The following is a 43,187-nucleotide window of genomic DNA, read 5'->3' on the forward strand; positions in this document are numbered from 1 at the left end:
AAGCGGAGCAGAAAATATTGGACTGAACACGTGCGGAAGTAGTGGCATATCTGCTCGGGCTTTGGGGTATAGCCGGCGCAATTGTTGAGGCGCTTGCGTTGATAAATGATATGTATCCGGTTCATTACTGCTGGAAACAGGTGCGGTAATGGAGATGAATTTCGATTATATAACTGAAATGGGCGCGTTCCCGATTTAAAGTAAAGTAGGGGCGAAGCATTTGCTGCAAATTGTTATAACTGCATTCATATACAACCGTAGAGACAGGTTTTAAACCTGTCTCTACAACTCCTTTGGCATTTATTATTCCTTTTTATGTGTATGTAGCCGGCGGTACACATTATATAGTTATTATTATTTATCTCCCCTTTACCAATAATGACTGTACTCTGGTTATTCCTTTCCCTAACTCAACCGGATAGCCGGCTTCATGGAGGCCTTTCTCAAGTGCAGAAATCGCCAGAATAATATCAAAATCGTTAACATAGCCCATGTGGCCTATGCGTATCATCTTTCCCTTTAAGGAGTCCTGCCCTCCGGTAAAAGTAACGCCTGTTTCATCCCTTAATTTTTTAATAATTTTATCAACATCGACGCCTTCCGGCGCCTTTATGGCAGTCAAAACATTGCTTGAACTATTCCCGGCAAAGAGTTCCAATCCTAATGCCTTCACACCTTCCCTGGTGGCATTTGCGAGACGTTCATGCCTTGCCCACACATTCTCAATGCCTTCTTTTTTAATCATCTCCATTGCAGTCTTCATTGCCATAACGAGTGATACTGCAGGGGTAAATGGCGTTGTTTTGTTTTTAAGATTTTTGCGCATCTTCCTAAAATCCCAGTAATATCTGGGTAAATCCCCTTTTTCAACAGCCTCCCATGCCCCGCTGTTTACGCAAACAAATGCCAGCCCAGGCGGCAACATGCACCCCTTCTGCGAACCGGTTACCGCTACATCAACATTCCATTCGTCCATAAGAAATTTATGAACACCGATGCCGGTAATAGCGTCCACTACTATCAGTGCACTGTATTTTTTCACAATCTGTGAAATGGCCTTTATATCGTGCAGCGCACCTGTCGATGTTTCGCTTTGTGTTGCAAAAACTACCTTTATTTCACTGTTTTTCTTAAGAATTTCTTCCACCCTGGAAGGTTCTACCCCTTTTCCATACTCCACACTAACGACCTCTGTTTCAATGCCGAAACACTTGCATAGCTCCACCCAACGTTCTCCGAATTTGCCAGAGGTAATTACCAGTGCTTTATCACCTTTCGACAGGACGTTGGCAACGCACGCCTCCATTGCGCCGGTGCCGGAGGACATTAACGTATAAACCTCTCCTGTTTTTGTTTGAAACAGATACTTTAAATCCTCACTCAATTCGTAAAATATTTGGGAAAATTGTGGTGTTCTGTGGTGTATCATTGGTTGCGCTTCAGCGAGCGAAACCTCAGGCGGTACCATTGTAGGTCCTGGGGTAAACAGATAGTTTTTCTTCATAAAAAAATTCCTTTCTCAGGATATCTTGTTGTCCGATAAATAAGGTCTTCGAAAGATGAATAATAAGAATTTGTACATTTATTGCAATGGACGCAAGGGCAAAGCCTGATTGTCTATGCTATTGATAAGCCCGGGCAATCTCACTGGAAAACAGGGTTTATCCGCTCCACCCTAAGCACAAAAAAGGATGTTATATGAAAATAATACTTGTTGCAATGTTACAAATAAATTCATACCCGAACGGTCAATGCTTCGTCACTACATCTATTAGGAACGATACCTTCTTTAATTATTTCTTTTGTTGCAGCTTTAATTGTTTATTGTACAAAGAAAAATAATTTTTTGCTTTTTCTTCCATCCCTTTTGCCGCATAAACATTGCCTAAATTATTATATGCTTCGATATTGTCCGGATTTGCCATAAGTGAAATTTCAAAGGCATTAATTGCCTCGTCATATTGTTTTTTCTTTAGATAATTTAACCCTAAATTGTATTGTGCCTTTGCATTACCGGAGTTGCATTCAACGGTTTTGTTATAATATGCGAGCGCTTCATCAATCTGCCCCATGTTTTCATACAGAAAGGCAATATTAAATAATGTTTCTTCATGATAAGGATTAATTCCCAAAGCCTTATTATATTCCACCAATGCTTCCTTATTTGATCCTTTCATTGTATAGACCAGTCCCAGATTAGAATAGGTTATCGCCAGATTGGGGTCCAGTTCAATGCGTTTTTTAAGCACCTTAACTGCTTCGTCATATTTGCCGCTTTTCGCGTATGAAATACCCAACAAAGAATATGCAACCTTATAATCAGGATTCATTTCAATCGTTTTCTTAAGATATTCAATGGCAGGTTCATATTCTTCCATATCAAAATATACGGTACCAATTTTAAAATATGCTTGTGGTTGATTGGGGTTTATTTTCAGGACTTTTTGAAATAGCTCTATTGCCTCACTATCCATTCTTTTATCTGCATACACTTCGCCAAGACTAATACAGGTATCAATATTATCCGGGTCTGTCGCGAGTGATTTCCTGAATAATTCAATTGCTTCATTATGTAGTCCGTATTTTGCATATTCTACACCTTGTAAATATTGTTCGTGGGCCATGTTACTCCGGTAAGGCATTTGGTCTTTTACGGAGGATGCATAAACTAAAGAATATTGAAAAGCACCGGCTAAAAGTATTGCCGGCAAATAATACGTTGCGGTTGATTTGAAAAAACGAAGAAAATTCACACAAACACCCCTTCTCTTTTAAAAGAGTAAAACTCCAGATAAATTTAAGACGGAATTTATTATATTTGTAATTAGCTATTTATTCAACGTTATCTTTTTATGTGATTCTTCATTCAGGTGGGTTAAAATGAACGGTGTCGGTGAAATCCAATGATTGGTAACATTTTAGCTTTTTGAAAAATTCACGGGATAGAAAAAAGACTCTGGAGATGCAGGGTATCGCGCTTGTAGTGATGCAATACCTGCTACTTATAAGAGATCATTTGCTTTAAATAGGCAAAATTGAAATATTTAAACCAATATAAAAACACTCCATCTCAAACCTCCATGCGATGTTGAAACAACCATGACAGGGTTAATTATCACTCTTTTGAATTTTAACGTTAAAATCTATATTTTAAACCTCTTTTTACCCGTCTAAGGTTCTGTCCCCATCTTTTTAAAAACAATTATTCTTATGGTATTTATTATATAATTATCTATTTAAAATAAACCGTAATCTTATTATGTTGATTGTTAAAATATGTGTTATTTTTCAATAAACATTTATAAAATAAAGACTTATATCCTTTTTTTTATTGTAAAATACCTGTGTTTTACCTACATATAAAAATTATATATTAAACTTAAAAATAAAAAGATATCGTTTGGGTGTAAATTATCTACATATTAATAAACAATAAATTTACACCATAAATTAGAGTTTTTGATAACACTTTATTTTTTTTAAATCTCATTTTAATTAGTGCCTTTTTTTAAATCTGTGCAATATGTAGTTCCCCTTTCGCATTTCTTGTTTGGTTATGGCTTGGCTATGCCAGTTCAGAAAAGGTATCTTGAAATACCTTCCTTAAAATATATAGGGTTTATTTTAAAATGGTCTAAAAAGGGTTTTTCATCGCAGGTATTTCCTTCCAGCAACATTGTTATTTGATCTTTTGTTACGGGAAAGGCAGGTATCCAATCAAACATTTCAGCCAAAGTGTTCATAATCCAGACTGGAATATGAATTTTATAGGGAGGTAAACAAAGTACCTTTCCGATAATATTAATAATGTCATTAAATTCAATTTTTTCTGGTCCTCCTACTTCATACGATTTTCCAAACGTGTCTCTTCTTTCTATCGAGTCAACAAACGCGGCAACGACATTTTCAACGGCTACCGGTTGCAGTTTATATTTACCATCTCCGATTACGGGGATAAACTGCTGAATTTTTAGCATACCTGCAAATGTGTTAACGAACTTATCTTCCTTACCAAATATGATAGATGGACGGAAAATAGTATAATTAAGCCCGCTTTTCCTTATACACTCTTCCGCCAGGAATTTTGTTTGTTGATACAGCGTCTTTCCTTCCTGCTTTGCCCCTAAAGCGCTCATTTGTATAAATCTGTCAACACCTTGTTTTTTCGCTTCTCTTATGAGGTTGTGCGTACCTTCATAGTGAAGTTTTTCAAAAGTAACCCCTTTTCCCGGTATTTCCCTGATAATACCAACAATATTAATTACTGCTTCACAATCAGCTATAGCGTTTTTAAGACAAGGCGGATCTGTAATATCTCCGTTTACAACTTCTATCTGGTTGATATATTGTCCCAATTTATGTTCAGAGCCTTTTCTTACCAGGCATTTTACTTTATATTTATTTTCAATGAGTTTGTTTAATAACTGTTTTCCGACAAAACCAGTGCTGCCCGTCAAAAAGATTTTCATAATATTTACCTCCTCTTAAAAAAATTCTCCAACTCTTTAAACACGTGTTCCGTGTTTTTCTTTATGCATTTTGCCTTCGGGAGTGATTTAATAAATACTTTACCATAACTTTTTGTAGCGATACGTCTATCAAATATAAATACCACGCCTCTGTCTTCCTTGCTTCTTATCAGTCTTCCAAATCCTTGTTTTAATTTTAACACAGCAACTGGCAGGGAATAATCATAAAATGAGTTGCCCCCTTTCATCTCAATAGCCTCTGTCCTTGCTTCAATAATTGGTTCATTTGGTACTTTAAAAGGCAGACGGGTAATAATAACACACTCCAGCGCATCCCCTTTTACATCAATGCCTTCCCAAAAACTATCGGTGGCGAATAATATTGATGTTTTGTCATTTTTAAATGTTTCCAGTAAGTTGTGTCTGTTGTCTTCTCCCTGCTTTAAACAGGTATAGCCTTGCCCGGTAAAATACGGTTTCAGCATATCAAATATATCATTAAGGAGCCGGTATGATGTAAATAATACAAGTGAACGTCCATCAGTGATGGCGATCAGTTTGCTTAAATTTTCTACTAAATCTTTTTTATAATATGAGTCATCAGGGTCAGAGATGTCTGTTGGTATACATATCATAGATTGAGATTTATAATCAAAGGGAGAGCTAAGAATCAGTTCCGTAATCCTTTTTTCCGGAAGTAAATGAAGTCCCGTATTTTTTTGGTAAAAAGTGAATGTGTTATCTATGGTTAATGTTGCAGAGGTTAATATAATTGTCCGGTAATTATCAAACAGGTATGCCTTTAAGGCATTTGAAATATCTATTGGTGCATTGCAGAATTTTATAAAGAAATTATCGTTGTATCTTCTTAATTCAATCCATCTGCATAGATTTTCTTCAGAACGTATAAAAGAAAAGAGATCATTTTTTGCAGTATTAAGACGAGTTTTACATGATGTTATGTCTATGAACAGAGACGACAATATATCCCGGGACTCTTTATCAAGTCTTTCAATGGCAGCAATTAACTTATTTAATAAAATTACGAAGTTATGTATTTCCGTGCAAAGATGCCGTATTTTTTTTTCAATACTATCTGACCACAACGGTGTAGAGAGCAGTTCGTCAGTTATTCTTAGTTTGAGTTCTACTCCGTTTTCTAAAAATTTATTATTAATATAGCTGTTTACAGACTCAAAAATATCAGAAAAAGTATTGGTAACACACGTGTAAATTTCTATCCGCATGTCGAGTAATTGAGGATAAATTCCTTCTGTAATATCTACCGTAATATCCTTGTTACATTGAAAATCAACATCTTTAATTTTATTTTTAAGAAATGGCAAAAGCCCCTTTTTGTTATCCTTTTGATTAACAAGCTTACCCAAAGGTTTTAAAATCCGCATTCTGGAGAAAGACAAGCCTATATTAGAGGTTGCGACCGACTCCAGATTATGCGCTTCATCTATTATAATCCTCTTAAATGGCGGCAGTATGGCAGTTGAATCATAACCCCTGGTTTCTTTCCTTAAGACCAAATCCGCCATCAAAAGATGGTGGTTTATCACAAGGATATCTGCACTTGCCGCATTCCGCCTTGCAGAATAAAAAAAACATTTATTATAAAAATTACACTTTAACCGTGTACATTGGTCTGCTTCAGACTGAACCATTTCCCAGACATTGTCATTAACAAGAAAGTTCAGGTCTGCTTTGCTTCCATCCCTTGTTTTTTCCGCCCATGACAGTATATGTATTAATTGTTTTTTTTCCCTTTCCTCAACAAGCATATCGCCTTCAAACTGCAAGTTATGTGCTTTCCTTAAACAAATATAATTGTTTCTTCCCTTAACAAGGACGCTTTTAAAGTCGGGAATATTTTCTATCTTTAATGTAGGGATATCCTTGTACATCAACTGTTCCTGCAGGTTTATTGTATTTGTGGAGATAACCACTCTTTCCTTATTTTTCACGCTCCAGAATATTGCAGGAAGGAGGTATGCCAGTGATTTTCCCGTTCCGGTGCCTGCTTCAATTGTTGCAACTGTGTCATTATTGAAGGCATCTGATACCGATGTAAGCATATCTACCTGCGATTCCCTGTATTCGTAGCCAGGGATAGTAACAGACAATATTCCGCCAGGGCGTAATAAATTCGACAACACCACACAATCCAGTTTTTCATAAGGATGTTCTTTCGCAATTTTCACCACAGGGTATAAATATTCTACCTCATTATTGATAATGTAAAATCCTGCGCCGAGGGAACCCATTTCAGAAGCAACTTCAATATCCTCTTCAGAAGGGGTAAGATTTCCGTTAGGATGATTATGGATAATAACCTCGTCATGCTTCACATCCCGAAGAATGGCAGGCACAGCATTTTTATTTCCCATAGCATACACTTCGATATCGGCTATCATATAATTCTCATCAGGCTTCCCGATTAAAAAGACCTCATTACCCCCTGCATTGGAAATAGCGTCTTTTATTGCGGACAGTGTGTTCTGTATAATAAAGTCTTTTGCAAACCATTTTGTGGTATTCATATGTTGAAAATATAAATCAAGTATTTAGAATAAACAACGAAAAACAGATACAATATATTTAATGTTTAGTACCTCATCGGTAATTTCTTTGCGCTTTTTGGCAAAATATTTATAACTATTCAGCGTAATCTATCTAGTTAGGCCTTCGGTGATTAGAATTTGTTTAGTATTTCGTGCTTTGTGCCTGTTTGGTTCTGGCTATATAAGCTTAGGAATCCCAGATTTGCAGGAAGAAGCGATTGCTTCGTTACAATTGTAAGACTATTGAGTATAAACTGATTAAATAATTGACTCCAATTATAGAAACATTAAAATATGAACAAAACTTTCCTCTCGTTCCCAGGTTCCGACCTGGGAACGAGAATGGAGTACGAAGTACTATTTTAAATCGTGCTTCGTAAATCCAAAATCGTAAATCTAAAAGGAATATTAATGATTTTAAAAAGTTTTATAACCACAGCAAAAAATAATTTTAATAAAACTGTTTTCTTTGATTCGTTTGGGATATCACTTACCTTCGGGCAGACCCTTACAGGCGGCATTCTTTTGTCAAAATATATTCGCGACATGGAAGGTGAAAATATTGCCGTTGTATTCCCCCCTTCAATCGGAGGCGCATTGGCAAATATAGCGACAGCCTTTGCCGTAAAGGTCCCTGTAGGATTGAATTTCGTTGCGAGCAAAGAAGAGCAGGATTACGTTTTGAAAATATGCGACGTACGCTCTATACTGACCTCGAAGGTTTTTATTGAAAAAGCGGGCATACCTTTCGACAAAAGAATGATTTTTATCGAGGACATAAAAAACAACATTTCAAAGAAAAAAAAAATACTGACGTACCTTGCATGTAAATTCAGATCGAAAGATTCTCTTATTCAGGAATTTTCAGCTTGCGATCTACCGAAGAAAAATGCGGTTATACTTTTTACCTCCGGGTCAGAATCCCATCCGAAAGGCGTGCCACTGACAAACCAAAATGTCTATACAACCATACAAAACATTTCTACCATATTTGATCCTATTCCCGAAGATGTCTTTTTAGGTGCTATGCCTTTTTTTCATGTATTTGGCTTTGTCGTATGTTTATGGTTGCCATTATTAAAGGGACTTGGCGTGGTATTCCATCCAAACCCTACGGAATATGAAAAGCTGGGGAGGATCGTACATGATAAAAAGGTTACTATCGTGCTGGGTACGAGCACTCTGTATCGTGGTTTTGTGAAAAAATGGCACAAAGAACAGACCTCCACTATACGTCTGGCGTATGCCGGAGCGGAAAAATTAAACAGTGCAGTAAGGGAAAAATTTCAGGAAAAGTTTGGTATCCCTATATATGAAGCGTATGGCACTACGGAGAGCTGCGCCTGCATCAGCGCGAATAAGGCGTATGATTTCCGGCATGGAAGCGTGGGAAAACTCTTGCCAAATATTAATTGTAAAATTGTAGATGTTGAAACGTATTGTGAAGTACCCCAGGGAGAGGAAGGCTTAATTCTTGTGCAGGGTCCTAATTTCATGGAAGGGTATTATAACTCCCCGGAACTGACGGAATGTGCCTTTCACGAAGGATATTACATAACAGGCGACATCGGGAAATTTGACAACGGCTTTTTATACATTACCGATCGTCTGAAAAGATTCGCCAAGATTGGCGGAGAAATGGTGTCCCTTTCCTCCATTGAGGATAAATTATCCTGCATTTTGGATGAAATAACAGAGGGAGAAAAAAGAAACTGCGCCGTAGTAAACATCCCGCATGCACAAAAGGGCGAACAGATCGTGGCATTCGTTGTCCACCCAAACCCTGATAAACTTTCGTTGAACGCTGCACTTGATAAACATGGCATTATAAAGCTTTCACAGCCAGATCACTATCTCCACATAGATGCCATTCCCTTGCTTTCCACAGGAAAGGTTGATTACAAAACGTTAAAGCAATTGGCATTGCAGCAAGTAGTACCTTTAAAGGTGAAATCCGAAGTACAAAACACGAAACCCGAAACAAATTCTAATGATAACCAGTCACGGCTCCCACAGTGATGATAGCTGCCGTGCCAGCAACTACTCTACCTTCTCCCGCCGCCAGCGCTCCACCACTAATTATTTCTATTCTTCCTAACTCTCCTAACCAGGTTCCTTTTCCTTTCTCTTTTATATTTATTGCCGTTTTTGTAGTCACTATTATATAATTACTGTTACGGCAAGAAATGTCCGGCAAAATATTGTCCAACTATAAGGGCGATATGGCCAGGTAAGGTGGATAGCTGGTTTTCCAAGAAACGCTCTACGTTAGGAAGTGCACGTGTTCTTACTTTGGCAGGTATCCCGATGATTTTTGAAGCGCTGGAGTTGCGGGAAGATCGCTGGTTCCAGGATAAAGACCATCGCTTTCCATCACTGGGACAAACAATATCCAACAGATAACGTTGTTGTTGTGGTAGTGAATATGGCGAATCAAAACCGCGAGTGTTATGTCATAGGTTTTCCGCGTGCCGGATTGTGGAAGACTCGATTTAACAGTGACGCATATAACTACGGCCCTAATTTTACAAATTATCCAACCCCTGATGTCGAGGCTCAGGAGGAAATAATCGAGGGGCTGCCTTGCTCCGGCAAAATCAGTATAGGGCCATACACGGTGGTAATTTTTTCGCAGGCTGAATAAGAATCAACCTGAGAGAGACTAAATGAAAAAGGGCAGTTCAATTACAATATTGTTCCTGGATATTGGCGGCGTTTTGCTCACTAACGGATGGGACCATCATGCTCGTAAACGGGCGGCGATAAATTTCAAGCTGGAGTTGGCCGAGATGAATGACCGACATCATCTAACTGTCGAAACCTACGAGGAGGGAAAACTCACGCTGGAAGAATATCTAGATCGGGTGATGTTTTACAAGGAGCGGCCGTTTACTCCGGCGCAGTTTCGGAAATTCATGTTCGCCCAGTCGAAGCCGTATCCCAAAATGATTGACTTGGTCCGCCGGCTTAAGGCACGATGTGGATTGAAGATTGTCGTTGTCAGCAACGAAGCACGGGAACTGAATGCGTACCGAATTCGAACGTTCAAGCTTGATGGGTTCGTGGATTTTTTTATTTCCTCCTGCTTCGTCCATGTCCGTAAGCCAGACACTGACATCTTTCGGCTTGCGCTGGATATTGCCCAGACGCCAGCCCGGCAGGTAGTCTATATCGAAAACACCCCCATGTTCGTCGAGGTTGCAGAAAGTTTGGGGATTCGAAGTGTTCTTCATACGGATTACAGTTCTACATGCGCGAAGCTGGCTTCGTTTGGATTGGAGGTTGCAGAATGACAAACCTGTTTATCCGCAAATCGGATTCACGCTGGCGTGCTGACGATCAATGGTGGCTCATCGAGCATCAAGTTTGCATTGTATCAGACAGGTGAATCGCTGGAACGAAGTTTTCATGGAAACATTGCCCGTATCGGTTTACCAGGTACGAATTTAACCTTCAGCGACTCAGCAGGAAACCAGAAAGGTAGTCTCATTCCTGAATCCTATGATGCCAGGCCAGCATCAGGTTTCCTGATAGATTGGCTCCAATGAAAAAAGGAATTCGGACTATGCGGCGAAATAAATCTCTCGTCTCGATCCGTTTTCGGTGTGCCCGCCCACCATAGCGGAGCCGCCGCCACCGGTGCAATAGGAGTGTTGTCGCCAGTGCAGATCGCAGTGAAACCGATTTCTCAAATACGCTGTCAGCCGGGTGGCAACAGCGAATAAAACGAAACTTAAAGTACGAAAGGAATACGACTATGCTATACAAAGGTAAAACACTAAAAGGTTATACATTGCGCGGCCTTGACGGGGAAATAGGGAAAGTCGAAGAATTTTACTTTGATGATCAGTACTGGGTCATTCGCTATCTGGTGGCCGACACGGGAAACTGGCTTACGGGCAGAGAGGTGTTAATTTCTCCGTATGCGTTTGGCGCCGTGAATGAAAAAGAGCAATACATCACCATTGATTTAACCAAAAAGCAGATCGAGGGCAGCCCATCCTTGAACAGTGACAAGCCAGTCTCGCGACAATTCGAGGAAACCTACCGCGCATATTATGGATTTCCGCCGCATTTTGGCGGCCCACACATGCTGGACTCTTATCAAGATACGGAAGAGTGGGATCCTCATTTGCGCAGCACTCGCGAGGTGAGCAGCTATCGCATCCAGGCTTCAGACGACGAGATTGGCTATGTCAATGATTTTATTATCGATGACGAGATGTGGGTTATTCGTTATCTAATCATCGATACACAGAAATGGTGGTCTGGGAAAAAGGTGCTGATTTCACCGCAATGGATCGGGCGCATTAGTTGGGATAAGTCGAAAGTATTTGTCAATCTTTCTCGTGAGACCATCAAGCAGTCACCGGAATATACAGAGGAGTCTCTACTGACTCGAGATTATGAGACAGTACTGCATCAATATTACAATCGCCAGGGATATTGGGTTGATGAATAGGCTGTCAACGAGCGTTCCCGTTGAAGCAAACGCGTAAGTAAACTTTAACTATAGACGAAGAAAGATATTGAGATGACCGTCAACAGCATGGCACTCCAACAAATTTCTCAATCCGATCAACGATGGAGTAGTACTACCGATCCTGCATCTTAACGGCTATAAAATAGCTAACCCAACCGTACTTGCCCGCATAGAGTCAGAGGAATTAGAGCAATTTTTGAGAGGCTGCGGATGGACACCTTACTTTGTGGAAGGTGATGAGCCGGAAGAGATGCACCAACTCATGGCCAGTACTTTGGAACAGGTCATCGAAAGTATTCGGCAAATCCAAGATAATGCACGGAAGAAGAACGACACTACTCGTCCACGATGGCCAATGATCGTCCTCAATTCACCCAAAGGCTGGACTGGCCCTAAAGTCGTCGATGGACTTCAAATTGAGGGCACCTTTCGATCCCACCAGATCCCACTGCTGGTGGATTCAGAGTACCCCGATCATTTAAAGTTCCTTGAGAAACGGCTACCCCTGGCTGGTGCATCGGTTGACGTACCACCGTACCAACAATAAAAACATGCATGGACATGATTGTTTTAAATGATCTCGAAAGATTTCACCTTGTGCTGGATATGATTAATCGGCTGCCGCAGTTGGGCGCCAAGGGAGCATATCTGAAGCAGCATGAACATACCGAATGGTATCATCGGAGACGCACCGTAGGGTGTCGAGGAGCTTAGAGACAAGTTGTTGCCTGCCTGTGCTTGATCGCACGCAGATAAGTGTGTTTTAGATTTGTTTTGAATTTTATGTTTTATTATTCGGATTTGTTTCGTATTCTGTATTTTTATTTCCAGCATGAACATTTACGGCATTAGATGTACGATTTAAAAATCGTACATCAAAAATTGTTATTGAGTGGTATTTGTTTTCCCCTTTTCAATACTCTTCCGGATGACATTTCGCAGGATACGGCTTCTTTCTGCACCTCCCAAAAGACTTTTCATATTGTCGTACAATTCCGGGTCTGCAATTAATGCCCCAAGTGTGCCCTCGCCCTCCGCTACTTTTGCAATAATTTCATTAAACGAGTCAGAGGCGGTAATTAAATTATCCATGAGGAGCCTTCCACGTACGTCATAAATTAATGCATTTAAAAGCCCTGTACTCTCCCTGAATTGGGTAATGCTTTCATTCAACGACAGCGATACGCTGATTAAGGTTTCCGCGAATTTCCCTTCATCCAGTTTGTTAAAGAACCGAGCGATAGATTTTATAGCAATGGTTCCATTTTCAATGGCGGAGGTATAGTCCATTGGTTCAGCGCCCTTAATGGTATCTCCATCCTTTATAATATGTCCGGTACAGTCTTTCGAAGAGATTTCCACGTATGAATCACCTGTAACATAACTGAGCCATTTTATGGTGGCAACGGAATCTGTCAGGATATTTTTCTGGACGGCTTTATCTACTTGCATCACTACTTCAATCTCATTGCATGGCGACTCCTCCGGGAGTATGATGTTTCTAACCTGGCCTACCGTTACCCCCATAAAACGCACCGGAACGCCCTTTTGCAGTCCATAGACATGGAGGAACCGTGCCTTCAGTGTAACATGGGGTCTGAAATATCCTTTTTGTGAACCAAGAATAAACAGCGCTATGCTAAGACATATCAACGTAATAATAGTAAAAATTCCCGCCCGTAATTCTGCAACGTGTTCTTTACGCATACTTTCTCCTTTTGTAACACTTTTACAAACAGATATTGCCGCTGATAAAGTCCTTTACTTCATTTAATGGGCAGGATGTTATTTCCTGCCATGTTCCAACAAAAATGATTTTTCCCTCATGAAGCATTGCGATGCGGTCTGATATCGTTTTCACACAATGGAGATCATGGGTTACAACGATAGTGGTAATGCCAAGTTTTTTCTGTAATTCCATAATGAGATCATTAATGCGCTGCGCATTAATGGGGTCTAAACCTGTAGTGGGCTCATCATATAAAATAATATCCGGGTCAGTGGCGATAGCCCTTGCCAGGCCTACCCTCTTTTTCATGCCTCCGCTCAATTCTTCCGGCATTTTTGCCTCAATGCCTTTAAGGCCTACCAGTTGTAATTTTTCTGAAACGCGTGACCTTATTTCTACTTCTGAAAGACTAAGGTGTTCCCGTAGCGGATAGGCAATATTTTCAAATACGGTTAATGAGTCAAACAATGCTGCACCCTGAAACAGCATTCCCACATGAACCCGTAATTTAATTAATGCATCTTCATTCATTTGTGCAACATTTTTACCCATAACAAAGATATCGCCCTTATCCGGCTTTATTAAGCCGATAAGTCCTTTCAAAAGAACACTTTTCCCCGTTCCGCTTGCGCCAAGGAGCGATATGATTTCCCCTTCCTGTACGGAAAGATTTATATCATTCAGAACCGGATGATTGTTAAATGATTTATAGACATGTTTAATTTCAATTATGGGTTTTTTCATCAGAAGATCATAAGAAACAATTTTGTGAGGAAGAAATCTGCAATTAGGATGGAAATCGAGATTGTTACCACAGAAATAGTGGTGGAACGCCCCACGCCGGTGGTACCCCCTGATGTTTTAAGCCCGAAATAACAGCCGATAACGGCAATAAGCAGTCCAAAAAAGACTGTTTTGCCAATGCCGCTAATGAAATCAGAAATGGTAATGGTGGTTAAAATAGAATTAATATAGAAAATATGGTCTATATCCAATTCAAAGGTTGCAATTATGAGTCCGCCAAAAATACCAATGAAATCCGCTGTGACCGTAAGGAGGGGCAGCGTAATCAATCCGGCGAATATTTTTGGAGATACCAGTTTTTTGATGGGGCTTGCTCCTAAAGCCCGCATGGCGTCAATTTGCTCTGTTACCTGCATCGAGCCGATTTCTGCCGCAATGCCTGAGCCGATACGTGCTCCCACCATAATAGAGGTGAGAACCGGACCTAGTTCCCTCACAATGGAAAGGGAAACAACGCTTCCCACATACATCTCTGCCCCATACATGCGCAATCCGTAAATTGTCTGGAGCGACATGACCATGCCGGTAAACAAGGCAATGATATTCACAAGCAGAAATGAACCGGCGCCGAAATTGTCAATTTCCTTCAGTAGCAGCTTCGGATTAAAAGGCGGCAAAAAAATGCCCCAAAACCCTTTGAAGGCCAGCAACGTTACCTGTCCCATTGAAAGGAGAAACTTTTTAACTGTATGGTCTATGGATATGAGAATGTTCATTTATAAAAGTATGAGAAGCGTAGGGTAATAGATCGGTCTTTTATAAGGGTTTTTAAAAAAATGATTCACCTGAACGGGCTGTCCGTCACATTGTGTTCGTTTGATGTGAGAATTTCAACTACCTTTGAATCAAACTGTATATCGGCACATTTTACCAATTCTTTCTTGGCGCTTAATGGGTCTCTGGCTTTACGATAAGGACGTTCTGACAGTAATGCATCATGTGCATCCGCAACAGCGACTATCCTGGCTTCCAGAGGGATTACGGCACCTTTCAGTCCATCAGGGTAGCCATTGCCGTCTAAATGCTCATGGTGATATCTGATAATATTAATGACAGTACTGTTTTTGATAATGGGTGTTAAGATACGCTCTCCGATGGATGGGTGGGTTTTAATATGCTCGTATTCTTCTTTCGTCAAACCGGTGTTTTTGCCTAAGATAGATTCTTTGATGCCTATTTTCCCGATATCATGCAATAAACTCCCCAGTTTTACGTCCTCTATAAATGCTTCCGGCAGTGACATCTTCCGGCAAATGTATGTGGCATATTCAGAGACGCGCCTTGAATGTCCTTCTGTATATTTATCCTTTACTTCCAGCGCAACTACAAGGGACTTAATGGACTCCAGAAAGAAATCCTGTATATATTTTGTTTGTTCCGACACCTTTTGTTCGAGTTTTGAGTTCCATTCTTTAAGCGCTTCATTTTGAGACTGTATGAGTTTGTTCAACCGGCACAGTTCTCTTTGCATGTTGAAATATTCCAGGCCCTGATTTACTGTGACCAAAAGTTCGATATTGTTCCATGGTTTTGTAATAAACCGGTAAACCTCGCCTTCGTTTATTGCCTTTATTGCCAGATCAATATCGGCGTATCCTGTCAGCATGAGCCGGATAGTTCCCGGCGAAATCTTTTTGACCTCATCAAGAAATTTTATGCCATCCATGCCGGGCATCCTGTAATCGGATATCACCATGTGAATATCTTTATCCTTTATTATCTCCAAACCCTTCTTGCCGTCATATGCAAAAAAAACCGTGCAGCCCAGATCATCCAGCAACCTGCCTAAAGAATTAAGTATATTTTCTTCGTCGTCTACAATAAGTATTGTGTTTTGTTTCATCTTAGGGCACCCCTCATTGGCCATTCCTCCTTACACGGGAATGGCGTTTTCATTCAGACTTGTAAATAAAGAGCAGGACTCTTTCATTTTTTATTCGTAACTATTCAGCGTAATTTATTAAACTACCGGAGATCAGAGCGCAACTCGTTACCAAACCACAGTTTGGGAACACAATTGCACTGGAAACTTTGTTTCCAGTGCGTGTCAGACTTGACAAATTACAAACTGTCTTAACCCTGTGATTTTATTCCCTATCTATCAGCAAACAGGCGAGAAACCGGAGTTTCTCGAACAAATGCATTCCCAAACTGGAGTTTGGGAACGAGCCGTGTATCGTTTACGCTGAATAGTTACTTTTATTCCGTACCAAATGCCAGGTTATTGTCCGTACCAAATTCCAGGTTATTGCATGTGTCAAAATTACAAAAAGCCTGTTTTACGGCACCTAATATTTCGTTATTGCTCCATGGTTTTGTGAAGAACCGGTATACACCACCCTCGTTTTTTGCTTTCATAACAACATCCAGGTCAGCATATCCGGTTAACATAAACTTAACCGCATCCGGCGAAAGCATCGTAGCCCTTTTCAGAACCTGTAAGCCGTCCATGCCTGGCATCCTGTAATTGGTGATTATCAGATGTATATTTTCACACTTAAGAATTTCCAGTCCCTTTATTCCGCTATCTGCGAAAAATACCCTGTAACCTTCCTTCTCTTCTTCCAGGATTCTTTTTAATGTCGCAAGGATGTTTTTTTCATCATCAACAATAAGTATTGTCTTTTGCTTCATTTGCGTCCCTCAGAAAAAAATTTTACAATCCGCAGTCTGCAATTTGCCGACTGTATTATATGGTAACAGGCAGCTTTATCGTAAATGTTGTTCCTGTATTTACTTTGCTGTCAACCTCTATTGTGCCATTGTGGCTCGCTATTATGTTGTAAGCAATGGAAAGCCCCAGTCCCGTTCCCATGCCTGGTTCTTTGGTGGTAAAAAAGGGTTCAAATATTTTTGGAAGATCTTGCTCCGGTATGCCAGGGCCGTTATCGCTAATCACAATAAAGATAAAATAGTCTTTTCTATACGTTGCTATTCTTATCTCCCCCATTTCCTTCAAAGCCTGTGCCGCATTCAGGATGATATTCATAAAGACCTGCCCTAATTGGCGCCGGTTGCAAGGTATCGGGGGGATATCTCCGTAAGACTTAATCAATGTGGCTTTGTACTTAATCTCGTTCCGGATGATATTCAGGGCGCTTTCTATCTCCGCATTAATATCAGCCGGTTCCGGTTTATCTTCTGACCTGTGAGAGAAAATACGGAGTGAGTTAACAATGCTCTGAATCCTCCTTGTACCCTCCATGGATTCGTTTATGCTTTTCTCCATGTGAGAGGCAATGTTTTTCCTATTATCCCATGGGCGGCTTTGTGGCTTTGATTCTATCTTCAACTCCTCCAGCATCGCCTTGATGACGGCAAATTTATTATGCATCCATTCCAGATTGCTGGAGATATAGCCGACCGGATTGTTTATTTCATGGGCAATGCCTGCCGCCAATTGACCAAGGGAAGCCATTTTTTCGGATTGCAGCAACTGCATCTGTGTCCGTTCCAGTTCTGCCAGCAGGGATTGAAGGCGGGTGTTTGATGCTTCAAGTTTTTGTTTTTCTTCCAGTATCCTTCGCTCCAGTAATTTTCTCTTTGTTATATTCCTGAAATGGGGTTGAATTCCAAATTGTGTCCGGTTTAAATCCAGTTCGCAAACCAGCACATTCCCGTCCTTTTTCATAACGCCCACCTCAAACATAGGATATTTTTCTCCTGGTTTTAACCGCCATGCGTTATCAAGTGACTCTTCAACTATGGGAACATCTTCCTTTCTGATGATACTGACGATTTTCTTAGAGAGCAAATCTTTTTGCGTGTAGCCAAATAACTCAGAGACCCTGCTATTCATATTGTTGACCATATTGCCCTCTTTCAATGTGACCATGGGATCGTTAGCCGCATCAAAAAGATCTCGCAATTCATCCCGCGCCTTTATCAAATCTGTCGTCATACGATTAAATCCCTTCGCGAGTTCTCCGAGCTCATCCTTTGACGTAACGCGTATGTGATGCCCTATATCGCCTTTTGATACCTTGCCCATTGCTGTCATCAATGATTTTAAGGGATTGACAATCCTGCCGGATATGAAAAATGCTACGACGGAAATAACAAACACGCTGGTCACTATAATAACTATAGAGTAGTTTCTTGCCCTGTATACAGGCTTAAACGCCTCTGCGATATCCGCTTCCACAAGCAATATCCAGCCCATGGGTTTTATATATTTTGAAACGCCGATGACAGGCGTTCCCATGTAATCATTATAGATGCCTGCCATCTCCCTGCCTTCGCTTATTAAAACATTGACGGGCAAGGTGTCCACCGCCTGTCTCAACAGGACATTATCTATGAACCGGGAGGAGGTTAGCATTAGCCTTTGTTTATTGACAAGATATGCCTCGCTTGTTTCGCCTCGGCGTGTCAGTGTGGTTAATTCAAGAGGAGGTCTTATCGTATGATTTCTTTTATATGAAGTATCAGCATCTTGCGCGTTAAAACAAGGTTCTTCCGTCACTATGTTTGTTTTTCCCTCACTATACATCGTCGGCGTATGCGCAGGAAGTAATAAGGCAGATGCCTCTTGTTTTGCGCCCACAGTGATACTTTCCAGTTCAGCGGCAAGTATGCGTATCCCGATCATGCCTAAAAATTCGTTTGTATCCTTATTTATAACGGAAGAGCAAAAGGTTAAACAGTATTCCCCTGTAATGTCGCACGGATAAACATCCTTTACGAACGTCCCGCCTTTTGTTTTTAAGGCAGAAAGGTCTTGCGACATATCCATACCAACACGCTGCGCATTGCTGGACGCCACTGCTATGCCCTTTGTATTTGTCGTAAAGGTCTCACGAAATCTTGGTTCGAGGCTGGTCTTGTATTGCAGATATTTGTTCAGCGCCTGGATAGCCACAGTATTTTCCGTATCATCGTTAATGCTTTCGAGATGTTCTCTGATAAAACCATCGGAGGCATAGTGTTTTGCCGAATTCTCGCCGTAAACTAAAAAGGCATTGATGTGTTCCGACAGAGATGCGCCCACCAGCGACATTTCATTAAATAACTCTGTCTCCAGTAGTTTTTTGTTGTGCAGATAGTGAATGCAACACAACAGTGTTGCGGGAATAAGGGATATGCTTACAAAATACAGAAGCAGCTTTTTCCCTAAAACACCAAGTACATTTTTCATAAAAACCCTTGTCCAGTGTGTGTAAAAAACTTACATAAAAAGGCTTTTACCCATGAATACCTGCTAAGGAAACATTTTTAAACGTGTAACACTATCGTCCTCGTTCCCAAGCTCTGGCTTCGAATGGAAAAAAGAATGAAACCGGGTTATCCAGGATATTCAAAGGCCTATTTTGACCCGAATAATTCTTGCGAAAGGGAAGCAAGAGCTTCCAATGCAATTACGTTAACTACGACCCGTTAAAGAAAAGAGTACAATAATTATGGATATCCCGTAAACGCAATATTTTATCATGAAAGGTAACAGTATATAAATGAATTTGTTATGCAGGCGATAAGCAAAAAAATTATACCTTGCTGAATAACACATTTCTACCGTTTTTCCGATTCGCCAAACGTAAAAACAACATAATGCTTTACCATAAACTAAAACCGAAACATCCCACTTTAAACAGAAAATAGATAAATCATCTGTTAAACCCCAAAAAGGTATCGCCAAAGATACCCGTATCGAAAGCGTAACCAATTAATATCATAAGCGATATGATTTTTGTGAGTAGAACCAGGAATAAAAGCAACCATAGTGTTAAAAGGAACTTTGTAACAGAAGATTTGACGGATACTGACAGGGAAACCTTAAAAAATAATTGCATCTTACTAAAAAAAAATATAGGATATTAAAATTTTAAAGTCAACCCATAACATATCTTAAAAATAAGAACGGGGAAAACAACTATGAATTCAGGGGTTCAAAATATAGTCAACGGACAAGGAATTATGATCACAATCAGCGGTATGCTGATTGTGTTTGCCGCACTCGCGATAACCAGTTTTTTTATTTATCTCCTTCCCATTTTTTTAAGAATATTTGCCAGCATACTTCCTGCGGAAGAAACTTCGCATCATATACCGGCATTTTACTCAGCGCCTGAAGACGAGGCGCTTGCGGCAATCGGCTTTGCCCTGCATAGTGAAGCGGGCGGCAGTATGGTTGGCAAAGAATCATTTTAGTAAAATGTGTTATCTCCGGTCTTTTTTTGGGAGGGCTTAATGGAGATTCTCTTCGAATTTCTTAAGACAACAGGATTTGCAATGATGACGTGGGGCAATGCCCTCATGATCATTGTCGGGATTTTTTTTGTAAGTCTGGCAATTATTAAAGATTATGAGCCATTACTGCTTTTGCCGATAGGATTTGGGGCGATAGTGGGAAATATTCCCTCCATAGACAGCATGGCGCTCAACGTATATCAGGAAGGGAGTGTTCTGAGTTTTCTTTACCTTGGGGTAAGCAAAGGAATATATCCGCCGCTTATTTTCCTTGGGATCGGTGCTATGACTGATTTTTCCGCCATGTTGTCGAATCCAAAGCTTGTGTTGCTTGGGGCGGCGGCACAGATAGGCATTTTTCTTACCCTCATAGGCGCGCTCTATTTAGGGTTTAGCCCCTCAGAGTCGGGCGCTATTGGCATTATTGGCGGAGCGGATGGCCCTACGGCAATATTTTTATCGTCAAAGCTGGCGCCGCATTTGTTGGGATCCATTGCGATTGCCGCCTATTCCTATATGGCACTGGTTCCGGTTATTCAGCCTCCGATAATGAGATTGCTCACCACGAAAAAAGAGAGGCTCATTCGTATGAAAGAACCGCGGCATGTATCACAGAGGGAAAAAATTATTTTCCCCGTTGCCGTGTTTCTGATTTCCGCTTTGATTGCGCCAGGTTCAATAGTGCTTATTGGCATGCTTTGCCTTGGCAACCTTTTGAAGGAAAGTTGTGTAACAGAGCGATTGGCGAACACTGCACGCAACGCCATGATCGATACTGTGACGATTATTCTCGGATTTTCAGTGGGCGCAAGCGCGCAGGCACAAACCTTTTTAACATCGCAATCCCTTCTCGTTTTTGCATTGGGCGCCATTTCTTTTGGTATAGCAACGGCAGGCGGCGTGGTTTTTGCAAAATGCATGAATCTTTTTCTAAAGGATAAGATAAACCCTCTCATTGGGGCAGCGGGCGTATCCGCTGTGCCTGACTCAGCACGCGTGGTGCAGATGGTAGGGCAGAAGGAGGACCCGCATAATTTCCTCCTTATGCACGCAATGGCGCCAAATGTTGCAGGTGTGCTTGGGTCGGCGATTGCCGCCGGTATCTTGTGGTCGATATTTGTGAAATAATATTTTTCTGTTGCAAAGATACAAAATGACGAAAAAAGTTCAATTTATGTGTACGGCATTCAGGGACGGGTTTCAATCCGTGTATGGCGCCCGTGTTCTTACCAGGGATTTTCTTCCGGCTTTGGAGGCGGCAAGAGACGCCGGTATTTCCTATTTTGAAGCAGGAGGAGGCGCACGTTTTCAATCTCTGTATTTCTATTGCAATGAAGATGCGTTTGCCATGATGGATACGTTCCGCGAAACCGCCGGCCATGGCGCAGATCTCCAGACTCTGTCCCGGGGCGTCAATGTCGTGGGGCTGGAGTCTCAATCTGGTGAAATTATACGGATGCACGCCCAACTTTTCAAAAAGCACGGTATTACAACAATCAGGAATTTCGATGCGCTCAATGATGTGAGAAATCTTATTTTCAGCGGTAAATGCATTGCTGAGGCGGGGCTGAAACACCAGATATGCATAACAATGATGGAATTGCCGCCCGGATGCACCGGTGCGCACGACCCGGATTTTTATATTAGAATACTGCGTCAGATATTGGACGAGGGAATACCATTTCACTCCTTGTGTTTTAAGGATGCTTCCGGCACAGCCGTGCCGTCAAAGGTGTATGAGACCATAAAACGGGCGCGAAAAATACTTCCGGAAGATATGTTTATTCATTTTCATACGCACGAAACCGCGGGTATTGGCGTGAGCGCCAACAAGGCGGCCCTGGATGGTGGCGCTGATGCTATCGACCTTTCCCTGTCGCCCTGTTCCGGTGGTACATGCCAGACTGATATTTTGGTCATGTGGCATGCCCTGCGTGGGACCGGATATGATCTTGATGTCAATATTGACAAAGTTCGCGAGGCGGAAGAGGTTTTTAAGGAATGTATGAAAGATTATTTTCTTCCCCCTGAGGCAACATCTGTAGAGCCGCTTATTTTATGGAGTCCCATGCCCGGCGGCGCTCTTACGGCAAATACACAAATGCTTCGCGATAACGGCATTATGGATAAATATCCGGAGGTGATCAAATCCATGAGCGAAGTGGTCAAATTGGGCGGATACGGAACCTCGGTGACTCCCGTTTCTCAGTTTTACTTCCAACAGGCATTTAACAATGTTCTTTTCGGTCCCTGGCAGAAAATCGCCCCGGGCTACGGCAAAATGGTACTGGGTTATTTCGGGAAAACCCCCGTGCCGCCAGATCCGGAAATTGTGAAAATAGCGGCAGAACAACTCAAGCTGGAACCAACCGTGCGTTCTCCGCTTGAAATAAACGATGAGGATCCAAAAAAGAGTGTTAGACATGTCCGGGAAATACTTAAACAGGAGGGCATTGCAGAGACGGATGAGAATATTTTCATCGTTGCCACATGCACGGATAAGGGGTTGAAATTCCTTAAGGGAAAAGCAGAGATGGGGATTCGCCTGGTGGAGAAAAAGGGAGGACAAATCGTTGCCAATGACGAACAGAACCGGCAAGTCAGATCGCAGGAATACCTGCTGACGGTGAACGGAAAAGAGTATTCGGTTACGATTGAAGGAAACAAGGCAAAGGTAAATGGTAAAATCTATCAGGTAGAAATTCACAAAACACCGGAGGCAGTAACGGCTGTAGGCGTAAAGAAAATTAAGGAAGAAGGCCTTGCGGTAAAAGCGCAAATGCCCGGGAAGGTGATTCGGCTCACCTCAAGGATCGGAGATTATCTTCATTCCGGGCAGTCAATTTTAGTTGTTGAGGCAATGAAAATGGAAATACACGTTTCAAGCCCTGCAGAGGGAACAGTAATAGATATAAAGGTAAAAGAATGCGACCAGATTGTCACCGGACAGGTGCTTGCGTTTATAAACTAAAAAGCGGGTTATTCTACTTCTCCCGCCCAAACATCACACAATAAACCATCATCACCGCGAAGGATGATTTGCCCTTTCTCCCCGAATCCCGTCAAGATACCCGACCTTTGTTCCATTCCCTCTCCCAGGGTTATACGCTCTCCTACGAAACAGCAGCGCGCGAGCCATTCGTTACGTATGGCTGGAAATCCGCCGGCTTCCCAACGGTCGATCCACTGAGGCAGCATTTCAAGAATAATATTGAGAACATCCCTGATGAGATGTTTTTTGCCGGTCTCTATGCGAAGAGAAGTTGCGGGTTTTTTCATAGAAGAAACCTGCGGCTCCTGCATATTCACATTGACTCCCACGCCAACAACGATGGCAGCATGCCCGTTCGGGCGTTTCACGCCACTCTCCTCGGAAAGAATTCCACCGATTTTACGACCCCTCACAAGAAGGTCGTTTGGCCACTTCGTTTGTGTCGTGAAACCAAAGGTATCCAGGGCGGAAGCGATTCCCAGTGAAATTGCCATGGAGAGTGAAGCAAGCCCCGAAAGGTCATGCCGGGTAGACAAAAGAAAGGAAAAGGTGAGATCTTCTCCAGGTTGTGAAAGCCAATGATGATTGCTTCGACCATGACCGGCTGTTTGCTCAAGGGCAGCCAATACAAATCCTGTGGGAATATCTTTTTCATTTTTAAGCCAGCGCAGAAGGACGGTGTTGGTAGATGATAATTTGTCGTGCCATTCAGGTTCCAGAAATTTTATCATGGTTTAGCAAGGGAAAAAATTGTCAACAATGGCAATTACAGGTGAAAATCCGTGCATAATCAAATTATTATAGTATTTGCCAGAGTATCTGCAATATCTATTTTAAAAACCGTGCAACGCATGTTGTGCAGTAAGAAAAATATTCAATTCTCAATGCCCACTAAAAACAAATTATCATTGATATCGCTATGTCTATTATGGCATAATGCGTAATCAGATTTTATATACAGGAATTTACATCTTGCGGGATTAACTCAAGTAGTGCGACTAGTATAACGTTTCATTAAAATATCTACATTGATACCGTCATTGCAAACGACAGCGAAGCAATCTTAAGTTTTTTGGGAACAAGAGATTGCTTTGTCGCTCCACTCCTCGCAAGGACATTTTTTTACGTACACATTTTAACGAAATGATGTACTCGCCGGGTTCAGATTTGCAACCTAATCGCGCAAAGGATATGTACGTGAAAGCCGCCGAAGGGGTAATGTATGAAGGCAAAAATAAAAATATGGCTGGAATGCGGGGATGGCGTTGCATTTGCCGAAGGCAGGAGATTGCTGCTTGAGGCGGTAGACAGGCTTGGTTCTCTTAACGCCGCGGCAAAGGAGATGGGGATGTCATATCGTGCGGCATGGGGGAAAATAAGGGCTACTGAAAAGGTGTTGGGGATTAAATTGTTAAAAGTTACTACGGGGGGAAAGGGCGGCGGTGGCGCGGTACTGACAGAGGACGCGAAAAGGCTGATGATAAATTTTAATACCTATAAAAACAGGCTTAACACTTTAGCGGAAAAGGAATTTAAGCGCATTTTCGGAAAATAACTATGGCCTGCAAACTTAATGGCAAAATAATGAAAATCAATAAGGGCAGGATTCATACCCATATTCAAATCATGTGGAAAGACATCCCTCTGAGCGCCGTTATCACTACAGCCTCTTGCGACGATATGAATATTTTCGAGGGGGATGCTATCAGTGTGCTTATGAAAAGCACAGACCTGATACTGGCAAAGGCATTTCGAGGCATGTTGAGCGCCAGAAATTTTATAACAGGAGTTGTTGTAACCATTCTCCGGGGCGATGTGCTGTCAAAGGTTATTTTTGAATCCCAGGGAGACACGCTCTGCGCAATTGTCACCAATGCTTCATTAGAAGAAATGAATATGCAAACAGGAGAAGAAATAACAGCAATTATCAAATCAACCGAATTGATTTTATTTAAAAACAAAAAGGGCATCTAAATGAATGGAGAAGCACGCAATTGTTAGTTGTCAACCTTCAGAAAAAATGGCATTCCTTTCAACTCGATGCTGCATTTAAAATATCCACGGGGGAGGTCACCGTTTTATTTGGTCCGTCAGGCGCAGGAAAGTCGAGCATATTGCGTTTTGTCTCCGGACTGTCAACGGCGGATAATGGCAGCATTCAAAACGGAAACGACGTCTGGTTTGACAAGCAAAACAATATAAACCTTCCCCCACAATACCGGTCGGTTGGCTTTGTCTTTCAGGATTATGCATTGTTTCCGCACCTGACGGTTGAAAAGAATGTATTATATGGGGCAAAAAAAAGGCATGAGGGGGATAAAGTAAAAGACCTGCTTGCACTTGTCGGGCTTTCCGGTTACGAGCATTATTATCCGTCTCAATTGTCAGGCGGACAAAAACAAAGAGTAGCGCTTATAAGGGCGCTGGCAAGAGAACCCGATATTTTGTTAATGGACGAACCGCTTTCCGCCGTGGATTGGCAGACGCGCAGGCAATTGCAGGATGATCTGAAGCGTATCCTGCGCCAGCTTAAGGTAACAACCCTGTATGTAACACATGATATTCCGGAAACCTATAAAATGGCAGACAACGTTGTTGTGATACATTCCGGCAGTGTAATAAAGCAGGGGACTCCGGAAGAAGTTTTTTTGGGGAAAAGGCTCAGTACGCGGATACAGCTGGCAGGTAAAGTCGTCGGTACCGAACACGATACTATCATGACAATAGTTACTGTTTTGCACGCGGAGCAATATTTTAAAACACTCATCGATACCGAAGAGGTGCAAAGATTAAACTTAAAAATTGGAGATGACGTTATTATTGGGGCAAAGTCTTCAGATGTTGTCTTGTTCAAGCCGCTATAAAAAAGTGTAAATTTTCATTATCGTTATGTCAAATATGATATATCGTATTTCGGAAGCGCCGATGTGATTTATTTTTGCAGTTTTTTTTAGAAAGGAGGGTTTTTGTGTTTGGCAGAAAATTTAAACGTGTACTTTGGCGTTTATTAATAGTATGTAGTGTTTTAGTAGTCAATACGATGCGGCCTTGCATGGCATATGGTGACGAACTGGAGGAATTAAAAGGGCAATTGAAACAAATGGAGGAGGCGTTTTCAATACAGCAAAAAATGTTGAAACAGATGGAAATCATAGCATTGAGCCAGCAGGAGCAAATCAAAGAATTGAAAAGTCGTGTAGAGTCTATAAGTGAAAAACCCGTGGTAATTGCAACAGAAGAAATAAAAGATGAAGTAAAGCATGAGGTTGAGAACTATCTGTCCTCGGATGAGGTGCGCGAGAAATTGGGGATTGGCCTGCCAGACATTCCATTATTGGAGAGGAGCAGGACAGAAGCAGATATATGTGATATATTCTACACGCCTGATGATAGTAGCTATGCACTAAGTATTCGGTCGCACAGCGGCGATTATTCGCTAAACATAGGCGGCAGATTGCAGATGAGGTATCAGTATAATGACAAGGACGGAGATTTCGGGGGTGTAGATACTCAAAATATTGATGTCCGCCGGGCAAGAATCTATATGGGGGGAAACATCTATAGCAAAACGATTAATTATTACTGGGCTATAGATGCGGATAGCTTCGATGTTCAATTAAGGGATTTCTACTTGTACTGGACGCCTTATAAAGAATTGAACGCAAAAATTGGATATTTTAAAGTACCGTTTAACAGAGAAATGGTTGTCTCCTCGCAAAGACTGTTGTTTCAGGATAGAGCCATTGCCAGTGATGCCTTTGGCCAGTACCGTGACTATGGCCTGGATATTTACGGAAGACCGTTTGACGGACACATTGAATACCATGCCGCAGTATTTCAGGGGGCCGGTGATAATCCCTCAAAAAGGATTACAGGAAAAGACGAAAATCTCGATAACGAAATCATGTCCGTGTTGAGCCTGAGATATAATCCGTTTGGAAAATTTAATTACTACGACGGAACGGACATTGGATATTCCAAAACCCTTAAAGCTACTTTTGGATCATCCGTAGCCTTTAATGGAAAGAAGAGGGATGTAAAACGCGATGATACGGATATAATAGTAGGTGTGATTGATTTCGGCTTAAGGTATAAGGGCATTGCATGGGATAGCGAATACTATATGATGACAGAAAATCCTGAGTCTGATGGCGGCGGGGATTCCGTGGGGTCAGACGGATTTTTTACACAGGCCGGTTATTTTGTTATACCAAAAAAACTTGAGATAGCGGCACGCTATTCCATGGTTGACCCGGATGATGATGTATCAAACGATATTCAAAGGGAGTATACAGCGGGAATAAATTATTATTTCCGTGGTCATCGGTCAAAAATACAGGCCGATTTTGGCACTTTTATCACTGAGCAAGGCGACGAACAGGATAAAAGAGAAAACAAGTACAGATTACAGTACGAAATTGCATTTTAGTATAAGGGCGATTACGTTTTAGTGTAATAGAACAAAATTTATTAACCTCATTTAATAATATAACAAGGAGTTAACTTATGGTATCCAGACTATTTCTTGCCGGTGCCGTTTTTTCTGTGGCAATATTTTTCGTAGCAACAGAAGTTCTGTCTGAAAACGGTGAACGGCTTCTGCTTTTCGTAGGCGCTGCAAGCAAGCCGCCGACCGAGGAGGCGGTGAAGCTGTTTGAAAAAAAGACGGGTGTTAGGGTAGAGGTAGTATTTGGTGGTTCGGGATATATTCTCTCGCAGATGATATTGGCAAAGAAAGGAGATATTTATTTCCCGGGTTCATCAGACTATATGGAAAAGGCAAAAAGGGAAGGCTATGTATATCCTGAAACTGAAAGGATTGTTGTGTATCTTGTCCCTGCAATAAATGTGCAAAAAGGCAACCCGAAGCATATTAAAGGCCTGGAAGATTTGGCGCATCCCGGTATTAAAGTAGCCATAGCAAATCCGGAGGGTGTGTGTGTCGGAGCGTATGCAGTGGAAATAATTGAAAAGAATTTCACAAAAAAGCAGAAAAAAGATTTTAAAAAAAACATTGTAAATTATACGGAGAGTTGCGCAAAAACACTGACGGTTGTCTCTTTAAAACAGGTGGATGCGGTAATAGGGTGGAGTGTTTTTCAGCACTGGAACCCGGAGACAGTTGAAACAATTCCCCTAAAGAGCGATGAAGTTGTGCGTGTGGGTTATATACCTATCGCGGTCTCCACCTTTACTAAAAACAAAGTGCTTGCTGAGCAGTTTGTTGATTTCATCCTTTCTGAAGAAGTACGATCAATATTCAAAGAGTATCAATATTTTTCATCGGAACAGGAAGCCTTTGCATGGATAGGTCAAAAGCCTGTTGGCGGCGAATATGCCGTTCCGGCAGAATGGACGACCGGGAAATGAGATTTAAAAGACTTTGTATAATGTTTGCTTTCTGCTCGTTTTTCCTCTATGCCGGGCTTATTGTATCACTTGCCTACTTTTTCAGGGGATCCCTTTTTGCAGAGACGCTTTTTAATGAGAGAACTTTTTATTCCATTCGCCTCAGCGTGTCAGCGGCTACCATCGCGACATTAATTTCTTTGTTCATTGCCATCCCCTCCGCCTATGCATTGTCGCGGTGTCATTTTCCCGGAAAAGGCATTATAGATACGATGCTCGAACTTCCAATGATTGTTTCTCCTGCTGCGCTGGGCGCCATGCTTCTCATTTTTTTCAGCAACCCTGCCGGAAGCTGGCTGCAGCAACACGGAGTGCAGTTCGTGTTTGCCTTCCCGGGGATTATCCTTGCCCAATTTATCACTACTGCCGGAATTGCAACGCGGCTAATAAAGGCTGCGATGGACGAAATACCCGGCAAGTACGAGGATGTTGCCAGTTCGCTTGGCGCATCGCCGCTAAAATCATTTTTAACGGTCACGCTTCCCCTGAGCAAACGTGGCATTATTGCCGGCGCTATTTTAACATGGGCAAAGGCGCTTGGAGAATTTGGTGCAACTATCACCATTGCAGGCTCAATGGCAATGAAAACAGAAACGATTCCTATAGCAATATTTATGAGTCTTTCCAATGCAGATATCGAAAGAACCGTAATTCTCATTTTTATCCTTATTGGAACAGGTATCGGGGTGTTGTACGGCACAAGGCTGTTGTTAAGAAAGATGCCCTATGATTGGAAATAGTATATTTTCTGTAACTATTCAGCGTAAACGATACACGGCTAGTTCCCAAACCTTGTACTGAACATAGTGAAGTATCTGTTTGGGAACGAGCGTTTTTTTTCATAGAACTAAAGTGTTACCTTTTTTCGATGATTTTAAATTTTTTCAAATTGTTCTTTTGGCGCCCCACATTCCGGACAGACCCAATCATCAGGTAGATTATGAAAACGGGTGGCAGGAGTAATTTCATAGTCAGGATCGCCAGATTTTGGGTCATAGACATATCCACAAGCAAAGCATCTGGTACTACTCCATAGTTATTCCTCCAATCCAATCCAGGCGGCCATGCCCCTCATATTGGCCTATTCCAGATGCATTTTATCGCTGAGTAGTTGTCATGCCTTACGAAGAATCGTTCGCATCTTTTGCAATAAAGATAGCGCCTTTTTAATCTCACACGCCAAACTCTGTTTTTACAATGTCTGCGTGGCAGAGAGGATTGTTATCTCCATAGCTGCCCTTACCCAGGAGAATCGCTTTTTTACGATGTCAAATTGTCCGCCAGATTTTATGAAGGTCGCCGTGCCTTTGATCAGGAACCCAGCACCTGGACCGCGGAATCCCTGTACCTCTCGGCTTCCAAGGGTTAAAAGAATATTGTTATTTTTCTCCACATTGGCCTCTGTCCGTATCATGCCGCCAACCGGGATCAACAGATGTTCATCTCGGGTGACATCTATGTAGCTATTCCAGGTATTTACCACATGCGGACCATCGCCGCCCATGGTCACTATTGCGACTACACCCTCACATTTAAGAATCTGCATCATTTTGTCTGGGATCATCTGTAAAACCTCCTTATTTTTAAGTATCTTATCACAATCGCATTTCCTTGTGCCTGACGCTCCGGCTCATCAACGGCATCCTGTCCGCTGGAACCGGCCGGTCGTTAATGTGCGTCGTTTTGCTACTTCCACAGCCGGAGTTCTATAATAAGTCCATCCTGGTCTCTTATTTCTCCACGGAACGAATTGCCCAGGTCTATTGGCTCCTGGGCGATGGCTATCCCTTTGCCCTTCAGATAATCCATCGCCGTTGCCATATCGTCCACCTCAATGGCAATGCCCCTATATCCTATCTCCCAGGGATTTCCGGATTTTGGCCTGAGATCATCTACGTGGAGAATCTCAATGACCGTATCGCCAAGTTCAATATAAACAATCTCTTTCATGGGCGGTATTTTCATTTCATTACGACTCCTGATGCTAAAGCCAAGAACGTCTACATAGAAGTCAATGGTCTTTTCCGCATTCCTTTGGTACAATTTCTACATGATCGACTCTCTTGAACATCGTGCTATCTCCTTCTGTCTTGGGGGGTGTCAAGAAGCAGAAAAAGCACGTTTTGTTCGAAGCAGTATCCACCGCGGCGGTCGTGAATCAATTTTTTTTGGAGCGAAGCGGGTTCCAGCAGGATGGGCCAGCTCAGCAGCACGTCGAGGTTCTCGAACGGGATTGCGGCGACGTGATGGGCAACGATGGCATGAAGCAAGGCGAGCGTCGGTTTTCGCGGCCCGGCGTAACGGATGCGAGCGAAATAAGCGTCGAGATCGATTTCGGTTGGGGGCATAGACATCGCAACCGTACAGCCCGCCTCTTTCCAGACGTGTACTCCACCTTCTAGGACATTCACATTCGTGAAGCCTTCGTTCTGATACTTACTCGCCTGGCCATTTGCTGTTTCGTCATGTGGGCAGGCACAGTAAAAGATGATCGGCTGGCCCTTCCGCAACGACTCCTTTCGCGACAAAAAGTCGTGCAGCGAGATCGCACCCTCCAGGTGGTGCTGCTGGAATTCTTCGTCTCCTTCGTAAGCGCAAACGAGCAGTGTTTCCGGATCCGCCAATAACTCAAACGCCCTGCGTGCATCAATCTTCGCTAAAATAGTCATCATTATTCCTCCTGTGAAATATCACCGCTTATCTCAATATTAGGCAAAAAGCCGGTCAACAGACCGATCAGCGGTAAATAGGAACAAACGTGAAAGACGTAAGAAATACTGGTTAGATCGGCCAACTTCCCCAAAATGGCTGAACCGATGCCCGCCATGCCGAAGGCCAGACCGAAAAACAGTCCCGCAACCATTCCGATCTTTCCCGGCAGCAAATTCTGCGCATAAACCAGGATGGCAGAAAACGCCGATGCCAAAATGACGCCTATCGGCACAGTAAGAATTGAAGTCCACATCAGATTCGCGTAAGGCAGAGCAATCGTGAACGGAGACACGCCAAGAATAGAAATCCAGATCACGTATTTACGCCCGAACCGATCACCCAACGGCCCGCCGATAAATGTTCCCGCCGCGACTGCAAACAGAAACAAGAACAGATGAACCTGTGCGCTGGCCACTGAGACGTGAAATGTGTGGATCAGATAAAACGTGTAATAACTCGTGAGGCTGGTCAAATAAAAATATTTTGAAAAAATCAGAGCAATTAGGATAAACAGAGACATCGCGATTTTTGTTGAACTCAACGAAGCATTTCGAAGCGGGTGTTTTGTTGCGCCGACGATCCTGTGATGATGAGTTTGATACCATTGTCCGACTTTGTATAGGACTGCGATTCCCACAATTGCCGCAAGTGAAAACCAAAGTATATTGCGCTGTCCATGTCCCGCAATAATCAACGCGGCGCATAACGGGCCGATCGCACTTCCCGCATTTCCTCCGACTTGAAAAAGCGATTGGGCAAATCCGTGCCGGCCACCCGATGCCATGTAAGCGATGCGCGAAGATTCGGGATGGAAGATCGACGAACCCAAACCAACCAGTCCGACTGAAAAAAGCAACCAGGGAAAACCAGAGGCGAACGCAAGGCAGATCAACCCAAACAACGTGAACGACATTCCTATGGCCAGTGAGAAGGGTTTCGGATTTCGATCTGTGTAAAATCCGACCACTGGCTGCAACAACGAAGCGGTCATTTGAAAAGTGAGTGTAATCAATCCGACTTGCGCGAAAGTCAAATGAAACGATTCCTTGACGATGGGGTAAATGGCCGGAATCAACGATTGAATCGTATCGTTCAACAAATGCGAAAAACCGATGGCAATCAGAATTGGGAACACCGTTCGAGCGGAGTGCTCTATGGTTGCGGAAGGCGTTTCGAGCTGCATCTAATTTATTGCTCCTTATGTTTACAATGTCTGCGTAACGGAGAGTATCGTTATCTCCATTGCCGCTTTTGCCCAAGAAAGACGCTTCTTTACGATGGCAAATCGCTCGCCGGTTTTCACGAAGGTCCCGTGCCTTTGACCAGGAACCCGGTACCGAAGACAGCAATGTGTAAACGGGCTTATATTCTTAAAGTGCTTTACTGTCTAAGTAAAAGCAACTATGATAAAGCCGGTTTTCGTCCGTCTAAACTCATGCCACCTGGCCCGTTTATCGCAATGGCAATGAGTGCGCCCAAAATGGCCATGTTTTTCATAAACATGATTAACTGCGTCTGATCACTGAAATTGTTATGAAAAATCAACGTTACAGGAATTAAAAATACAATCAATCCAAGTGCGCCTAATCTTGCTTTGTATCCGATCAGCACTGAAATCCCTCCTGCCAGTTCAAAAATAATTGCCATTACCAGAAAAAATCTCACTGCGGGCATTCCAGTTGATTTCATGTAACCCATAGTTGATGTCGGATCAAAGATTTTTCCCAATCCAGCAAATATGAAAATCGCCGATATTAATAAACGTGATAATAAAGAGCCATACTTTTGCATTTTTATCCCTCCTGATGCGTTAATGTTATTTGTTTAAGCCTGTGATATTATAGAATTTGACCAGCTAGATTTTTACCTTAGTTTCTTGCTCTTGAGTGAAAGTTCCAGTTGGGGGACGGCAGTTGTGAGAAGAAATTGAGTAGGCTGGTATCAAGAAAATAATCGCTGGATTGGTAATAGTTTTTAGTATAAAGTCCTCCATAGCTCTTACCCTCCAACAGGGAGCAAAAGATACCCGTCTAGGGTGACGTCTATGTAGCTATTCCAGGTATTTACCACATGCGGACCGTCGCCGCCCATGGTCACTATTGCGACTATACCCTCACATTTAAGAAGCTGCATCATCTTGTCTGAGATCATCTGTAAAACCTCCTCATGTTTTTAGTCTCTTATCACAATCGCATTTCCTTGGTAACTATTCAGCGTAAACGATACACGGCTCGTTCCCAAACCTTGTACAGAACATAGTGAAGTATCTGTTTGGGAATGCGCATTTGTTCGAGAAACTCCGGTTTCTCGCCTGTTTGCTGATAGATAGGGGATAAAATCACAGGGTTAAGACAGTTTGTAATTTATCAAATCAGACCCTCACTGGAAACAAAATTTCCAGTGCAATTGCGTTCTGATCTCCGGTAGTTTAATAAATTACGCTGAATAGTTACTTTACTTGTGCCTAACGCTCCGGCTCATCAACGACATCCTGTCCGCTGAAACCGTCCGGTCGTTAATGGGCGTCGTTCTGCTACTTCCACTGCCGGAGTTCTATAATAAGCCCATCCGGGTCTCTTATCTCTCCACGGAACGAATTGCCCAGGTCTACTGGCTCTTGGGCTATGGCTATCCCTTTGCCCTTCAGATAATCCACCGTCATTGCCATATCGTCCACCTCGAGGGCAATGCCTCTGTATCCTACCTCCCAGGGGTTATTGGATTTCGGCTTGGGATCGTCCACGGAGATGATTTCAAGCACCGTATCGCCAAGTTCAATATAAACAATCTCTTTCATGGGCGGCATTTTCATTTCCTTACGACTCCTGATTCTAAAGCCAAGAATGTCTACATAGAAGTCTATGGTCTTTTCCGCATTCCCTGGTACAATTTCCACATGGTCGACTCTCTTGAACATCATTCTAACTCCTTTTTTGCGACAGGAGACCCCGTCACACAAGTTTATGTCAGGATCTCAACTGTTCGTGACCATCGCCTGACTTTCAATGGCCTTTCACTTAATTATTTTGATTGCCGTAGAACCTAAGGCAATTCATAATGGGAAGAATAATTATACTCAAGGAGTTCACAAAATGTGATTACAAAAATGCTATAACTATTTATGTTTACAGATTATGTTTACAGAGGTTAAATCTAATTTTAGAAATCCCTATTTGTGAACTCTTACAGTATATATCTGCCGGTAGCAGTTGTTTGCCTATGATAACTTTTGTCACGGCACCACCGCCATTTCCCTCAAAAGATTTTCCATCATCCGAACGTGTTTCTGGACGAGCAATGCCATATCTTTATCCAAGGGAGGAAGGATTTGATAGAGAAGTTCAACAACTGTCACCTTAATACTTTCATTATTATGAAAGCAAATTTGTTAATATGTTATCCAGTTTCTACTCTCTTTTCTTAAGAGAAAGATGTGTTTTTCCTGAATTGCTGTTTTAAGAAGACTTCCCAAAAAACCAACAAAGGTAATTTTCTTCAGTAAGGGGAGTGCGAACCATCCAACGGCAAGATGTCTTCCCAGGCTGACGACTTCACCCAGAACTTTTGGGTGATATGGTTTTCTCATGCCCCTAAAAATATCCGCGTAGACATTGTATGCTACCAATCGTCCTTGCTGTAATGCAAACTGGGCAGCAGCGGGAACAGGTTGTTTTGAGTAGGGATTTATTGCAAGGGCATTATCACCAATGGCATAAATGAAAGGATAACCTTCTACCTGAAGAAACTCATCAACAACAATACGTCCTGATTGTCCGATTTTCATTCCACTTTCTCCAATGAGTTCATGAATACGAGTGCCTCCCGTCCAAATCACCGTTTTCGTTTTCACCACTTCACCCGATGAAAGAGTTGTAGTGTCTGATGTCCGACTAATGATTTTTGTTCTTGTTATGATTTTTACACCTTTCTCAAGGAGTTTTTTATGAATACGTGTCGCAAAGGATGCCTCCATTCTTGGCACTATGTGGTCACCAGATTCTACGATGATAATTTCAACCTCATTAGAATTCACGTGACAGTTATGGGTGCAATGAACAGTATAGTCGGCAAGTTCAGCGGCAAATTCTATCCCCGATAAACCACCACCGCCAATGACAAACCGAAGCATATCTCTTCGTAGTTCCTCGTTCGGTTCTGATGCCGCACGTGCACATAGTTTATCAATATGTGCATAGATTTGTTGGGCGTCTCTCAATGTCTGAAGCGAGAAAGAATTTTCCTGTAATCCAGGGATGTTATGGAAATTTACCTGACTTCCAAGTGCAATTACCAAGTAATGAAAGGGTAAAGCCCCGCCTTCCATGTAAACGATATGTTCTTTCGCATCAATCCTGGTTACTTCTCCAAGATGAAAGATAATGTTTCTCCCTTGTATAATGCGATTAATAGGAATAGATACCTCCCTTTTTCGCACGGCGGCCTCGTGTAATTGTGTCTTGAGCGTATGATAGGGATTTCTATCTATAAGGTGTATTTGATATTCGGGGTGCTTACGGAACAACCTTGCTAATCGCAATACAGACGTAATTCCTCCGTAGCCTGCTCCCACGACAACGATATTTTTTTTGGATTCCATGACTGATACCTTCGAATAAATCTAAAATTATTCCGGTGGATTCGGCCTATCGGCCTTAATCCACCCTTGCCCATTATACAGTATCACTGGGCAATGAAATTAAGACCTTATCATAGTCAGCAGCATCTTAAATTTTTTTATTGCTTTCAGCGCATGTGGTTGGTTGGCTGGCATGATAACAATTTCGCCCTCTTTCAGGCGAAGGGGATTGCCAGATATAACAATTTCCACTTCACCCTCAAGAAGATAAACTAAGGCATCGAATGGCGCGGTATGTTCACTCAACCCCTGCCCTTCATCAAAGGCGAACACCGTTATAGTTCCTGTCTTTTTAGTCATGATCTCCCGGCTCACCACTGAGCAATCCTGGTAATTTATCAAATCAATTAATCGTGCAGGTTTAGATCCAAGTGTTGTGATATGAGCATGTTTCTTATCCTGATCCATACGTCTGTTTCCTTGTGAATCCGTTATTATAGTAACTGATAAATACGCCAAAACCTTGCTTTGAGAAAAACAAAGGAAATACCCTTTTTACTCATTCAATCAAAAATTTCAAATTTGTTCAAACTGTTCCTTTGGAGCGCCACACAGAGGACAGACCCAATCATCAGGTAAATTCTGAAAGCTTGTGCCAGGATTAATTCCATGGTCAGGATCACCAAATTTAGGGTCGTAGATATATCCACAAATTATACATTTGTATCTTTCCATTGTTTTACATTCTCCTTATGCATTCTTCGTAAAGTAATCAAAACGACGATGGTATATCATTGATTCGATTTAAAAATTTCTGCATAATCAAACTCCCTTAGTCGCACTTAATAAGCACTATGCCGAATTGCAGCACGGCGGGTTACTGCCAGATCGTAGGTGCGTGCAATACCGGTATTGCGCAGCAAACCTATGGTGTGCATCATATCACTACCGTCACTCTGTATGTGATCAATATCTTGCACGGTGATAATGCCAGTCAATTCACCATCGTCATTGAGCACTGGTAAGCCGTGATATCGTTTACGCATAAGTAAATCGATTGCCACTGTCAACGAATCAGATTCCCGCAAAGTGTCGATCTCCGTCTCCATGACATTGTCAACCGTAATTGTTTCCAAAACGTCAACGTCACGCCATCGTTGCAGACGTATACCCTTGAACGTCAATCCCAAGGTATATACTGAATCGTGCTGACGTTTACCGCAGCTATCAACGGCAGAATGATCCGATAACCATGAGTCATTTCAAATAGTAACATGAACGAGGCAATCGGTGCACGTATTGTGCCTGCAAGGGCGGCCGCCACCCGACCATCACAATGGCAGGTGGTGAAATGTTGAGAGAATGAAAAACCTGTTTAGCAACGAGTCCATAAGCAGCCCCAAGTGAAGCACCGGAAAAAAGGGCAGGCGCAAACACACCGCCGTGGAAACCACCACAGATACAAATCGGCGTTAGCACCAGTCTGGATAATGCCAGCGAAAGCAGGAGAGTAACCGAAAGCGGTTTGCCGTCTAAGATATTTCCAGTTGTTGCATAACCTGTGCTAAGCACCTGCGGTAGATAAATTCCAACGAGGCTAACGGCGAGACCGGCAGCAACTGGTTTAAACCAGCGCGGGGCATTCCATGTATCAAAGATATCCCGCGTGAAATGATGCAAGCGAATATAGAATGCAGCACTAAGCCCGGAGAGCACTCCTAACACAAAATAGAGCGACTATTCACATGCTGAGTTAATTGTATATGCAGGGATGTGAAACGCAGGAGGAGCCCCTGATACGACCAGAGTAAACACAGACGCGGCCACGGCTGCCGCCAATGCAACGATGCCAAAGGCGTTTACGTTCAGGTTCTCCTAAATAATCTCCAACGCTAAAAATATACCGGTAATAGGCGCGTTGAAGGCAGCGGCAATTCCACCCGCAACACCCGATTGTATTAATTTTTCATTGGTCATAATTCGATTATAGCAAATTTATTTACGGTGTTTGTTGGACAAAATTAGAATGTATTTCGAGCAGAATACAGTTCGTCAGTATAGCCTGGGAAATAATCCTGCTTTATACGATCTGCCGCAATACCCATTCTTTTTAAGATGCCACCCAGGCTCTCCACCATCGGCGTGGGACCCGAAACATAAAAGACTGGTGTTTGTATATCCGGCACCAGTTTTTTAAATGTGTTTTCGTCTATACGCTCGGGAGCGATGACATAATGCATGACAAGGTTTGGATTATTTTTTGCGAATTTCTCCAACCCCTCTTTATATGGGATGTTGTGATCGCGGTTGGCATACAATAACGTTGCGTGTAGTTTTAGATCTACGTGATCCGCTTCTTTAAGTATGGAGTGGAATGGTGTGATGCCGATACCGCCTGCGATGAAGACATACTCCTGCGTCGGATCGTCCACGATGAAATCGCCGTCTATGTCGGATATTTCTATCGACTCGCCTACCTGTAAAGCGTTAAGTGCAGCCTTGAAGCTGCTCCCTTTTTCGCTAGTTAGCCTTGTCGTAATCATTATCTCTTTCTCAAACGGAGCCGAGGCTACCGTAAACCACCGATCTGAGCCACGATTATCTGTCGGCTCGTGATGGAGTACATAGTGGAGAAACTGTCCGGCTTTCCAGGTGAGAGGTTCTGTGGGACTGAAGACAAACGATTCGACATCCGGAGCTTCCGTTTTTCTACGAATAAGGTTTAGTTTCATATGTGGTTAATTATATCAATTCAGCGGTTTCTTGTAAACGTAATTTGCGGCTACAACTTAAAAAATTCCATATATCAAAACGGATTCTTTCCAATTTTGTGAATTGGACATATTCCTTTTTTATATTTCCCTGTAAAAAGAAGAATCACCAAAGTAAGGGGTGCGTTGACCGCTTGCAATAAAATAAAGACGATGTCGCGGATCATAATCATAACTGCGTGAATCAAAAGAAGTAAGGCGACCAAAAACCAGAGCGCATACGTCCGACGACTGATGCCAGTGGAACAGTGCTCTTTGATTGAATGCTTGATTTATGGCACATATACCCATATAACTAAACCACTACCAATGAACCCAGTATCATAGACTTTGGATAGTTCGCTTAATCTCTTGCAATTCCCGGACTCTAATAAGGGCTTCGCCGCGTAAAGGGAAATGCATGACAAAGACTTTTGACGCGCCTATATTTTCTTGCCAGCCAAAAGAGAAATCCTTTGATCCGGCGTACTTTTCATACGAGACTTTGCCGATGAAGCAGACCACCTTCGGCATCTCGGCTTTTATAATACGAGAAATCTTTTTACGTCCGGGCAACTCCTCGTGTTTTTTAATCCCTGTTATATCTCGCGTCGGTCTGTCAATAATGTTCACGAATCCAAGCCCATATACCGTATTAAATTTTTCTTTGTAGACACGCTCCAGTGTCTTGTCGTCACGTAATTCTTCTCTTTTCTCCTTAATGAGACCGGCTTCCGAGAGGAGGTACCAAAAGAGCTTATTGTTGGAAAACGGCACGTGACGATTGAACGATCCGGGATGGGGATTAATACCCACGAAAAGTATTACCGGCTTCTTGTATCTATAGCGAATCATGTTTTAGGTTCGGGATATATGAGTTGCCCTTTTTTTACTTTCAAAAAAGGGGTCAGGCGGTGCTTTGTTGCGGAGGTGCGACTCATGATGTCTTTCACTGTCCACCCTCTTTTCGTGAGCGCGTCGGCAATGAGCGAGCGGTGACATCGCCACGGCACGGCTTCGGCGCACATGATAGTTGTTTCTCTCAAACTAGCGATCTTTATAAGGCTTTCCAAACCTTCTGAAAATTCAGGCGTTGCCATGTAATCGGCGAATCCTCTAAATGAGGCGTTGCGCCAACCGAGATTTAACGAATCTTTTGTTGTGTGTCGTAGCCCTCCGAGTTTTTGTATATGCTTATACCGTATGTGTGCCCGTTGTAATGATTCTTTGAGCGCCTCCGAATTGAACTGAGGGTTGTGGCGCGACTTTGGTATTGACCTTACGTCAACAATCTCTTTAATACCATGCGCTTGTAACATCTCCACAAATTCACCGATAGGATGAGTAGAGTGGCCAATGGTAAAGATTACAGGTTTCTTCATAGTGGATTTTTTGTATCTTTATGTTCCATAAAGTTACTTTAACAATTCCTCCATCGAAACGCCTAACGACCTGGCGATTTTTTGGATTGTTTGCACGCTGGGTTTGGCAACGACATCGCCCTCAATTTTCGTAAGTGTGGAAGACTTAATATTAGTTTTTTTGCCAAGTCGTCTTGCATTAACCCTTGTTTTGGTTGTATTCGCTTAATGTTCAGTGATATAGCTGCCATAATATGCGATAATGACAGGAATAAGAGAATAATATTTAGCCCCTGGTCCCGACAAGGTAGCTTACACAATAGACGATATCACTCTTCCTTGCTACCCCAATGTTATTAAGTTTTAGCATTTTTATTCAATGAGTGGCCTGTCAACGCAAAATGAGGCGGCGAAGCATGTCGGTGAATTCGCTTTCAAGGTGTAGGGCGATTTTAAGTTTTGTTACAGGTTCGGTTGAAAGTTGTTTGCCGGTATCCGGCAGGACAAGGTCAGGTGCAAGTTCTATAAGTGGAACGGCCACAAACGAATAGGTGTAAATTGACGGATCTGGCAGGCGAAGATCGGGATCATTAATTACTGATGTTCCGTACAGAATTAGGTCGAGATCGATAGTTCGTGGTGCGAATTTATCTACAGAGCGCACGCGGCCAAGGCGTACTTCAATTTTTCGCAGGATATCAAATTTTATTTCGCGCGGTTGATGATCGGTTTTAATTCTGACAACGCCGTTTAGAAAATCAGGTTGTTCAGAGGCACTGACTGCGACGGTCTTGTAAAAATTCGATATGGCGGCAATCGGCATTTGTGTGCAGAGCATAGTCAAGGCACGGCAAATGTTGTCCTGCGGATCAATATTTGAGCCAACGGCAATAAAGGCATCGACCACAGGCCTAGTATGCAATATTTCAGTCATCGTTGCGCATCCTGAAAATTTCAACACTGACGCTTTTTGCGTATCGCAGTGCACCGGGTTTATCAACTCGTATAGTTACGGCCTTGACGACCGGGTGGGTAAGACAAATCTGCGCGATGCTGTCTGCCAGCCGCTCAACGAGATAGAAACTTGAGCTTTCCACTATTGTGATTATCTGTTTTTTTATTTCTTTGTAGTCAATGGAATCTTTGATGCGGTCGCTTTTACAGGGACGACTCAAATCGGCATAAAGAGTAATGTTGATTAGCACATCCTGTTTTTGCGTGCGTTCCCAGTCGTTTAGGCCGATAACGCATCGAAGCAGCAGATCGGTAATACTAATTTTGTCGAGCTTTTCTCTATCCATAAATCGTATCATCTCAAAATTTCATGGTAAATGCTATTTGTTAGAAAGTAAAGCCCGCATAAAGGCTGGCTTTAGATAAATTAAAAACGGGTTTTTACACTGTTTTTTTTGAGAGATACCATAACTCTTTATCCGTACGTATTGCCAATAAGGTGTCTGCCGCCATCGACATAAATGACCTGGCCGGTGACAAATTCGTTATCGATCAGAAAGCGGACGGCAGTCGTGATCTGGTCGGCACTACCGATGCTATTGAGTGGATTGGCGGATTTAAGCTGCTCAAGATAAGCCCGATCTTTACCGGCCGGCGGCAGTATCAGACCCGGCGCAATAGCGTTGGCGCGGACATTAGGGGCAAATTCTAGCGCCATCATTTTTGTCAGCGCAAAGAGTGCGCGCTTCGCCAGATGATACGCGACGTGCTGACGGTCGTACCCGGTAATACGTGAATCAAGAAAATTAATGATTACCGGCAGCACGGCCGACGCACGATCCTTGTTCAACCGGGCAAACGAACGGGAAAGCAGAAACGGAGCGAAGGCATTGGTCATCATGTTACGCTGGATGTCGTCCATTGAAATTTCAGTAAGGCGGCCGGTTTCAAAAATAGAGGCATTGTTAATTAGCACATCTATCGGACCTGCTATATCCCATACTCGCTTGAGCAGATTTTGCGCCTCAGCAGGGGATTCAAGGTTTGCGGCAATTGTAAAGGTCGTGGTTCCGTTGTCGCGGATTTCTTTGGCCAATTCTTCAGCGGCGGATTGAGACGAGCGATAATGAATGACTACGACGGAGGCTTGATGAGCTAGATTTAGTGCTAATGTCCGGCCGATCCGATTGGCTGCACCGGTGATCAAATATGCTCGTTTTGTGTTTTGCAATGTCGACATCAAAGTCCTCGCGTTATACTATCATTATTTCTTTCCGCATGCCGCCAGAAATTCCGCCCGCAGCGCCGGATCGCCATCATAATTTCCACGCCAAAACGTCGTGCGGCTAATGGAAGAGATTTCTTTAACGCCGCGCATCTCGACGCATAAGTGATGCGCCTCAATGTATACAGCGACGCCGTGAGGAAGAAGAAGTTGGTTGAGGGTGTCGGCGATCTGCTGACCGATTCGTTCCTGTACCTCAAAACGACGCGAAAAAAGATGCACCAGACGCGTGAGTTTGGAAAGACCGATAATATGTTCATGTGAGATATAGCCGACATAGACCACGCCGTAAAACGGCAGGCAGTGATGTTCGCAGAGCGCGAAAAAGCGAATCGGGCCTTCGATTATCTGACTCAGGCGACAATCGGGCCCGCCGCGGCACTCGGTTTCAAACACCTTAACTAATTTAGGATCGCCGTCATAACCCTCAGTCGACTCGATAAGAGCATTGATAAAACGGTGGGGCGTTTCCTTTGTGGCTGCGGTATTCAAATTCAGCCCCAGCGTGGTAAATATCTCGGCGGCATATCCCTCAAATTTACGGATTTGTTCGTCACTGATCTGGCGTTTTTTGACCTTCAAAAAATTATTTTCGTTAGCGATTACATTCTCGTTCATACGCAAAGCCCACTCTTCTTTTTTAGATGATAGATGATAGGAAATTACTTTTTTTCATCAAATGATCAATTTAGAAAAATAAAGAAAAATTGCAAGTTATTTTTCTTTTATCATTCTTTCATAAATTAAATAAACAGGATTTGATCCTGACCCGTCTCTGCAAGAAATGTGGTTAACCCCATACTCTTATCAACCTCATTTACAAGTTCATCCCGCGATATGTTTAACAAGCCCATAGAATTGGTACACACATAAAACTTTGCACCCATTGCCTTAGATTGAGTTAAAA

Annotated in this window: 45 protein-coding genes and 3 pseudogenes (1 of these 48 only partly in view); 15 read left to right on the top strand and 33 right to left on the bottom strand. The window is 42.5% G+C overall.

The window, feature by feature from the left end:
* On the top strand, positions 1 to 26 hold the 3' portion of the coding sequence (locus QZT26_RS00715) for a hypothetical protein (RefSeq protein ID WP_164994255.1). Its footprint begins 406 nt before the window's first position; 26 of the gene's 432 nt are visible here — the last part of the coding sequence; its start codon lies off the left edge, out of view; it ends in the stop codon at positions 24 to 26.
* Positions 27 to 358: 332 nt separating this feature from the next.
* Here the strand turns inward: QZT26_RS00715 and QZT26_RS00720 are convergent, their stop codons facing one another.
* The 4 genes from QZT26_RS00720 to QZT26_RS00735 all read right to left on the bottom strand — a co-directional run bounded on the left by QZT26_RS00720 (position 359) and on the right by QZT26_RS00735 (position 7,018).
* Complete coding sequence (locus QZT26_RS00720; protein ID WP_099325035.1) at positions 359 to 1,504, bottom strand: alanine--glyoxylate aminotransferase family protein; 1,146 nt, start codon at positions 1,502 to 1,504, stop codon at positions 359 to 361.
* A gap of 289 nt (positions 1,505 to 1,793) precedes the next feature.
* Positions 1,794 to 2,753: a tetratricopeptide repeat protein gene (locus QZT26_RS00725; RefSeq protein ID WP_099325034.1), complete on the bottom strand. Its 960-nt coding sequence runs from the start codon at positions 2,751 to 2,753 to the stop codon at positions 1,794 to 1,796.
* Between the two features lie 822 nt (positions 2,754 to 3,575).
* A complete protein-coding gene (locus QZT26_RS00730; RefSeq protein ID WP_099325033.1) occupies positions 3,576 to 4,469 on the bottom strand; it encodes a complex I NDUFA9 subunit family protein in 894 nt (297 codons plus the stop codon).
* A gap of 5 nt (positions 4,470 to 4,474) precedes the next feature.
* Positions 4,475 to 7,018 carry a helicase C-terminal domain-containing protein gene (locus QZT26_RS00735; RefSeq protein WP_295100030.1) on the bottom strand — a complete coding sequence of 848 codons (2,544 nt, stop codon included), beginning with the start codon at positions 7,016 to 7,018 and terminating at the stop codon, positions 4,475 to 4,477.
* 432 nt (positions 7,019 to 7,450) lie between these two features.
* Here QZT26_RS00735 and QZT26_RS00740 point away from each other — a divergent pair, with 432 nt between their 5' ends.
* Positions 7,451 to 9,058: an AMP-binding protein gene (locus tag QZT26_RS00740; protein WP_295100031.1), complete on the top strand. Its 1,608-nt coding sequence runs from the start codon at positions 7,451 to 7,453 to the stop codon at positions 9,056 to 9,058.
* Here QZT26_RS00740 and QZT26_RS00745 read toward each other — a convergent pair.
* Complete coding sequence (locus tag QZT26_RS00745) at positions 9,027 to 9,236, bottom strand: hypothetical protein (RefSeq protein WP_295100032.1); 210 nt, start codon at positions 9,234 to 9,236, stop codon at positions 9,027 to 9,029. The genes QZT26_RS00740 and QZT26_RS00745 overlap by 32 nt on opposite strands.
* A gap of 117 nt (positions 9,237 to 9,353) precedes the next feature.
* Here QZT26_RS00745 and QZT26_RS00750 point away from each other — a divergent pair, with 117 nt between their 5' ends.
* From QZT26_RS00750 to QZT26_RS00765, 4 genes and pseudogenes are all read left to right on the top strand, one after another.
* Positions 9,354 to 9,683: an alpha amylase C-terminal domain-containing protein gene (locus QZT26_RS00750; RefSeq protein WP_099325030.1), complete on the top strand. Its 330-nt coding sequence runs from the start codon at positions 9,354 to 9,356 to the stop codon at positions 9,681 to 9,683.
* Between the two features lie 22 nt (positions 9,684 to 9,705).
* Positions 9,706 to 10,332 carry an HAD family phosphatase gene (locus QZT26_RS00755; RefSeq protein ID WP_295100034.1) on the top strand — a complete coding sequence of 209 codons (627 nt, stop codon included), beginning with the start codon at positions 9,706 to 9,708 and terminating at the stop codon, positions 10,330 to 10,332.
* A gap of 464 nt (positions 10,333 to 10,796) precedes the next feature.
* A complete protein-coding gene (locus QZT26_RS00760) occupies positions 10,797 to 11,501 on the top strand; it encodes a PRC-barrel domain-containing protein (protein WP_295100036.1) in 705 nt (234 codons plus the stop codon).
* 94 nt (positions 11,502 to 11,595) lie between these two features.
* Positions 11,596 to 12,069: pseudogene (locus tag QZT26_RS00765) on the top strand (hypothetical protein); the annotation flags it as partial.
* Between the two features lie 338 nt (positions 12,070 to 12,407).
* Here QZT26_RS00765 and QZT26_RS00770 read toward each other — a convergent pair.
* From QZT26_RS00770 to QZT26_RS00795, 6 genes are all read right to left on the bottom strand, one after another.
* Positions 12,408 to 13,229, bottom strand: a complete 822-nt coding sequence (locus tag QZT26_RS00770; protein WP_099325025.1) for an MlaD family protein — start codon at positions 13,227 to 13,229, stop codon at positions 12,408 to 12,410.
* Positions 13,230 to 13,251: 22 nt separating this feature from the next.
* On the bottom strand, positions 13,252 to 13,995 hold the full coding sequence (locus QZT26_RS00775; protein WP_205713356.1) for an ABC transporter ATP-binding protein: 744 nt from the start codon (positions 13,993 to 13,995) through the stop codon (positions 13,252 to 13,254).
* Positions 13,995 to 14,771 carry an ABC transporter permease gene (locus QZT26_RS00780; protein WP_099325023.1) on the bottom strand — a complete coding sequence of 259 codons (777 nt, stop codon included), beginning with the start codon at positions 14,769 to 14,771 and terminating at the stop codon, positions 13,995 to 13,997. The genes QZT26_RS00775 and QZT26_RS00780 overlap by 1 nt, the downstream gene beginning before the upstream one ends.
* Positions 14,772 to 14,836: 65 nt before the next feature.
* The gene (locus QZT26_RS00785) at positions 14,837 to 15,898 is read right to left on the bottom strand and encodes an HD domain-containing phosphohydrolase (protein ID WP_164994406.1); all 1,062 of its coding nucleotides are present in this window, start codon (positions 15,896 to 15,898) and stop codon (positions 14,837 to 14,839) included.
* Between the two features lie 356 nt (positions 15,899 to 16,254).
* Complete coding sequence (locus QZT26_RS00790; RefSeq protein ID WP_099325021.1) at positions 16,255 to 16,689, bottom strand: response regulator; 435 nt, start codon at positions 16,687 to 16,689, stop codon at positions 16,255 to 16,257.
* Positions 16,690 to 16,744: 55 nt separating this feature from the next.
* Positions 16,745 to 19,192 (bottom strand): ATP-binding protein, encoded by a 2,448-nt coding sequence (locus tag QZT26_RS00795; RefSeq protein ID WP_295100038.1) that lies wholly within the window; start codon positions 19,190 to 19,192, stop codon positions 16,745 to 16,747.
* Positions 19,193 to 19,926: 734 nt separating this feature from the next.
* Between QZT26_RS00795 and QZT26_RS00800 the strand changes: the two genes are divergently transcribed.
* The 3 genes from QZT26_RS00800 to QZT26_RS00810 are packed head-to-tail and all read left to right on the top strand — an operon-like array spanning position 19,927 to position 23,212.
* Positions 19,927 to 20,202, top strand: coding sequence for an OadG family protein (locus QZT26_RS00800; RefSeq protein ID WP_099325019.1), 276 nt, complete (start codon positions 19,927 to 19,929; stop codon positions 20,200 to 20,202).
* 39 nt (positions 20,203 to 20,241) lie between these two features.
* Complete coding sequence (locus QZT26_RS00805; RefSeq protein ID WP_099325018.1) at positions 20,242 to 21,369, top strand: sodium ion-translocating decarboxylase subunit beta; 1,128 nt, start codon at positions 20,242 to 20,244, stop codon at positions 21,367 to 21,369.
* A gap of 25 nt (positions 21,370 to 21,394) precedes the next feature.
* On the top strand, positions 21,395 to 23,212 hold the full coding sequence (locus tag QZT26_RS00810; protein ID WP_164994408.1) for a biotin/lipoyl-containing protein: 1,818 nt from the start codon (positions 21,395 to 21,397) through the stop codon (positions 23,210 to 23,212).
* Between the two features lie 8 nt (positions 23,213 to 23,220).
* On the opposite strand, the gene QZT26_RS00815 is transcribed toward QZT26_RS00810, so the two are convergent.
* A complete protein-coding gene (locus QZT26_RS00815) occupies positions 23,221 to 23,964 on the bottom strand; it encodes a biotin--[acetyl-CoA-carboxylase] ligase (RefSeq protein WP_099325016.1) in 744 nt (247 codons plus the stop codon).
* 491 nt (positions 23,965 to 24,455) lie between these two features.
* Between QZT26_RS00815 and QZT26_RS00820 the strand changes: the two genes are divergently transcribed.
* The 6 genes from QZT26_RS00820 (at position 24,456) to QZT26_RS00845 (ending at position 29,382) form a co-directional block, all read left to right on the top strand.
* A complete protein-coding gene (locus tag QZT26_RS00820; protein ID WP_099325015.1) occupies positions 24,456 to 24,788 on the top strand; it encodes a LysR family transcriptional regulator in 333 nt (110 codons plus the stop codon).
* Positions 24,789 to 24,790: 2 nt separating this feature from the next.
* Positions 24,791 to 25,207 carry a TOBE domain-containing protein gene (locus QZT26_RS00825; protein ID WP_099325014.1) on the top strand — a complete coding sequence of 139 codons (417 nt, stop codon included), beginning with the start codon at positions 24,791 to 24,793 and terminating at the stop codon, positions 25,205 to 25,207.
* Positions 25,208 to 25,227: 20 nt separating this feature from the next.
* A complete protein-coding gene (locus QZT26_RS00830) occupies positions 25,228 to 26,097 on the top strand; it encodes an ATP-binding cassette domain-containing protein (protein ID WP_099325013.1) in 870 nt (289 codons plus the stop codon).
* A 104-nt stretch (positions 26,098 to 26,201) separates the two neighbouring features.
* Positions 26,202 to 27,662, top strand: coding sequence for a porin (locus QZT26_RS00835; protein ID WP_230405721.1), 1,461 nt, complete (start codon positions 26,202 to 26,204; stop codon positions 27,660 to 27,662).
* Between the two features lie 77 nt (positions 27,663 to 27,739).
* Positions 27,740 to 28,603: a molybdate ABC transporter substrate-binding protein gene (gene modA, locus QZT26_RS00840; protein ID WP_099325012.1), complete on the top strand. Its 864-nt coding sequence runs from the start codon at positions 27,740 to 27,742 to the stop codon at positions 28,601 to 28,603.
* Positions 28,537 to 29,382, top strand: a complete 846-nt coding sequence (locus QZT26_RS00845; protein WP_295100046.1) for an ABC transporter permease — start codon at positions 28,537 to 28,539, stop codon at positions 29,380 to 29,382. Before modA ends, QZT26_RS00845 begins: the two co-directional genes overlap by 67 nt.
* Before the next feature lie 134 nt (positions 29,383 to 29,516).
* Here the strand turns inward: QZT26_RS00845 and QZT26_RS00850 are convergent.
* The 21 genes and pseudogenes from QZT26_RS00850 to QZT26_RS00950 all read right to left on the bottom strand — a co-directional run.
* Positions 29,517 to 29,651: pseudogene (locus tag QZT26_RS00850) on the bottom strand (rubredoxin); the annotation flags it as partial.
* Between the two features lie 183 nt (positions 29,652 to 29,834).
* A complete protein-coding gene (locus QZT26_RS00855; RefSeq protein WP_099325010.1) occupies positions 29,835 to 30,206 on the bottom strand; it encodes a pyridoxamine 5'-phosphate oxidase family protein in 372 nt (123 codons plus the stop codon).
* A gap of 122 nt (positions 30,207 to 30,328) precedes the next feature.
* Positions 30,329 to 30,685 carry a VOC family protein gene (locus QZT26_RS00860; protein WP_295100048.1) on the bottom strand — a complete coding sequence of 119 codons (357 nt, stop codon included), beginning with the start codon at positions 30,683 to 30,685 and terminating at the stop codon, positions 30,329 to 30,331.
* 32 nt (positions 30,686 to 30,717) lie between these two features.
* Complete coding sequence (locus QZT26_RS00865; RefSeq protein WP_099325009.1) at positions 30,718 to 31,314, bottom strand: arylamine N-acetyltransferase; 597 nt, start codon at positions 31,312 to 31,314, stop codon at positions 30,718 to 30,720.
* Complete coding sequence (locus tag QZT26_RS00870; RefSeq protein WP_099325008.1) at positions 31,314 to 32,537, bottom strand: MFS transporter; 1,224 nt, start codon at positions 32,535 to 32,537, stop codon at positions 31,314 to 31,316. The genes QZT26_RS00865 and QZT26_RS00870 overlap by 1 nt, the downstream gene beginning before the upstream one ends.
* Positions 32,538 to 32,755: 218 nt before the next feature.
* Positions 32,756 to 33,145 carry a DoxX family protein gene (locus tag QZT26_RS00875; RefSeq protein ID WP_197705385.1) on the bottom strand — a complete coding sequence of 130 codons (390 nt, stop codon included), beginning with the start codon at positions 33,143 to 33,145 and terminating at the stop codon, positions 32,756 to 32,758.
* Between the two features lie 207 nt (positions 33,146 to 33,352).
* Complete coding sequence (locus QZT26_RS00880) at positions 33,353 to 33,505, bottom strand: hypothetical protein (RefSeq protein WP_164994409.1); 153 nt, start codon at positions 33,503 to 33,505, stop codon at positions 33,353 to 33,355.
* A gap of 382 nt (positions 33,506 to 33,887) precedes the next feature.
* Positions 33,888 to 34,274, bottom strand: a complete 387-nt coding sequence (locus QZT26_RS00885) for a VOC family protein (protein WP_197705384.1) — start codon at positions 34,272 to 34,274, stop codon at positions 33,888 to 33,890.
* 312 nt (positions 34,275 to 34,586) lie between these two features.
* A complete protein-coding gene (locus QZT26_RS00890; RefSeq protein ID WP_261341090.1) occupies positions 34,587 to 34,709 on the bottom strand; it encodes a hypothetical protein in 123 nt (40 codons plus the stop codon).
* Positions 34,710 to 34,742: 33 nt separating this feature from the next.
* On the bottom strand, positions 34,743 to 35,951 hold the full coding sequence (locus tag QZT26_RS00895) for an NAD(P)/FAD-dependent oxidoreductase (protein WP_099325005.1): 1,209 nt from the start codon (positions 35,949 to 35,951) through the stop codon (positions 34,743 to 34,745).
* A 99-nt stretch (positions 35,952 to 36,050) separates the two neighbouring features.
* Positions 36,051 to 36,398 (bottom strand): cupin domain-containing protein, encoded by a 348-nt coding sequence (locus QZT26_RS00900; RefSeq protein WP_099325004.1) that lies wholly within the window; start codon positions 36,396 to 36,398, stop codon positions 36,051 to 36,053.
* Between the two features lie 108 nt (positions 36,399 to 36,506).
* Entirely contained in the window at positions 36,507 to 36,665 is a 159-nt protein-coding gene (gene rd / locus QZT26_RS00905; protein WP_099325003.1) for a rubredoxin, read from the bottom strand.
* 107 nt (positions 36,666 to 36,772) lie between these two features.
* Positions 36,773 to 37,066 carry a CBS domain-containing protein gene (locus QZT26_RS00910; protein ID WP_157820497.1) on the bottom strand — a complete coding sequence of 98 codons (294 nt, stop codon included), beginning with the start codon at positions 37,064 to 37,066 and terminating at the stop codon, positions 36,773 to 36,775.
* A 121-nt stretch (positions 37,067 to 37,187) separates the two neighbouring features.
* Positions 37,188 to 37,907, bottom strand: a pseudogene (locus QZT26_RS00915) (chloride channel protein).
* Positions 37,908 to 37,951: 44 nt separating this feature from the next.
* The gene (locus QZT26_RS00920) at positions 37,952 to 38,473 is read right to left on the bottom strand and encodes an FAD-dependent oxidoreductase (protein WP_157820495.1); all 522 of its coding nucleotides are present in this window, start codon (positions 38,471 to 38,473) and stop codon (positions 37,952 to 37,954) included.
* Positions 38,474 to 39,022: 549 nt separating this feature from the next.
* Complete coding sequence (locus tag QZT26_RS00925; RefSeq protein WP_164994410.1) at positions 39,023 to 39,535, bottom strand: mismatch-specific DNA-glycosylase; 513 nt, start codon at positions 39,533 to 39,535, stop codon at positions 39,023 to 39,025.
* Positions 39,532 to 40,062, bottom strand: coding sequence for a DUF488 domain-containing protein (locus QZT26_RS00930; protein ID WP_164994411.1), 531 nt, complete (start codon positions 40,060 to 40,062; stop codon positions 39,532 to 39,534). The genes QZT26_RS00925 and QZT26_RS00930 overlap by 4 nt, the downstream gene beginning before the upstream one ends.
* 370 nt (positions 40,063 to 40,432) lie before the next feature.
* Positions 40,433 to 40,975 (bottom strand): 2-amino-4-hydroxy-6-hydroxymethyldihydropteridine diphosphokinase, encoded by a 543-nt coding sequence (gene folK, locus QZT26_RS00935; RefSeq protein WP_164994412.1) that lies wholly within the window; start codon positions 40,973 to 40,975, stop codon positions 40,433 to 40,435.
* Entirely contained in the window at positions 40,968 to 41,342 is a 375-nt protein-coding gene (gene folB, locus QZT26_RS00940; RefSeq protein ID WP_205713358.1) for a dihydroneopterin aldolase, read from the bottom strand. Before folB ends, folK begins: the two co-directional genes overlap by 8 nt.
* Positions 41,343 to 41,470: 128 nt before the next feature.
* Positions 41,471 to 42,235 (bottom strand): SDR family oxidoreductase, encoded by a 765-nt coding sequence (locus QZT26_RS00945; protein WP_099324993.1) that lies wholly within the window; start codon positions 42,233 to 42,235, stop codon positions 41,471 to 41,473.
* 24 nt (positions 42,236 to 42,259) lie between these two features.
* Positions 42,260 to 42,898: a GTP cyclohydrolase I gene (locus QZT26_RS00950; protein ID WP_164994415.1), complete on the bottom strand. Its 639-nt coding sequence runs from the start codon at positions 42,896 to 42,898 to the stop codon at positions 42,260 to 42,262.
* Positions 42,899 to 43,187 lie beyond the last annotated feature (289 nt).

The organism is uncultured Candidatus Kuenenia sp. (genome assembly GCF_900696675.1).
GTDB classification, from domain to species: Bacteria; Planctomycetota; Brocadiia; order Brocadiales; family Brocadiaceae; genus Kuenenia; species Kuenenia stuttgartiensis_A.

Bases quoted from the DNA above. Each gene is read 5' to 3' on its own strand.
- QZT26_RS00785 (WP_164994406.1), bottom strand. From the start codon at position 15,898: ATGAAACAAAACACAATACTTATTGTAGACGACGAAGAAAATATACTT.
- QZT26_RS00865 (WP_099325009.1), bottom strand. From the start codon at position 31,314: ATGATGACTATTTTAGCGAAGATTGATGCACGCAGGGCGTTTGAGTTA.
- QZT26_RS00810 (WP_164994408.1), top strand. From the start codon at position 21,395: ATGACGAAAAAAGTTCAATTTATGTGTACGGCATTCAGGGACGGGTTT.
- QZT26_RS00815 (WP_099325016.1), bottom strand. From the start codon at position 23,964: ATGATAAAATTTCTGGAACCTGAATGGCACGACAAATTATCATCTACC.
- QZT26_RS00950 (WP_164994415.1), bottom strand. From the start codon at position 42,898: ATGAACGAGAATGTAATCGCTAACGAAAATAATTTTTTGAAGGTCAAA.
- QZT26_RS00925 (WP_164994410.1), bottom strand. From the start codon at position 39,535: ATGATTCGCTATAGATACAAGAAGCCGGTAATACTTTTCGTGGGTATT.
- QZT26_RS00735 (WP_295100030.1), bottom strand. From the start codon at position 7,018: ATGAATACCACAAAATGGTTTGCAAAAGACTTTATTATACAGAACACA.
- QZT26_RS00775 (WP_205713356.1), bottom strand. From the start codon at position 13,995: ATGAAAAAACCCATAATTGAAATTAAACATGTCTATAAATCATTTAAC.
- QZT26_RS00800 (WP_099325019.1), top strand. From the start codon at position 19,927: ATGAATTCAGGGGTTCAAAATATAGTCAACGGACAAGGAATTATGATC.
- folB (WP_205713358.1), bottom strand. From the start codon at position 41,342: ATGGATAGAGAAAAGCTCGACAAAATTAGTATTACCGATCTGCTGCTT.
- folK (WP_164994412.1), bottom strand. From the start codon at position 40,975: ATGACTGAAATATTGCATACTAGGCCTGTGGTCGATGCCTTTATTGCC.
- modA (WP_099325012.1), top strand. From the start codon at position 27,740: ATGGTATCCAGACTATTTCTTGCCGGTGCCGTTTTTTCTGTGGCAATA.
- QZT26_RS00780 (WP_099325023.1), bottom strand. From the start codon at position 14,771: ATGAACATTCTCATATCCATAGACCATACAGTTAAAAAGTTTCTCCTT.
- QZT26_RS00895 (WP_099325005.1), bottom strand. From the start codon at position 35,951: ATGGAATCCAAAAAAAATATCGTTGTCGTGGGAGCAGGCTACGGAGGA.
- QZT26_RS00930 (WP_164994411.1), bottom strand. From the start codon at position 40,062: ATGAAGAAACCTGTAATCTTTACCATTGGCCACTCTACTCATCCTATC.
- QZT26_RS00720 (WP_099325035.1), bottom strand. From the start codon at position 1,504: ATGAAGAAAAACTATCTGTTTACCCCAGGACCTACAATGGTACCGCCT.
- QZT26_RS00880 (WP_164994409.1), bottom strand. From the start codon at position 33,505: ATGATCTCAGACAAGATGATGCAGCTTCTTAAATGTGAGGGTATAGTC.
- QZT26_RS00820 (WP_099325015.1), top strand. From the start codon at position 24,456: ATGAAGGCAAAAATAAAAATATGGCTGGAATGCGGGGATGGCGTTGCA.
- QZT26_RS00755 (WP_295100034.1), top strand. From the start codon at position 9,706: ATGAAAAAGGGCAGTTCAATTACAATATTGTTCCTGGATATTGGCGGC.
- QZT26_RS00945 (WP_099324993.1), bottom strand. From the start codon at position 42,235: ATGTCGACATTGCAAAACACAAAACGAGCATATTTGATCACCGGTGCA.
- QZT26_RS00845 (WP_295100046.1), top strand. From the start codon at position 28,537: ATGGATAGGTCAAAAGCCTGTTGGCGGCGAATATGCCGTTCCGGCAGA.
- QZT26_RS00795 (WP_295100038.1), bottom strand. From the start codon at position 19,192: ATGAAAAATGTACTTGGTGTTTTAGGGAAAAAGCTGCTTCTGTATTTT.
- QZT26_RS00730 (WP_099325033.1), bottom strand. From the start codon at position 4,469: ATGAAAATCTTTTTGACGGGCAGCACTGGTTTTGTCGGAAAACAGTTA.
- rd (WP_099325003.1), bottom strand. From the start codon at position 36,665: ATGGAAAGATACAAATGTATAATTTGTGGATATATCTACGACCCTAAA.
- QZT26_RS00805 (WP_099325018.1), top strand. From the start codon at position 20,242: ATGGAGATTCTCTTCGAATTTCTTAAGACAACAGGATTTGCAATGATG.
- QZT26_RS00855 (WP_099325010.1), bottom strand. From the start codon at position 30,206: ATGATCCCAGACAAAATGATGCAGATTCTTAAATGTGAGGGTGTAGTC.
- QZT26_RS00790 (WP_099325021.1), bottom strand. From the start codon at position 16,689: ATGAAGCAAAAGACAATACTTATTGTTGATGATGAAAAAAACATCCTT.
- QZT26_RS00770 (WP_099325025.1), bottom strand. From the start codon at position 13,229: ATGCGTAAAGAACACGTTGCAGAATTACGGGCGGGAATTTTTACTATT.
- QZT26_RS00885 (WP_197705384.1), bottom strand. From the start codon at position 34,274: ATGATGTTCAAGAGAGTCGACCATGTGGAAATTGTACCAGGGAATGCG.
- QZT26_RS00740 (WP_295100031.1), top strand. From the start codon at position 7,451: ATGATTTTAAAAAGTTTTATAACCACAGCAAAAAATAATTTTAATAAA.
- QZT26_RS00875 (WP_197705385.1), bottom strand. From the start codon at position 33,145: ATGCAAAAGTATGGCTCTTTATTATCACGTTTATTAATATCGGCGATT.
- QZT26_RS00760 (WP_295100036.1), top strand. From the start codon at position 10,797: ATGCTATACAAAGGTAAAACACTAAAAGGTTATACATTGCGCGGCCTT.
- QZT26_RS00900 (WP_099325004.1), bottom strand. From the start codon at position 36,398: ATGGATCAGGATAAGAAACATGCTCATATCACAACACTTGGATCTAAA.
- QZT26_RS00825 (WP_099325014.1), top strand. From the start codon at position 24,791: ATGGCCTGCAAACTTAATGGCAAAATAATGAAAATCAATAAGGGCAGG.
- QZT26_RS00870 (WP_099325008.1), bottom strand. From the start codon at position 32,537: ATGCAGCTCGAAACGCCTTCCGCAACCATAGAGCACTCCGCTCGAACG.
- QZT26_RS00920 (WP_157820495.1), bottom strand. From the start codon at position 38,473: ATGATTACGACAAGGCTAACTAGCGAAAAAGGGAGCAGCTTCAAGGCT.